General features: G+C 45.1%; 35 protein-coding genes. 19 read left to right on the forward strand and 16 right to left on the reverse strand.

Annotated elements, in window-relative coordinates; all coding sequences use genetic code 11:
* The first annotated feature begins 302 nt into the window (after positions 1-302).
* A complete protein-coding gene (locus QUB04_RS15775) occupies positions 303-3,821 on the forward strand; it encodes an Eco57I restriction-modification methylase domain-containing protein (protein ID WP_333285661.1) in 3,519 nt (1,172 codons plus the stop codon).
* Between the two features lie 123 nt (positions 3,822-3,944).
* On the opposite strand, the gene QUB04_RS15780 is transcribed toward QUB04_RS15775, so the two are convergent.
* Entirely contained in the window at positions 3,945-4,583 is a 639-nt protein-coding gene (locus tag QUB04_RS15780; RefSeq protein WP_333138323.1) for a restriction endonuclease subunit R, read from the reverse strand.
* A 359-nt stretch (positions 4,584-4,942) separates the two neighbouring features.
* On the opposite strand from QUB04_RS15780, the gene pds reads away from it, so the two are divergent.
* A complete protein-coding gene (gene pds / locus QUB04_RS15785) occupies positions 4,943-6,316 on the forward strand; it encodes a 15-cis-phytoene desaturase (protein ID WP_333241906.1) in 1,374 nt (457 codons plus the stop codon).
* A 92-nt stretch (positions 6,317-6,408) separates the two neighbouring features.
* The gene (crtB, locus tag QUB04_RS15790) at positions 6,409-7,338 is read left to right on the forward strand and encodes a 15-cis-phytoene synthase CrtB (RefSeq protein WP_333285664.1); all 930 of its coding nucleotides are present in this window, start codon (positions 6,409-6,411) and stop codon (positions 7,336-7,338) included.
* A gap of 154 nt (positions 7,339-7,492) precedes the next feature.
* On the opposite strand, the gene QUB04_RS15795 is transcribed toward crtB, so the two are convergent.
* Together QUB04_RS15795 and QUB04_RS15800 are read right to left on the reverse strand one after the other, a co-directional pair.
* On the reverse strand, positions 7,493-7,990 hold the full coding sequence (locus QUB04_RS15795) for a hypothetical protein (protein WP_333285666.1): 498 nt from the start codon (positions 7,988-7,990) through the stop codon (positions 7,493-7,495).
* A gap of 365 nt (positions 7,991-8,355) precedes the next feature.
* The gene (locus QUB04_RS15800; protein ID WP_333285668.1) at positions 8,356-11,079 is read right to left on the reverse strand and encodes a valine--tRNA ligase; all 2,724 of its coding nucleotides are present in this window, start codon (positions 11,077-11,079) and stop codon (positions 8,356-8,358) included.
* A gap of 156 nt (positions 11,080-11,235) precedes the next feature.
* On the opposite strand from QUB04_RS15800, the gene QUB04_RS15805 reads away from it, so the two are divergent.
* Positions 11,236-11,598 carry a hypothetical protein gene (locus QUB04_RS15805; RefSeq protein ID WP_333285670.1) on the forward strand — a complete coding sequence of 121 codons (363 nt, stop codon included), beginning with the start codon at positions 11,236-11,238 and terminating at the stop codon, positions 11,596-11,598.
* Between the two features lie 252 nt (positions 11,599-11,850).
* Here QUB04_RS15805 and QUB04_RS15810 read toward each other — a convergent pair whose 3' ends face one another.
* Positions 11,851-13,503, reverse strand: coding sequence for an FAD-dependent oxidoreductase (locus QUB04_RS15810; protein WP_333285672.1), 1,653 nt, complete (start codon positions 13,501-13,503; stop codon positions 11,851-11,853).
* Between the two features lie 208 nt (positions 13,504-13,711).
* Here QUB04_RS15810 and QUB04_RS15815 point away from each other — a divergent pair, with 208 nt between their 5' ends.
* The 4 genes from QUB04_RS15815 to QUB04_RS15830 all read left to right on the forward strand — a co-directional run bounded on the left by QUB04_RS15815 (position 13,712) and on the right by QUB04_RS15830 (position 17,429).
* On the forward strand, positions 13,712-13,939 hold the full coding sequence (locus QUB04_RS15815) for a hypothetical protein (RefSeq protein ID WP_333285674.1): 228 nt from the start codon (positions 13,712-13,714) through the stop codon (positions 13,937-13,939).
* Complete coding sequence (locus QUB04_RS15820) at positions 13,939-14,340, forward strand: type II toxin-antitoxin system VapC family toxin (RefSeq protein ID WP_333285676.1); 402 nt, start codon at positions 13,939-13,941, stop codon at positions 14,338-14,340. The genes QUB04_RS15815 and QUB04_RS15820 overlap by 1 nt, the downstream gene beginning before the upstream one ends.
* Positions 14,341-14,538: 198 nt before the next feature.
* Positions 14,539-16,236, forward strand: a complete 1,698-nt coding sequence (locus QUB04_RS15825; protein ID WP_333285678.1) for an AAA family ATPase — start codon at positions 14,539-14,541, stop codon at positions 16,234-16,236.
* The gene (locus tag QUB04_RS15830; RefSeq protein WP_333285680.1) at positions 16,233-17,429 is read left to right on the forward strand and encodes a 5-methylcytosine restriction system specificity protein McrC; all 1,197 of its coding nucleotides are present in this window, start codon (positions 16,233-16,235) and stop codon (positions 17,427-17,429) included. The genes QUB04_RS15825 and QUB04_RS15830 overlap by 4 nt, the downstream gene beginning before the upstream one ends.
* Positions 17,430-17,667: 238 nt before the next feature.
* Here the strand turns inward: QUB04_RS15830 and QUB04_RS15835 are convergent, their stop codons facing one another.
* A complete protein-coding gene (locus QUB04_RS15835; protein WP_333241886.1) occupies positions 17,668-18,672 on the reverse strand; it encodes a phosphoribulokinase in 1,005 nt (334 codons plus the stop codon).
* An 864-nt stretch (positions 18,673-19,536) separates the two neighbouring features.
* Here QUB04_RS15835 and petH point away from each other — a divergent pair.
* From petH to QUB04_RS15850, 3 genes are all read left to right on the forward strand, one after another.
* On the forward strand, positions 19,537-20,742 hold the full coding sequence (petH, locus tag QUB04_RS15840) for a ferredoxin--NADP reductase (protein ID WP_333285682.1): 1,206 nt from the start codon (positions 19,537-19,539) through the stop codon (positions 20,740-20,742).
* 182 nt (positions 20,743-20,924) lie between these two features.
* On the forward strand, positions 20,925-22,241 hold the full coding sequence (locus tag QUB04_RS15845; RefSeq protein ID WP_333285725.1) for a homoserine dehydrogenase: 1,317 nt from the start codon (positions 20,925-20,927) through the stop codon (positions 22,239-22,241).
* Positions 22,242-22,709: 468 nt separating this feature from the next.
* On the forward strand, positions 22,710-23,561 hold the full coding sequence (locus QUB04_RS15850; protein WP_333285684.1) for a hypothetical protein: 852 nt from the start codon (positions 22,710-22,712) through the stop codon (positions 23,559-23,561).
* Between the two features lie 17 nt (positions 23,562-23,578).
* Here QUB04_RS15850 and QUB04_RS15855 read toward each other — a convergent pair whose 3' ends face one another.
* From QUB04_RS15855 to QUB04_RS15895, 9 genes are all read right to left on the reverse strand, one after another.
* A complete protein-coding gene (locus tag QUB04_RS15855) occupies positions 23,579-23,704 on the reverse strand; it encodes a hypothetical protein (protein ID WP_333285686.1) in 126 nt (41 codons plus the stop codon).
* Between the two features lie 28 nt (positions 23,705-23,732).
* Entirely contained in the window at positions 23,733-24,617 is an 885-nt protein-coding gene (locus tag QUB04_RS15860) for a PhzF family phenazine biosynthesis protein (RefSeq protein WP_333285689.1), read from the reverse strand.
* Positions 24,618-24,696: 79 nt separating this feature from the next.
* Complete coding sequence (gene trpE, locus QUB04_RS15865) at positions 24,697-26,244, reverse strand: anthranilate synthase component I (protein WP_333285691.1); 1,548 nt, start codon at positions 26,242-26,244, stop codon at positions 24,697-24,699.
* Positions 26,245-26,384: 140 nt separating this feature from the next.
* The gene (locus QUB04_RS15870; protein ID WP_333285693.1) at positions 26,385-27,245 is read right to left on the reverse strand and encodes a GNAT family N-acetyltransferase; all 861 of its coding nucleotides are present in this window, start codon (positions 27,243-27,245) and stop codon (positions 26,385-26,387) included.
* Positions 27,246-27,409: 164 nt separating this feature from the next.
* The gene (locus tag QUB04_RS15875) at positions 27,410-27,835 is read right to left on the reverse strand and encodes a photosystem I reaction center subunit II PsaD (RefSeq protein WP_333160170.1); all 426 of its coding nucleotides are present in this window, start codon (positions 27,833-27,835) and stop codon (positions 27,410-27,412) included.
* 297 nt (positions 27,836-28,132) lie between these two features.
* Positions 28,133-28,633, reverse strand: a complete 501-nt coding sequence (locus QUB04_RS15880) for a peptidoglycan-binding protein (RefSeq protein ID WP_333285695.1) — start codon at positions 28,631-28,633, stop codon at positions 28,133-28,135.
* Between the two features lie 423 nt (positions 28,634-29,056).
* The gene (locus QUB04_RS15885) at positions 29,057-31,048 is read right to left on the reverse strand and encodes a DICT sensory domain-containing protein (RefSeq protein WP_333285697.1); all 1,992 of its coding nucleotides are present in this window, start codon (positions 31,046-31,048) and stop codon (positions 29,057-29,059) included.
* 473 nt (positions 31,049-31,521) lie between these two features.
* Positions 31,522-31,833: a DUF2973 domain-containing protein gene (locus tag QUB04_RS15890; RefSeq protein ID WP_333106625.1), complete on the reverse strand. Its 312-nt coding sequence runs from the start codon at positions 31,831-31,833 to the stop codon at positions 31,522-31,524.
* A gap of 607 nt (positions 31,834-32,440) precedes the next feature.
* Positions 32,441-32,770, reverse strand: a complete 330-nt coding sequence (locus tag QUB04_RS15895; RefSeq protein ID WP_333285700.1) for a DUF2605 domain-containing protein — start codon at positions 32,768-32,770, stop codon at positions 32,441-32,443.
* A 383-nt stretch (positions 32,771-33,153) separates the two neighbouring features.
* On the opposite strand from QUB04_RS15895, the gene QUB04_RS15900 reads away from it, so the two are divergent.
* The 4 genes from QUB04_RS15900 to QUB04_RS15915 all read left to right on the forward strand — a co-directional run bounded on the left by QUB04_RS15900 (position 33,154) and on the right by QUB04_RS15915 (position 36,898).
* Positions 33,154-33,330 carry a hypothetical protein gene (locus QUB04_RS15900; protein WP_333285702.1) on the forward strand — a complete coding sequence of 59 codons (177 nt, stop codon included), beginning with the start codon at positions 33,154-33,156 and terminating at the stop codon, positions 33,328-33,330.
* Positions 33,323-35,152, forward strand: coding sequence for a threonine--tRNA ligase (gene thrS, locus QUB04_RS15905; protein WP_333285704.1), 1,830 nt, complete (start codon positions 33,323-33,325; stop codon positions 35,150-35,152). The genes QUB04_RS15900 and thrS overlap by 8 nt, the downstream gene beginning before the upstream one ends.
* Before the next feature lie 109 nt (positions 35,153-35,261).
* Positions 35,262-36,053: a DUF4058 family protein gene (locus QUB04_RS15910; RefSeq protein WP_333285706.1), complete on the forward strand. Its 792-nt coding sequence runs from the start codon at positions 35,262-35,264 to the stop codon at positions 36,051-36,053.
* 32 nt (positions 36,054-36,085) lie between these two features.
* Entirely contained in the window at positions 36,086-36,898 is an 813-nt protein-coding gene (locus QUB04_RS15915) for a DUF4058 family protein (RefSeq protein ID WP_333285708.1), read from the forward strand.
* On the opposite strand, the gene QUB04_RS15920 is transcribed toward QUB04_RS15915, so the two are convergent.
* Together QUB04_RS15920 and QUB04_RS15925 are read right to left on the reverse strand one after the other, a co-directional pair.
* Entirely contained in the window at positions 36,895-37,830 is a 936-nt protein-coding gene (locus QUB04_RS15920; RefSeq protein WP_333285711.1) for a DUF1350 family protein, read from the reverse strand. The genes QUB04_RS15915 and QUB04_RS15920 overlap by 4 nt on opposite strands.
* Positions 37,831-38,021: 191 nt before the next feature.
* Entirely contained in the window at positions 38,022-38,840 is an 819-nt protein-coding gene (locus QUB04_RS15925) for a hypothetical protein (protein ID WP_333138388.1), read from the reverse strand.
* Positions 38,841-39,274: 434 nt separating this feature from the next.
* Here QUB04_RS15925 and QUB04_RS15930 point away from each other — a divergent pair, with 434 nt between their 5' ends.
* The 4 genes from QUB04_RS15930 to QUB04_RS15945 all read left to right on the forward strand — a co-directional run bounded on the left by QUB04_RS15930 (position 39,275) and on the right by QUB04_RS15945 (position 41,675).
* Positions 39,275-39,493 carry a DUF3285 domain-containing protein gene (locus QUB04_RS15930; protein WP_333106650.1) on the forward strand — a complete coding sequence of 73 codons (219 nt, stop codon included), beginning with the start codon at positions 39,275-39,277 and terminating at the stop codon, positions 39,491-39,493.
* 206 nt (positions 39,494-39,699) lie between these two features.
* Positions 39,700-40,236: an rRNA maturation RNase YbeY gene (gene ybeY, locus QUB04_RS15935; RefSeq protein WP_333285713.1), complete on the forward strand. Its 537-nt coding sequence runs from the start codon at positions 39,700-39,702 to the stop codon at positions 40,234-40,236.
* Between the two features lie 212 nt (positions 40,237-40,448).
* The gene (locus QUB04_RS15940; RefSeq protein WP_333285715.1) at positions 40,449-40,910 is read left to right on the forward strand and encodes a diacylglycerol kinase family protein; all 462 of its coding nucleotides are present in this window, start codon (positions 40,449-40,451) and stop codon (positions 40,908-40,910) included.
* A gap of 177 nt (positions 40,911-41,087) precedes the next feature.
* Complete coding sequence (locus tag QUB04_RS15945; protein ID WP_333285717.1) at positions 41,088-41,675, forward strand: aminodeoxychorismate/anthranilate synthase component II; 588 nt, start codon at positions 41,088-41,090, stop codon at positions 41,673-41,675.
* The last annotated feature ends 489 nt before the right edge of the window (positions 41,676-42,164 follow it).

Genomic DNA, 42,164 nt, shown 5'->3' on the forward strand with positions numbered 1-42,164 from the left:
TTTTCTTCTCAGTCCTCTTAAGAGGACTTTCGCTTTGAGACAGGGGTTTCAACCCCTGTCGGACTGTCGGACTGTCGAACTGTTTGTCTAATAGCGAAAGTCGTCTAAAGACGACTCATGAATTGAAAATTTTTCTTCTCAGTCCTCTTAAGAGGACTTTCGCTTTGAGACAGGGGTTTCAACCCCTGTCGGACTGTCGGACTGTCGGACTATCTGACTCTCGGTTTAACGTTAATTTGACACGCCTTGGACACGGTGCCGTGTCCCTACTACAGTTCTCCCTTATTCCTTCATATATAACCATGCCACAAACACTTAAAGAATCCCGCGAACTTCTCCAAGACTTTGAATTCAACAAATTGTTCGTCCAAAAACTCGGTTGGGATAATCCATCATCCCACAAAACCGTATCTTTAGAAATAGAAGGCGAGACTTATTCCCGAAAAGCCATCGCCCAACTTAACGGAGTAGTTGTATATGAAATTATCGCCGATAGCGGAAACATCCCCAACAGCGCCGAAAGACTGACAATTTATCGCGAAATCGTCCAAATTTCCGCCGAAAATTTGTTGATTTTTATTGACAAAAATCGCACCAAATGTCTCTGGTATTGGGTAAAGCGCGAAGGTACAAAGCTTTATCCCCGCGATCATGTATACGTGAAACGGGAACCTTGCGATTTGCTGCTGAGTAAAGTGACAGCTTTAAAGGTTGATTTAGAAGAATTAGAAACGCTTTCGGTGATTGATGTCGCCCAAAGATTGCAGGCTGGCTTGGATGTCGAACGAGTAACTAAAAAGTTTTTTGAAGAGTTTAAACAGCAACACGTTGAATTTTTAAGTGTGATTCGCGGCATTGACAAGGAAACAGATAGGCGCTGGTATACTTCGGTTTTACTCAACCGCTTGATGTTTGTTTATTTTTTGCAGCGCAAAGGATTTATCGACAGCGGCAAAATGCTGTATTTGCAGGAAAAGTTAGCCGAAAGCAAACAGCGGGGAACGGATTTATTTTACTCGCAATTCTTGAAAACACTGTTTTTTGATGGATTTGCTAAACCTCTGGATTTGCGGGAGGAAGGGGTTAAAGAATTAATCGGCGATGTTAAATATTTGAATGGCGGACTGTTTCTCGAACATCCCATCGAACAAAATTATCCGAATATTGCCATACCCGATGCTGCTTTTGAGAAAATATTTAAGTTATTTGCCGCCTATTCTTGGAATCTTGACGATACAGTGGGCGGGAAGGAAAACGAAATTAATCCGGCGGTTTTGGGATACATTTTTGAGAAATACATTAACCAAAAAGCCTTTGGTGCTTATTATACCAGGCCGGAGATTACTGAATATTTGTGCGATCGCACAATCAACAAACTAATCCTCGATAGAGTTAATGAGGGCGGGCACGGGGGCACCGCCCCTACCACCAATGAGGCAAACCAGGGTTTTGTAGGGGTAGTGCCCCCGTGCCTACCCCAAGTGCCCCCGTGCCTACCCCATGCCCAATTCCCCATGCCCGATGCCCAATGCCCGATTCCCCATCACTTTGAAACCATCACCGAACTCCTCACCAATCTCGACGCCAATCTCTGCCGCAGCCTGCTAACAGAAATCCTCCCAAACCTAACATTATTAGACCCAGCCTGCGGTTCCGGCGCGTTTTTAGTCGCAGCCATGAAAACGCTGATTTACATCTATTCAACAGTCATCGGTACAAGCAAGTTTTTAAAGGATCGTTACCTCAATGACTACCTAAAAGACATCGAAAAAGAGCATAGTTCACTTAACTACTATATCAAAAAACGGATTATTAGCGATAACCTCTACGGCGTGGATATCATGCCGGAAGCCGTGGAAATTGCTAAATTGCGACTGTTTTTAGCCTTAGTTTCGGCCGCGCAGAATGTCAACGACTTGGAACCGTTGCCGAATATTGATTTTAACATCATGGCGGGCAATTCTTTAATAGGATTACTGCGGGTGGATGACGCAGAATATGAAGGAAGTGGAACTCAGTTAAATTTGTTTCACAAGACATATAGACAAGTATTAGAGGAGAAAAACCGTCTGATTTCTATTTACCGTCATGCGACTACCTATAGCCAAAACTTGCAGAGTTTACGAGATGAAATTGCGGAAAAGAAAGCGCCGGCTATCGAAAATATTAATAAGATTTTGTTGGAAGATTTCAAGCAGTTAAAAATTAAGTTTGAACAAGCACAGATTAGCGGTAAGCCGATTAAGCGTACCCTGACTCTCGCTGATATAGAAGCTTTGAAGCCTTTTCACTGGGGCTATGAGTTTGATGAGATTTTGCATCAACGGGGCGGTTTTGATGCGATTATTACTAATCCACCTTGGGAAACTTTTAAGCCAATTGCTAAAGAATTTTGCTATCAATTTGCTCCTGATATTGAAAGACGCAACACTAATATTAAAGATTTTGAATCAAGATTTGCTGAGCTTATCAAAAATCCTAAAATTCAGCAGCAATACTTAGAGTATCAGAGTCAGTTTCCCTACGTTAGTGCTTACTATCGTTCAGCAGAACAGTATAAAAATCAAATTTCGATTGTTAATGGGAAGAAAGCGGGAACAGATATTAACTTGTACAAGCTGTTTGTAGAACTATGCTTTAATTTACTCCGTGATGGTGGGGAGTGTGGAATTGTTATCCCCAGCGGTATCTACACCGATTTGGGGACTAAACAACTGCGAGAAATGTTGTTCGAGCAAACTAAAGTCACGGGTTTATTTTGTTTTGAGAATCTTCGCACAATCTTTGAGGGCGTTCATCGCAGTTTTAAATTTGTTGTCCTCACTTTTTCAAAAGGGAGCAAGACAACTGATTTTCCGTCGGCTTTTATGCGGCTAGACGTGCAGGAACTGCAAGGTTTTCCCAATAACGATAGTTTAAAGATTAGCGTTGAATTGGTGCGGAAGTTATCTCCTGACTCTCTTTCGGTGATGGAGTTTAAAAATCTGGGAGACATTCGGATTGCTGAGAAAATGCTGCAATTCCCTTTGCTGGGCGAACAGATAGAGGGTAAATGGAATCTGCGGTTAACTGCGGAATTTCACATGACTAATGACAGTCATTTATTCCAGCAAGAACCAGGGAAAGGGAGACTGCCACTTTATGAAGGTAAGATGATTGAGCAGTTTACTCATACTCTTTGCGAGCCGCGTTATTGGATAGAGGAATCAGAAGGAAGATCCGCGGTACTTGGCAAAGAAAAGGATAGAGGGCAAACTTTAGATTATCAAACTTATAGGGCTGGGTTCCGTAAGATTACAGGCAGTACAAACACAAGAACAATGATAGCAACAGTTATCCCACCTAACTTTCAAGCAGAAAGCTTTCAGTCAGTGTTACGTTGCTCACAAGGTAGTGAAACTCCACCTAATAATCATCAGTGTTTATATTTAGTCTCTGTTTGGAATAGTTTTCTTCTGGATTATGCACTTCGATTCCGAGTTTCAACTAACATAAATTTCTTTTATGTCTACCAGTTACCTGTCCCGCGATTAGCATCAGGTGACAAATACTTCACCGACATCGTACAGCGCGCCGCCAAACTCATCTGCACCGCCCCAGAATTTGACGAATTAGCCCAAGAAGTCGGCTTAAACTCCCACCGAGAAGGCGTTACCGATGAAACTGAACGCGCTCAATTGCGAGCCGAATTAGACGGCATCATCGCCCACCTTTACGGCTTAACCGAAGCCGAATTTGCCTATATTTTGACTACTTTTCCGATCGTGCCAGAAACAGTGAAACAAGCAGCCTTGGAAGCATATCGCACCTTTGCGGCATAACCGGGGGAACCTGAAATCATCCATTTCAGGACTTATGCACTCCAACCAAAGAAACCGGGTTTTTTACCGAATCTGCGGGTGAAACCAAAGATTTTCGCAAAAACCCGGTTTCTGATTCCCCCACTAAACCAGATTACTAATATTCAACTCGCCGAGGCGCTTCAAAATACTCAGCACACTGTACAAATCATTCCCCGGATTGAACATAGAAAACCAGCGCGAAAAAGCGTACTGCGGTGTTTCCCCTTTAACTAATTTGACAAACAAAAAACTAGAGCCATTCATTAACAATCCGTAAGTAGGTCGATCGCCCTTAAGATTAGCTAACATATAAGCTAGTAATTGCGGAATCCCTACCTCCAAAGAAAACGCAGCCTTCTTGGACTCGATCACCACTACCCAAAACTCCTGAAACAAAGCCAAAACATCCAACTGTCCTCTCACAATCACTCCCTCGTCTTCGTCAAGGATTTCTAGAGACTTTTCGGAAGTAACGTGAAAAGGAGCAAGATAAAAGTCAGCTAAATCCCACAGCGGAGACAGCACTACCATTTTGACTGTATTTTCTAGCATTGGTGGACGAGCAAGCAAATTCCTGTAACTTGCTTTCACTCTGTCTAATCGCTGTTTTTCAGGATCGCTGATTTCTGGTAAATCATCTTGCCACTCGCGAAAGAATTGGTCATCCTCAATCAACTCTATTTTGAATTGGGTTTCCAAGTCGTTCAGCGCGACATTTCTAGATTGAATTGTTTGTACCATAAATTTAACTAATTTATTGAAATTTGCCTCATAATTGATGATAGCAATAATTGCTAAATTTCTGTTAATTGCGTTTACTAGGGCATAGGGCACTAGGGCACTTAAGGTCACACCCGCAGTCCGGCAGGGGTTGAAACCCCTGCCTCAAAGCTAAAGTCCTCTCAAAGAGGACTGAAGAACTCATTAGTCCTCTTTGAGAGGACTTGCGCTATGAGACAGGGAATTCATTCCCTGTCGGACTTTCGGGCTAAGCCGACACCTCCAAGCCCCGCCACATTCCTACAGATTGTTCCCAAAAAATGTAACGAGTTGTAAAGTATAATGAAAACGAAGCGAACACAGAGGCCAAGTAGTATCAAATGCGAGTTGCGATCGCCGGAGCAGGCTTAGCAGGACTTTCCTGCGCTAAATATCTTACCGACGCGGGCCACACCCCCATCCTCCTAGAAAGTCGGGACGTACTCGGCGGCAAAGTAGCCGCCTGGAAAGATGCAGACGGCGACTGGTACGAAACCGGCCTCCACATCTTCTTCGGTGCATACCCGAATATGCTCCAACTATTCAAAGAACTTGACATCGAAGACCGGCTGCAATGGAAAGAGCACTCGATGATTTTCAATCAGCCGGAAACCCCCGGAACCTATTCCCGCTTTGACTTTCCCGACCTTCCGGCTCCCTTCAACGGCGTCGCAGCCATCCTGAGCAACAACGATATGCTCACTTGGCCCGAAAAAATCCGCTTCGGTATAGGTTTGATTCCGGCGATGCTTCAGGGTCAAAACTATGTCGAAGCAATGGACAAATACTCGTTTTCCGACTGGCTGAAAAAGCAAAACGTCCCCCCCAGAGTCGAAAAAGAAGTATTCATCGCCATGTCCAAGGCGCTCAACTTCATCGACCCCCACGAAATATCCGCAACCATACTGCTGACAGCCCTCAACCGCTTCCTGCAAGAGAAAAACGGCTCGAAAATGGCTTTTTTAGACGGTTCCCCCACAGAAAGGTTGTGTCAGCCGATGGTAGACTACATAACTGAGCGCGGTGGTGAAGTCCGGCTGAATGCACCCATCGGGGAGTTTTTGCTCAACGATGACAACACGGTGCGGGGCTTCCACATTCGGGGAGTAAAAGGGGCAGAGTCAGAAATTCTGACCGCCGATATTTACGTTTCCGCGATGCCGGTTGACCCGCTCAAGTTGATGATGCCGAAACCTTGGGGCGAAATGGATTATTTCAAACAGCTCGAAGGCTTGGAGGGAGTACCCGTCATTAATGTACACTTGTGGTTCGATCGCAAATTAACTGATATCGACCATTTGCTGTTCTCGCGATCGCCCCTGCTAAGCGTCTACGCCGACATGAGCAACACCTGCCGCGAATATGCCAACCCAGACAAATCCATGCTGGAACTGGTTTTAGCACCGGCCAAAGACTGGATCGGCAAATCTGACGAAGATATCGTCGCAGCCACAATGGTCGAGTTAGAAAAACTCTTTCCCGATCAAATCCCAGAACCAGCCAAACTGCTCAAATATCACGTAGTCAAAACCCCTCGTTCCGTCTACAAAGCCACTCCCGGACGCCAGCAGTGCCGTCCCACACAAACAACTCCCATTAGCAATTTCTATCTAACGGGGGATTATACAATGCAGCGTTATCTTGCGAGTATGGAAGGTGCCGTGCTTTCTGGTAAGCTGACAGCGCAGGCTATTTCGACGGCCAATAACAAATGAAAAATTAAGAATTTTTCATAAAGAGGTAAAAAAATCTCCCGTTTTCTAAACGGGGGAAAATCAGTTCTAATCTTTAAATTTCTTATTCTCGGATGCTGCAACTGTCAAAACTCCAGTGCATGAGAACTCTGGCCTCTGTAGATGACTCCTACGAACTCTGTCGCCAAGTCACGGCGAGTTATGCCAAAAATTTTTATTTAGGCACTCAACTCATGCCCGAAGCCAAGCGTCGGGCGATTTGGGCGATTTACGTCTGGTGCCGCCGCACCGACGAACTCGTAGACGGGCCGGGTTCTGATGCAACGACCCCTGAAACCCTGGATTTGTGGGAAAAACGGCTAGAATCTGTGTTTGCCGGCCATCCTCACGACGACTACGACGTAGCTTTGGTGGATACGCTGTCTCGTTTCCCGATCGACATTGGGCCGTTTCGAGAGATGATTGCGGGCCAGCAAATGGACTTGTACCGTAGCCGCTACGAAACTTTTGAAGAGCTCAATCTTTACTGTTATCGAGTAGCGGGTACTGTAGGGCTGATGTCGATGTCTGTCATGGGTGTAGGCGAATCGAGCTCCGCTGCTAACTGGAATTGGCACTGGGGGAATAGAATTCCCAAAGAAGAAGCCATCTCCCTCGGTATTGCCAAGCAGTTGACTAATATTCTGCGCGATGTCGGAGAAGACGCCCGCCGCGGCCGCATTTACCTTCCCTTAGAAGACTTAGCCTTGTTTAACTACACCGAAGAAGATTTATTCAACGGTGTAATTGACAACCGCTGGCGGGAATTGATGCGGTTTCAAATTCAGCGAGCTCGCAAATTATACGCCAGCGCCGAGCCCGGAATTAAAGTGCTCAGTCCCGATATCCGGTGGACAGTTTGGGCTGCTACAATGCTCTACAGCAGAATCTTAAATGCGATCGAACGCAATCAATATGATGTGTTTCAGAAGCGGGCTTATGTTAGCAATTCTCAGAAACTGCGGTGTCTCCCCGCTGCTTGGATGAAGTCAAAAGTGCTTTAGCCGCAGGCAATTTTGCTGGCGATTCAGCAACTGGTAAGGGGTATTTGTCAAGTTACAAATTATATGATGTCCAGCAAATTGCATATTAGGTTAGTGGGGACGCGGTAGTGCCGTGTCCCTACGTTTGGTGTGTTAATTTAAGTCAAACTATAAGTCAAATTAGTGGAGTAGCGGGCGGAATTTTCAATTGGGCGATCGAACTTTCCAATAATTGCTTTTCCTGCTGGAGTTTTGCCTCTAAATTTTGAATTTGTTCTCGGCGGGCTTCAACTTCAATCAAGCGGCGAGACAATTCTTGACTCTGCAAAGTGAGAGATTGCCTCCAATCTTCTGCTTTCTGGGCTTCTTGCTGCAAAAAATCGGGAGTAAAACCTGTTGTTAAATATTTATCTACTAATTGTAGTACCCAGTTTGTAGCTGCTTGAATATGCAAAACCTGGCTATTTTCGTCAACATTTGCTAATACTAAAATCCCTTCATTTAAAACATTCGTTGCAGAGTTAATTGGATTTTGATGAAAATCTTTCGGTAAGGTCAAGAAACTTTCTTCACTAAGAATAGCCCAAGTATCATCAGAATTTTGGCAAGCCAGCAATTGCAAACTTATCTCGCCTAAAATTTCCTGATTTTGTACTTGGGCTAAATATAGCATAAGGGTAATTAGTAATTAGTTATTAGTTATTCCTAACTGGTAACTGGTAATGGGTAAAAACAGCTATCCGTGTATCCGTGCATTCCGTGTCGTGCTGTTGGTTATTTGTTGTAGGATTTGCGATCTTGTAGGGGCGGGTTTTACCAACAATAATTGCCTGAAACTAACTATCTCGTAAACCCGCCCCGGCCACAGTCAACTGTCAACTATTAAAACAACTTTAGCCGATCGCGCCTGCGGTGCGTGAGAATCAATATTTTCCTTGGGATTCCCAAATTATTCGCCCTCACGCACCCTACCATTAAACTAAAAACCGTCAACTGTCAACTGTCAACTGTCAACTGTCAACTGTCACCACTCAACTATTAAAACAACTTTAGCCGATCGCGCAAAATTTCCGCTTGTTTTTCGGCTTCCGCCAAAGCATCCCTCGCGCCCTGAACCACATCAGGAGTAGCCTTATCCACAAACTTCTGATTAGTCAAGCGCGCCGCAGTATGCTTAATTTCAGCTTCCACCTTGCTCAACTTCTTCTCTAACTTAGCACGCAAAGCCGCCAAATCCACCACCCCAGCCAGAGGAATCAATACTTGCACAGTACCGACCACCCCAGCAATTGTCTGTCCCAAATCTGCATCCAAACTAGCAGTAACTGTCAGATTCTCGACTTTTGCCAAATCCTGAATGTAAACACCTCCATCTGAGATGATTTGGCGTTCTTTCTCACTTTCGCTTTGCAAAATCGCCGTCACCTTCACACTGGGTTTGATATCCGAATCTGCCCGCAAATTGCGAATAGTGCGAATTGTATCGAACAACAACTCAAACTGCTGTTCTAATTCAGCATCAATTAGCGAGGAATCCGCTTCAGGATAAGCTTGCAAAGCCAAACATTCACCATCACCTGTTTGAGTCAGAGTGTGCCAAATCTCCTCAGTAATGTGTGGCATAAAAGGATGCAGCAGTTTCAGAATCCCTTCCAACACAAAAGCAAAAGTTTGCTGTGCCACTTTCTTAGAATTTGGTTCAGCATCCTGCTGCAAGCGAGACTTGACTAACTCAATATACCAGTCACAGAAATCGCCCCAAATAAACTCATAAAGTCCCTTCGCCGCTTCCCCCAAACCGTAAGTTTCCAAACAATTGCGGCTTTGCTGTACAACTTGATTGTAGCGAGAAAGAATCCAGCGATCGCACAATTCCAAACCACCTCCCACAGAAGGACTTCCCAACTGCTGCGGAGTCTGTCCCTCCAAATTCATCATCACAAACCTAGCCGCATTCCACAATTTATTCGTGAAGTTCCGGGAAGCTTCCACTGATTTCGATTCATCAGTTTTGCGATCGTACTCCATGCGAATATTTTGACCGGCCCCAACCACTTCCTTAACCAAAGTGTAGCGCAAAGCATCAGTACCGTACTTGCCAATCAACAGCAGCGGGTCGATACCGTTATTTTTACTCTTAGACATTTTTTGACCGTTTTCATCCAACACCAAACCGTGAATGTAAACAGTATCAAAAGGCATCTTTCCAGTAAAATGTCCTGCCATCATCGTCATTCTAGCAACCCAGAAAAAGATGATATCAAAACCAGTCACCAAAGTAGTAGTCGGATAGTAAAACTCCAAATCTTTAGTTTCGTCCGGCCATCCCAAAGTTGAGAAAGGCCACAACCCGGACGAAAACCAAGTATCCAATACGTCTGGATCTCTTGCTAACTGCACGTCATTACCAAATTTAGCCGTAGCTTTTTCCTTAGCTTCAGCTTCAGTTTTTGCAACTATAAAAGGTGTCGTATCAGTAATTTCTCCGTGAGTTTCGCTAACCGCATACCAAGCCGGGATTTGGTGTCCCCACCACAATTGCCTGGAGATACACCAATCCTTCAGCTTCACCAACCAATCGCGATAAACCTTTGTCCATCTGTCAGGAACAAAGACTGGTGAGTTACTTTGATCTAATGCTTCTAAAGCGCGTTGAGAAAGAGGATCGATCTTCACAAACCATTGCGTAGATATCAAAGGTTCGACCGGAACCTTGCCGCGTTCGCTGTATGGAACAGTATGCTTATAATCTTCTATTTTAACCAAAACCCCGTCAAGTTCTAAGCGCTGCACCACATTTTTACGGGCAACAAATCGGTCTTGTCCTTGGAACTCTCCGGCATTTTCATTTAAAGTGCCGTCCTTATTCATAATGTTAATAAACGGCAAATTGTGACGCTTACCCATCTCGAAGTCATTCGGGTCGTGGGCGGGAGTCACCTTGACACAACCAGTTCCGAAAGTCGGATCGACAAACTCATCAGCAATGATTGGAATTTCGCGATTGACGATCGGCAAAGTGACAGTTTTACCGATAAGATGTTTGTAGCGATCGTCCTGTGGATTCACCGCCACCCCAGTATCGCCCAACATCGTTTCCGGCCGAGTCGTCGCCACCTCCAAATAACCAGAACCGTCCGTCAAAGGATAGCGGAAATGCCACAAATGCCCGTCAACTTCCTGCTGATCAACCTCCAAATCCGACACAGCAGACTGACTCGCCGGACACCAATTCACCAGGTAATTGCCGCGATAAATCAGCCCCTCATCGTACAGGCGGACAAACGCTTCTAAAACCGCAGCCGATAAGCCTTCATCCATCGTAAAGCGTTCGCGCGACCAATCGACAGACACGCCCAAACTGCGTAATTGATTAGTAATAGTATTGCCCGATTCAGCTTTCCACTCCCAGGCCCGTTCCAAGAATTTTTCTCGGCCTAAATCGTGGCGAGTTTTGCCTTCTGCTTTGAGTTGCTTTTCGAGAATAGTTTGAACTGCGATGCTAGCATGATCCGTTCCCGGCAACCACAGGGTATTGCGTCCAGTCATGCGGTGATAGCGGACGAGGACATCAATCAGCGTCTCTTCAAAAGCGTGTCCCATGTGGAGGCTGCCGGTGACGTTGGGCGGCGGGATAACTACGCAGTAAGGTTCGCCGCCTTTTTCGGGGTCAGCTTTGAAGGTTTGGTTGTCTTCCCAGTATTTTTGCCATTTGGCTTCGGTGGCTTGGGGGTCGTATTGCGGGGGTAGGTTTGCGGTCATGGTGGCTTCGGAGTTTGATCTTATTTATGATTGTGCCATAGAAGGGAGGAGAAGAGTTTTGAACCGCATCCGTGTCAGAGGCAGAGGGAAGAGCGATATTCAAGGCGGGGAGTGTCAAGTTAAAATGAAGGTAAAATTAAAAGGTTTGATGGCATTATGAATGTAGCAGCACTTCGACATCAAATCGATCGATGGCTCGATCGACTCTCTCCAGAACATCTGGCATTAGTTGCGAGTTTTATAGAGTTTCTAAGCCAAAAGCAACGTCAGGGGGTAATCATTTCGCAAAATAATCTGCCAGAGGTTTTCTCAGCAGAAATCCAAGAGATGCCTCCTGCTAATTCTTTGAGTATTCCAGAACCCTCAGAAATTGACGGAGAGGGCCAATCTAAAGCAGCGCTTCTACAAGATTTTCGGCAAGCTTGGCACGAAGCCATGACTGGGCAAACCATTTCGGTTGCTCAAATGTGGGAAGGAATTGAAGAGGTTTCGACATCTTCAGTGGTAAAATCCTTTTAATATCTTATTTGACAGAAATCCCTAATCCAAAACCCGCATTCTCTCGGAGAAAGCCACGATTTTGCAGAGAAACCGGTTTTCTTTTGGCCTTAGTCTTACTGGTAAAACAACTTGCAATAATTAAGGATTGCAATGAATAACAGTTATCAAACTCCAGGAATTGCGTTTTTTGTTCTCAAACTCAAACAAAAGTTTATAGTTTGTAGGCGGGTTTAACATCGTATAGCAACACGGGTGACAGCTATATCTCGATTATTTCACCTCCTTATAATCCACCCCATAACTCGTATCTCTCCCCGACAAATACGTCGTTTTCCCCGTTAAAGTCTCCAGAGTTTTTTTCGTTTCAGCCGAAGTAATCGAATTCAGCGGCACGCCGAACTTGCTAGCCAAACCAGCGGCGACGCCCACACCTTGTCCTTGATAAATATTCACCGTCGCAATTCGCCCGACGGATACAGCCATACCGACATAACCCGACGATCGCCCGACAATGGCTAAATTCTTGACTTTGCTAGCCAAAGCGCTTTCTATCCCGAAATTATACACTGGCAGCGGCGGAATTCTCGCAGATAAATTCTTGACTCCGCCCCGCATATCGAAATCGTAGGAAAAACTGCCGATCGACTTGGAAGCTGCTGTTCCCCCTTTGATAATCTCCTTCCCCGTCAGCGGATCTACCACATCGCGAACGTTCAAAGTTTGTCTGATATAAATCTCGTCTGGAATAAATACTCTCACATCTTTACCAGACTTCTTTTGTAGCCAGTGTTGGAGATGTGACATTTCTTTAATCATTTCAGGAGTCGGTTTTCTGCCGTTAGCTTCCATCTTCATGATTTGGTCAACTTGGTATTTAAACAGAAACCCGTTCCAGGACAGCACATTTTTGTTATAAACGCACACATTGCCTTTATCAAAAAAGAATCCTTTATTTTGACTAAAGGGCAGATTTCTGTCTATGTGATACGCTGCTCCTATAGCTACGCTTCTGATGTCGTAGCCGTCTGTATATGGCTGATAAATTGTACTCCAGAAGTTCCTCAGCCAGAATTTTGTACTGGCCGGATCTTTAGATTTTGTAATGCTTTCTTTAATCTTTTTTACCAAAGGCCTATTGTAGAGAATTTCATCTTCTATTCTGCGGAATTCGGACATTGTTATACCCGTAATTCTCGGAACAATAGAGACTGCTAAAGTTTCATTTTTGGATTTTATATTTTGAGATTCATATCCTGTATAATAAGATAATCCTGCTTTTCTTGCCAATTCTGCGTCTTGAGTTACGTCAATAAAAGAGTTGGCTTTAATTTTTAAACTGCTGCCTTTTACTTCGGCATATTCGATTTTTTTATCTACGACGTGGGGAGTAAGAGTTGAGTTGGAAATTACTCTGACTTTTGCTGCTGAAAGCATTTGCCGGAGAGCTTGATCGGCCCTTTTTGGGTCTAAGCAAGATTCGCGCGCATTCGCTTTATCTAAGAATTCCTTAAAACATTGGGCGTAGGGTTGGCGGTACCAATCGGGGATTTTATCTAAATCGATGTAAGCTAAACCGCCGCGGGTGAGTAAGCCGCCCAAAGGTGCTCTTCCGTAGTTCGATCGCACGATCGCAACTTTGCCCTTTGCGCCTAAAGTCTTCTTAGCCCATATCGCCGCACATATCCCCGGTACTTCATCACCATATACTACTACATCAAACTTTTGCTCCGGTGATTTTTTGGGAGTTACCGGAGGCGGGCTGCTGGATTTTTGCTGCTGAGTTCCAGCGTCTAAGGTAGCACTTGCTGGGTCTCTATTTGCGATATAATTTTCTATTTCTCTGAACGGCGGGTAATTAAGTAAAAGTTTGAGGGCTGCAAAGATGATTGCAATTGAAGCTAATTTCTTAAAAGTAGAGAGCATTCAGTTGACTCGTGGATAAATTTGCATTACCTGAAAGGGCAGTTCAGGGTTTACGGAGTTGAATATAGCACGTTTAGATAATTTCGACACAAGTTTAAATTTTCCGGGAACCGTGGTAAACGAATCTTCTCAACCCAAACCGGGTGATGCTGTCCTTGGCAGCCAAAATGCTACAATTACACCAATCACAAATTGAAACATAAAAAACATGACTTTTGAGGCGGTTTTAAATCTTGTTAAGCACTTGTCTCTAGCCGAAAAGTTACGATTGATTAAGTGGATTGTTCCTGAAATAGAACGAGAATTAGTGGTTCGGCCCACTCCCCGCAAATCATTGTGGGGTTTATGTGCTGACTTGGGAATTGCACCTTCTGCCGCTGATATAGATGAAGTTCGCAGCGAAGAATGGGCGAATTTCCCAAGGGAGGATTTCTAATGCTGCGTGCTGTAGCTGATACTCATGCTGTGATCTGGTATATCTTTGCCGATGCGCGACTTTCGGTGGCTGCTAGAACGACAATAGAACAGATAGCTGCCGAGGGAAATCAGGTGGCTTTTTCATCAATTACATTAGCAGAAATTCTCTATCTGAGCGAGAGAGGGCGGATTAATTCAACTACTCTCGATCTATTATTGAGAGAAGTTGAGAGCGATGAGGCTTTATTGGTTGAAATTCCTTTCGATCGTAATATAGCTTTGACTTTAAGGCAAGTTGACCGATCGCAAATTCCCGATTTGCCCGATCGCATTATTGCTGCTACTGCTTTGTATCTTAATGTACCTGTTATTAGTCGCGATCGCCGGATTCAATTATCTAGTATAGACACAATTTGGTAAATCTGAGTCACTCGGCGCAAGTTTAAATTTTCCGGGAACTGTTGTTAGCGGTTTTGCCAGTGTTACTGGTTTGGGAGGGCTATTGATGAGGGTAAGGATGGGGGGTGCGATCGCATCTCAGATATCTGGTGTCGGGAAGGGCGATCGGCTACAATAATTTAAGAACAACAATTAAGTCATCTTAAAGATACAGAAAAAATGGAACAAGTTTTTGTACATCCTGAAAGTCCTTTTTCAGTAAACACATTTAACCTATTAGCACAATTTAATGAAACTCCCACTTCCGATTTTTACCGGGAACACAAAAAAGATTTTTTACAATATGTAGAAGTGCCGCTCAAGTATATTTTAAGCCAGGTAGAAGAGCAGTTGCCGGATTTTATTAAAAAATATATAGATATCAAGCAGGAGAGCTTTGGCAGCATTCAAACACAATCTTTGAAATCCACAGTAGTCTACAGTGTAGACTACTGTTTTAACGGTAGGGCTAATAGTAGGCAATCTGATAAGTTAATGTTAACAGTTGAAAACCAGACATTAACTTTTGGTTTTTCTGGAAACAACCATTTTTTCCCGCCAATGGTAAATTGCTACAAAGATTATGCAAATAACGTTAATTTAATCGAAATTCTCAAACGTTATCACCTTCCTCACAGACATTCTTTTTCTTATAGCTGTCTAACAACCAATGATTTTGGGGAAAGATTAAAGCGCATAATGAAGCCGGAAAAATCTATTCATAAACTATTAGAAAGTATGTTATCCGAAATAAATAGCTATCCAAACAGCGAATTGGAACGGCTTAGAGGTTTTGATGTTCAAGTCGCGATCTCACTTGAGTCAGAGGAAATACTAAGATATTCTGCCAAACACTTAATTCAAAAAATAGCACAAACCTTTAAAAAACTATTTCCCTTATTATTAATTTTTAACTTGACCGGAGCAAATAATAACCCAGAGCTTCTTCTCAGTCAATATTTTTCAGTGTATGAAAAGGAATTTAATCCAGAGTATCAAATAGAAAAAATTTCAGAAATTACTGGTTTTCAAACAACCCAACTAACCCAATGGATACACGCCATTAACCGCAAAGGCCAAACCATCATCCAAGGCCCACCCGGAACCGGAAAAACGTTCATAGCAGAAAAACTTGCCAAACACTTAATCGGCGGCGGTGACGGTTTCTCAGACATTATCCAATTTCACCCCGCCTACACCTACGAAGACTTTCTCGAAGGCCTCCGCCCCATAACTCAAAACGGACAATTAACCTACTCAATAGTTCCCGGTAGATTCCTAGAATTCTGCAAACAAGCCGAAGCCTGTGAAGACACTTGTGTTCTCATTATTGATGAAATTAATCGCGCAAATCTCTCTCAAGTATTTGGCGAGTTAATGTATCTCCTAGATGACCGACAAGACACAGGACGCTCTATTATACTAGCCAGCGGTAAACAATTTAGAATCCCTACAAATGTCCGCATTATTGGCACAATGAACACCGCAGACCGTTCTATTGCCTTAGTTGATAATGCACTCCGCCGCCGTTTCGCATTCATTCCCGTCTATCCAAACTATGAAGTGCTGCGACAGTATCACCACAGAGAGGAAACCGGTTTTCCAGTTGATAAATTAACTAGCATTCTAGAAGATGTCAATCGCGCAATTAACAACAAACACTATGAATTAGGCATATCCTTCTTTTTGACAAAGACCTTAGCTGAAGATATCCAAGATATTTGGCAAATGGAAATCGAGCCATACCTTGAAGAATACTTCTTTGATAACCAGGCCAAAATGGATGAATTTCTCTGGGATAAAATCAAATATCAATTCAGCAATTTATCGTCTAACGCTACCATTATTACTACCAACACGGCGTTACAGCATCTATGAAACGAGAATCACCCCAAATCATCGAACTCACCGAATATAAATCCGCAAGCTTTGAACAATACTCAATCCCCGAATCAGTCGGACAAAAAATACACCAGAATTATGACAAGGAAATCGATATAGAATTTCCCACATTTAAAACAAAATATCAATGGCACTTAAAATCTAAAGGCAGAGTTGGCAACATTCCCATCACTCCCGAATTTCACATCGCCATCCGCCCACAGGTGCCCATAAACAACCTCTTCGGAATGATTGACTATGCCTACAACCTTAAGATCAAATTTCCCCAAGGCTCTATTCAGTGCGACTCTTTAGAACAAAGTTACGAGAAATTAGCTAACATTCTTGCCCAAAAAATTCTAGAACGCTGTCGCAAAGGATTATATCGCGATTACTTATCCAAAACAGAAAGACTCGCCTACATTCGCGGCCGCGTCGATTTGCGGTCAGCCCTGCAAAAACCTTGGGAGGTTAAACTAAAATGCCACTATAGCGAACAAACAGGCGATATTGAAGATAATCAAATACTCGCTTGGACACTTTTCATCATTGGCCGCAGCGGTTTGTGTCGTGAATCTGTTTCATCCACTGTGCGAAAAGCGTTTCACGCACTCCAAGGATTTGTTACATTAAAACCTTTTAAATCCGAAGCTTGTATTGATAGAAATTATCACCGTTTGAATCAAGATTATCAACTTTTACACGCCTTATGTCGATTCTTTTTAGATAACACAGTGCCTAGTCACGAAACAGGCGATCGCCAAATGCTCCCTTTTCTCATAGACATGGCTAATTTATATGAACAATTTGTCGCTGAATGGCTCAAAGCAAATACACCAAAAGGCTTTTTTGTCAAACAACAACACCGAGTCACACATGACAAAAACTATTTCGATCGGATTGACTTACTGCTGTGCGATATTGCAACAAGTAAAGTTCAATACGTCCTCGATACAAAATACAAAGCTCCAGATAAAGTAGCCAATAATGACATTCATCAAATAGTTGCTTACGCCAATGCCTTAAAGTGCCAAAATGCAATTCTCGTCTACCCGCAAAACCTCACACAGCCACTAGATATAAAAAATGACGATATTCGAGTTCGCAGTCTAACTTTTTCCCTAGATAGCGACCTGAATGAAGCCGGAAAAACCTTCTTAACCTCTCTACTTTCAAACACCCTGCCCTAACTCCAATACGGTTCAGTTAAAAGTGTTTATTCCTCGGAGATCCCCCTAAATCCCCCTTAAGAAGGGGGACTTTGAGTAAGTTCTTGTCCCCCCCTTCTTAAGGGGGGCTAGGGGGGATCGGGCTTAACTGAACTGTATTGCCCCTAACTCTACTCTGCGCCCTCTGCGCCCTCTGCGGTTCATTTCTCCACAAAAAAAGAGGCGCAATTGCGCCTCCCAAATCTTTCATGTCTGCGTTCTAAACACTCATAGCCACTTTCGCTTCTTTTGCGGTCAACTTCTCGTAAGTCGCCCGCATCTTCAATCCGACTAACACTTGGAACAAACCAGTTCCATTGTTGGAACCAGGATACTCGCGGTGCTGGAGCAACAGGTGAGTTAACTCGCCTTCATACTTCGCAGAAGTCTTGCTCAAATGGCTTTCGATGTAAATAACTTCTTCGAGATTCTCGAACTGACCATCTACTTCCAAAATCGAGACTTCGTGACCGTAGAAAGCATCAGGCCCGTAGTACATTTTAATTCCGGGATAGGAACAAGTCAGCTTGCGGCCGCAAGGAACCCAGTTAATTGTTGAACCTTCGTCAAACAAATACGCAGGCTCAAAATTGGCGATGCCTTCGCGCTGGATCATTTGCACGCGCAGAACTTTCCGCTCTTTGTCATCTTTGATCAAGTTGGTCGGCAACACTTGAATTACCACATCAGCATATTGCTTTTGCGGGTCGATGTAGGCTGTAAAATCCGGTTTGCGAGCATTGATGGCAAACAGCACGTCTTCGTAACGGTGGCCCCGTTCCGCCATGTCGCGCTGGATTTTCCAAGCAATTTTTACCTCGTCGCTGATGTCGAGGTAGACGCTGAAGTCGAGGAGCGATCGAACTCGCTCGTCGTAAAGGGGATGCAGCCCTTCAATCACAATCACGTGATTCGGCTCTACCCGCTCAGGAGGATCGAGCAGACCGGTTTCGTGGTTGTAAATCGGCTTGTCGATCGCCCGACCTTCTTTGAGAGCCTTCATTTGCTCTGCCATCAGGTCAAAATTGTTCGCTCTGGGGTCAAGGGCTGTAATCCCTGTTTCCTTGCGCTGCTTGCGATCGAGACAATGATAGTCGTCGAGGCAGATTACAGTAACGAAATCTTCCCCGAACAAATCTGTCAATCGGCGTAAAAAAGTAGATTTTCCGCATCCGGAATCTCCGGCAACGCCAATTAAAACCACGCGATCCGGCTTACTTGTCATAGTTTCCCTCTAACAAAATCACTGTTTACTAACTAACTCAAGTCTAGATTCCACAAAATTTCAGCCCGCAGGTAGCGGCAAGCAGGCTTTGTGCTGCTGTGCTACCGCGATAGCATCGAGTTCTCACCAGCATACAGCAGTGAGTTGATTGCCTGCCCGGGAAGACCCAAGCAATCTTCAAGGCAAGTAATTAATAGCTTGTAAAAGTATAGTCATTTATGTATGACATGGGAGGCGTGAATCCCTCCCCTTTCTTTTTTACTTCGAGCGGATTGACCCGCCTGGGCTGAACTACGCAGCTCCCTATCCCATCGCACAAGGCATTTGGGATTGCTTGGGGCATAAGATCCTAATATCTATTAACACTAACTTTAGTAGTTGATCTTACCAGAATGCGATCGCCCACTACAAGCTCAACGTCGATAGATTTTAGATTTTAGATTTTAGATTTTAGATTGTAGAATTGACCCGTCAGTCAGCCTGGGAGTCATAAATCCAGGATCTTGTACCTGGCTGCTTTCGGTCAATAGGAGCTATTTGTTGCCCGATGCCACACTCCATCACCGATCGGCAATCAAAACGACTTATCGGGGCAGATCCCCCGATCGGGTAAAATATTGGCAGTACGCAGACAACAATAGCTATAGGTCAACAGCCGAACGCAAAGCGGGCTCGGTGAGCGCGGCGTTCGGCTAGTAGGGATTTGATACGCGAGCGATCGCAACTTCAACCTTCCCGCCGGCGTGGCGGGGCCCAAAAATTGGCGAGGCCAATTAGTCCCGATGGCCTTAAGAAAAAAGTAAATTGAGTCTAACGTCACATTCTCTTTCTTTATAACTCTGTATCGTGAAGGAAAATCAACCAATGTACAGCCCAAGCATATCTGGTGTGGCGGCCAACTCAGAATCAGGCAGCCGCATCTTTGTTTACGAAGTGGAGGGTATGCGTCAGAGCCAAGCAACTGACCAAATAAGTAACCCGATTCGCCGTAGTGGTAGCGTATTTATCTCCGTGCCCTACGATCGCATGAATCAGGAAATGCGCCGGATTGCTCGGATGGGTGGAAGAATTGTCAGCATCCGCCCCTCAAACAGCGCTCCCGAAACAAATGGCAAAGTCGCACCAGAAGCAGGGCTACAGAGTCAGAAATCTGGAGAAGAAACTAAGCCCATGACTCAAGCCAAGGAAAAAGTTCAGGTTCCTGTTAACCTCTACAAACCTGCCAATCCCTATATTGGTAAGTGCATTTCTACAGAAGAATTAGTCAGAGAAGGCGGCGACGGCACAGTCCGCCACGTCACCTTCGACATTTCTGGAGGCAATTTGCACTATCTCGAAGGTCAAAGTATCGGGATTATTCCCGATGGCACGGATAAAAACGGCAAACCTCACAAAATTCGGCTGTATTCGATCGCCTCCACCCGTCACGGCGACCACCTCGACGACAAAACAGTCTCGCTGTGCGTGCGCCGCCTAGAGTACAAAAGCCCAGAGACCGGTGAACAAGTCTTTGGTGTTTGTTCGACTTTTCTCACCGGTTTGCAACCTGGGGATGATGTCAAAATCACCGGCCCCGTAGGCAAGGAAATGCTGTTGCCCGATGACGAGGAAGCCACCGTGATTATGATGGGTACCGGTACGGGTATTGCTCCTTTCCGGGCTTATTTGTGGCGGATGTTTAAAGAAAACAATCCCGATTACAAATTCAAAGGTTTAGCTTGGTTGTTCTTTGGAGTTGCTTACACTCCCAACATTCTTTATAAAGAAGAGTTGGAGCAATTGCAGCGCGAGTTCCCCGATAATTTCCGCTTGACTTATGCCATCAGCCGCGAGCAAAAGAATGCTGACGGCGGCAAGATGTACATTCAAAACCGGATTCAAGAGAACGCAGACCAATTGTGGGAATTGGTTCAAAAGCCGAATACTCACACTTATATCTGCGGTTTGAAGGGTATGGAAGGCGGAATTGATGAGGGAATGTCGGCCGCGGCTGGCAAGTACGGCGTTGACTGGGCTGCCTATCAGAAACAGTTGAAGAAAGAGCACCGTTGGCACGTTGAAACTTATTAGTGTGTTACCTGATTTAATCTGATTTGTAGGGTGGGCTTGGCTCGCCCTACAATTGTTTTTAGGGCAATTACATCCGACTTGTAAGGTACTGAATGCGTACCCTACAATACTATTTTGATTGCTCCGGTACGGGAATAGCCTACAATGGTTGTGGCTTAATTGAGTTTCTACGGGTCAAAGTCGTGGCTTTCAAAATTGGTTTGTTAGGTTTGGGTACAGTTGGCGCGGGAACAGCAGAGATTTTGCTCTCCCCAGACGGCCGCCATCCGCTGTTGCAGGAATTGGAAATCTATCGGGTGGGAGTGCGCGATATTTCTCGAACTCGGTCTTTACAATTGCCAGAAAATGTGCTGACAACTGACCTAGAAGCGATCGCAACTGACCCTGAAATTGATATTGTAGTAGAATTGATTGGCGGATTGGAACCGGCGCGATCGCTCATTCTGCAAGCTATTGCCAGCGGCAAGCACGTCGTCACTGCCAACAAAGCAGTTATCGCCCGCTACGGTAATGAAATCTTCGAGGCCGCCAACAAAAAAGGCGTTTACGTAATGCTAGAAGCTGCTGTCGGCGGCGGCATTCCAGTCATTCAAAGCCTCAAACAATCTTTAGGTGCAAACCGCATTCAAACTGTCACCGGCATCGTCAACGGCACAACTAATTACATCCTGACGCGGATGCAAACAGAAGGCGCAGACTTTGCCGAAGTGCTCGCCGACGCTCAGCAATTAGGTTATGCTGAAGCTGACCCCACAGCAGATGTAGATGGATTAGATGCTGCCGATAAAATTGCTATTTTAGCCTCGCTAGCTTTTGGCGGACGCATCAAATTAGCAGATGTTCACTGCGAAGGTATCAGAAAAGTTAGTGCGGCTGATATTGACTACGCCGACAAGCTGGGATTTGTGATTAAATTGTTGGCTATTGCTCAAGAAACCTCCCGCTACAATGGCAAGCAAGCGGAGGGAGAAAGCGAACTGCTGTCAATTCGAGTGCATCCTACTTTTGTGCCGAAAACTCATCCGCTGGCGAGTGTCAACGGGGTTTACAATGCAATTTTAGTCGAAGGAGAGCCGATCGGGCAATTGATGCTGTACGGGCGCGGCGCCGGTGCGGGCCCCACAGCTAGCGCCGTAGTATCCGACATCATGAATGTCGCGGCCATCCTGAAAACCGAAACAGTTCCGATTCCCCATCCTTTGCTGAGTTGCAGTCACCAACACTACTGCAAAATTGCTCCGATGCAGGAACTTGTTACTCGCTTTTACGCTCGTTTTCTGACGGGCGATACTCCGGGGGTAATTGGCCAACTCGGCACTTGTTTCGGCAACCACAAAGTTAGTTTGGAATCAGTTGTGCAGACGGGAATTCACGGCGATTTAGCAGAAATTGTCGTCGTGACTCACGATGTTAGGGAAGGGAATTTTCAACAAGCACTCGATGAAATTCGCGCGCTGGAAGCAGTCGATAGTGTTGCTAGCACGTTGCGAGTTTTGTAAAAGTGATTTGCTAGGAGCGGGTTTTACCTACACTATTTGCCAATAATTGACAATCTATAAAACCCGCCCTCGCCCAACGATAAATCCGATGTACATTTGGCGGATTTGGTAGGGGCGGGTTTCACCGACAATATTTGCCAATAATTGACAATCCATAAAACCCGCCCGAACCGAACCATAAATCATCATGTACCGGGTGCTTGTAGGGGCGGGTGTTACAAACAATAATTGCCTGAAACAAACAATCTCGAAAACCCGCCCGAACCGAACCATAAATCATCATGTACATTTTCCGATGCGATGCAAATTTCGGGTTGACGTAGGTTATCGGTGGTGGGGGGCGGGTTTATCTAGATTGTCGGTAATCGTTAGATATGGTTGGTGAACCCGCCCCTACCAAATCTGGGTAAAGGTATTTTGCAAAAATACCGCGTTTCCCCCCACAAGCAGTTAAAAATGAGATTTGGGATGAAAATAACAAAATCAGATTTTGTCGATCGCCAAACGGGAAGGCACTTGCTAGATTCCCTGTATGAAAAGTTTGCCAAACCCCAACTGCACGATACTTTTAAACCCAATAATCCTTCAATTTACATTCGGCACGAAGAAGGGCAAGTTATTGATGGAAATTATATCATAAAAAAAGTGTTTGAAGACTCTCGCACTGGTTTTTATGCTGAAAGTCGCCTCCCCATTTCTGGCAATAATCCCCCTGTTTTCGTGATTCGTGGCTACGGTTCTTGGTATCCTTTCGAGCGCGTTTTGGAAGATACGCCCGATGTATTTATGGCAAAACTAGAACGCCAGTTAAAATCGGCACAAACTGTAGGTGCTATTGATTGGATAAAGCAGCAATTTCACAGCGGGAATCCGCCGGATGTTATCGGAGAAAGTTTGGGCGGCAAAGTTGCTCAGCAAATAGCCGCAAAGTACCCAGATTATATTCGATCAACTGTAATTTTTAATTCTTTGGGCGTTTCGGAAAAGTTAGCTAAAACTTCCACCGCTAAGAATGTTTTTCATTACTTTACTTTAGGCGAAAGGTATGCTTTCTGGGCAAATGAAGGCGATTACATACCGGGAACGATTTTTGTGATTTCCCAGAAGGGTAACAACTGTTGTTATAAAATCGAGGAGGCGATCGTCCGAATGGCGCGTTTTGAAGGCAAGTTTCTCAAAAGGCGCGCGATTGTGGCAATATTGGCTCAGTGGCTTTTGCTAAACAGACACAATGCGATCGTCCTCAACAAGCGACGGCCAGTAGTCGTTCAGATCGATCGCACTCAATTGCAAATTTTCCGAAAAAAGCGCTTTGTTTAAACTCAGGCAAAATTGCTTCACGCCGCAGATGGCTGATTTTCCCGCGCTGCGACGGCGAGAAGCAGACAAAGTGCTGCGATCGCTATTAGCAAAATTGTAACATCTCGATCGCCAAAGCAGCATCTAAATCTAGCTGCGTGCATCTGCGGTTAATAATTTCCCATTAAATATTTACACAAATTCTCCCTTAGCAACCATCACCACCTTACCACCCACCAAAACTGCTATTTCCCCTTCATTTTTTGCGGCTTGTAACAACAGCAAAGAAGGTCGATCGATTTCATAACCCTGCTCAACTCTGACATCAATCTTTGCTGACCCATAATAATCATGTTCTACCAAATATCCAGCCAAACAGCCGTTAGCACTGCCAGTCGCCGGATCTTCGGGAATTCCTAATGAATGGGCAAAAACTCGCACGCTTAAATCATTAAGGTCGCTGTAAGTTTCTGGGCAAAATATCAAAATTTCTTTTGCTTCCATTGTATCAACTAGCTCAAAATATTTATCTAAGTTGACTTGAGCTTTTTTGAGCGATGCGAGAGTTTTTAATGGTACAATTATAAACGGCACTCCGGTCGAAACTTCTTGAATTGGGAATCTCGAATCAATTTCATCGGGTTCTAAATTCAGAACATTTGCCAGACTTGCGGCTGATAAAAGTTGACCAAAACTAGGCGGGTTTTGTCGCATCCACAAAATATCTGCCGCTTCATTGTGATAATTAAAAGTAACGGGAATTTGACCGACGGCTAGATTGAGAATTACTCGATCGACCTTTTCGCGAATAATCTCTTGCTGCAACACAAACGCAGTGCCCAAAGTCGGATGACCCGCAAAGGGCAATTCCTTCTTGGGCGTGAATATCCGCACGTCATAGCCGCCATCTCGCGGATCGGGCGATCGAATAAACGTAGTTTCTGAATAATTGATTTCCCTCGCTATCAGCAGCATTTGGGCCTCAGATAGTTCGGCAACTTCAGCACCGCAAAATACAGCTAGCTGATTGCCAGCATATTTTGACTCCGCAAACACGTCAACTATATAAAAATTCACATTTCCCTCGTTCAACAGTAGTTTGTGTTTCTTGTTACCAGGCTCTGCCTGGTAACAGAGATCCAGAGGCTCCGCCTCGCTACTTCAAACAGCGAATTGCCTCCAACATTCCCCTGGCTTTATTGAGCGTTTCTTCGTACTCCATATCCGGGTTAGAATCAGCCACCAAACCAGCACCTGCTTGCACAGAAACCGAATGTTTATCGCCTCCTTGAGAACGAACAACCATAGTCCGAATTGCGATCGCACTATTCAACTGTCCCTCAAAATCATAATACCCGTAAACCCCAGAATACGGCCCCCGGCGACAACCTTCCAACTCGTGCACAATCTCCATCGCCCGAATCTTCGGAGCACCGCTAACCGTACCCGCAGGAAAACCAGCTTTCAACAAATCCCAAGCTGTCTTATCCTGGGCCAATTCTCCCACCACATTGCTCACAATGTGCATGACGTGAGAATAACGCTCAATTTCCATTAATTCGTCAACTTTTACAGTACCGTTTCGGCAAACTCTGCCTAAATCGTTCCTGCCCAAATCAACTAACATGACGTGTTCCGCAATTTCCTTCGGATCTTGCAGCAATTCAGCAGCCAAAGCATCATCTTCTTGAGGAGTTTTACCCCGGCGGCGAGTGCCGGCGATTGGCCGCAAAGTTGCTATCTTTTTGCCATCAGCAGTGTTTTCCGCCTTCACCATAATTTCCGGACTCGAACCGATAATCTGCCAATCTCCGAAATGAAAATAAGCCATGTACGGAGAAGGATTTATCAGACGCAAAGAGCGGTAAAGTGCAAAAGAATCGCCACTGTATTCAGCCTCTAGTCGCTGCGAAATAACTACTTGAAAAATATCTCCCGCTTTGATATAATCCTTCGCTTTTAAGACATTGGCACAATACTTTTCACGGGTAATATTGCTCGTGTAAGCCAATTCTGTATTTCCGGTTGTGGAACGGGCATCTTGCCCGTTATTGGGAGGTGTCCATTCTATGAGAGTAGATTGCCGGGAAAGCGGCGATTGCAGCTTCTGAACTAACTTGCCAACGCGATCGCACGCTTGCTGATAAGCATCGGCCAAATCAACGCCAACCTCCCGCAAATCCGCATAGGCGACGACCCAAATTTTCCGCTTCACCTGGTCGAAAATCAGCAAATTATCAACCTGCATCCACAACCCATCCGGCAAATCATTCTCGCTTGCTGGATGGACGGGAACTCGCGGTTCTATCCACTTAATTAACTCGTAACCCCAAAAACCAAATAACCCGCCAATTCCCGGCGGTAACTGCGGCAATTTCACCGGTTGATAAGACTCCAAACATTCAGTTAAAGCTACAAACGGATCGCCCGTAAATACTTTTTCGGAACCGTCACGGTAAACTTGAGTTGTGCGATCGCCCTTAGCCTCCAAAATCCACAACGGATCGCACCCTAAGAAACTATAACGCCCAAGTTTTTCCCCACCTTCGACAGACTCCAGCAGAAAACTGTAAGGTTGACCCGCACAAACCCGATACCACGCAGACACCGGCGTATCCAAATCAGCAACCCATTCTTGATACACGGGTACAAAATTGCCTTGTTTCGCCAGTTCCGAAAATTGTGAGAAATCGGGGAATATCATATATATCAGAAGGAATAAGGAAGTTCGGCAACGGATTCTGTAACGGATGTAACGGATGTAACGGATGTAACGGATGTCAGGAAGAAGGAAAATGCAATCCTAGGATTTCAGCGATTAAAAGCGTCCTAACCGTCTTGGGCTCAATAGACAAAAGACGGAAAGCAACAGCCATGAGGCTGCTGGTACTCGCCAACTGCCATCACCGCCATCGGTTTGAGCGCGCGCAGCCCCTCTTGCAAACACCAGCGAAACAAACTTGCGTAACGCACCGGCAAGTGGAAAGAAACCTGTGCTTCGGAGTTCGACGCGGCTGCCCCCAACAGTAAAGCCTGCATATCCGCCTCAGTTTCCGCGACGCTGTGGCTCAAAGCCGACACCGCACAAGTATAAGCCAGAATCCGACCTTGTTTGCAAGCAACCCAAGGAGAAAAGAAATTCATGGCGTACTCAATATCGCTAGTTCGATCGCACCTGTATAATTTCTTGCACAAAGCCGTACATTCACCAACATCCTCACTAGCCATCTGTCGCACCTCAAACCCATGCTGCGGCTGGCTGCGAAACTTTCCTTCCATTAACACGAAAGGTTCCTTCACCTCAAAACCCAAAGAAGCGTACAGCGACAGCGACGCCATATTAAAAGATTCCTGAACCAAACGGATGCCCACAGCGTCCTGTCCCCGTTCCAGCAAAGCTTTCATGATTTCCCGTCCCGCGCCGCGGCCTTGAAAAGTTCGATCGACACTGACGGGCCCGATACCGCGAATCGGGTTGTGTTCGTCCATAAACCCGCAGCCGACAACCGCACCGGAGCTCTCGGCTACTATGCCAAAAAACAACGGACTTTCGATCCGAAGACCAATAATTTCAGTTGAAAACTCCAGCGTCGGAAAATCTGTAGGGAATTGATGGCGATCGGAAATATCTTTAAAAGCTTCATAATTAATGCGAGCGCAAACATCGATATCAGAAGGCTGCGCTCGCCTGATTGCGACATTCATTATTTAATTTAACGATTAACTTTTAATTATATTTGAAGTTTGCAGTAGTATTTTGGCGCTGCGGGCTTAGCCTCCCGCGCCAGAATACTACTGCAAAAACAAGTTTACAAGCTGAGCCTTACAGGAAATATTACCTATGTTTTGCTCAGCCATGAACTCATCGTCTAAGGGTCGAAAGTCTTCTTACCGCTGAACTTCAGCTTAGCCGGATTTGGATTGCTGCCAATATTGCGGTCAATCTTACCGTTGTAGGGACGACCTTCGTTCACCTTCTCAGGGAACACGCCATCTTTGGGATGCAGGTACTCAGTAGTACCGTCTGGAAACACGCGGTAAATTTTGTAGTTGGTGATTTTGAATTTAGCCCGCAGTTGCTGGCCACCCAAAGCGATGCACTGCTCCTTGCGGGGCAGATGCAGCAAGTTGTCGCCTTGACGCATAATCGCAGCGCCACCCGTAGGCATTTCAAACACCTGCTCCTTGGGGCTAGTCCAAGTGATAGCGTACTTCTCTTCAACTAGCGCCTTGGTCAGCAAGCCGCCTGTGCTGCCGCCGAAAAGAGGGGGTTGTCCAGTGAGTTCTTCTGCCATAAACATATCCAAAGGATTTTTACGGCATCGTATCATCATGAGGCGACACGGCTGTAGAAATTGTAAGGAAAGTTAACAGTTTTTTGGCGATCGATCTTTTCTGATAATTGATAATTAGTAATTAATAATTGATAATTGGTAATTTTCACCAAAGTTAGAAAACAAAATTAGGCTGCACGAATTCCAATAAAATAATCAAAAAAAAACAGCAATTATTCGGGTGCTTGTGGGCACCCGAATAATCGCACATTCCCCCAATTTCCCCCACACACGATCGAAGAATTTACCGCGTCAACCCTAAGTCAAGAACGAATTAGGGTCATAGCCGCGCGGAATTTGGCTCAAAGCAGTCCAAGTTTCTTGATTGACAATCCCGTCAGCCTCAATCCCAAAGCTTTTTTGAAATGCGCGAACAGCTTTGTCCGTCAAAGTAGAAAAGTCGCCGTCAATTTTACCGCCATAATGCTGGGAAATTTTGAGAACTTCCTGAACAGTAGCGACTGCTTTTCCAGAACTGCCCAATCTGAGTATCGGCATATTAACTGGAGCTGCAGTATAAAGCGCCTGCCAAGTGAGCGGCCCGACAATGCCATCCGGCGACAAGAAAACCCGAAACTGAAACAGCTTCACAGAAAATTCAACGGCTTTGTTAAAAATTCCTTTAGCAGGCTGCCTATAAAGTTGCAACTTGGTTAGCAGTTGTTCGAGTTCCAATACCGCTTTACCTTGGGAACCTAATTGTAGTTGTGGCTTTTTGGCCATAGGTTGAGTAGATTTCATCTGGGTTGTAGGTGACATAATCGATTTTGCTAACCTCTAGGTTTGAGTATTCTTCTGGAAAAAAACTTTTTCCGGGCCAAACATTTGCATTTTCAACTTTCCACGAATCAACACTGGCCTCGGCAGTGCCTCAACAGATTCGATCGACTTTTACCATGTCACGGCTTGTGCAGGGCAGACTTATACCAATTTAGATTTTAGATTTTAGATTTTAGATTCGGCATGACTGATTACTATCGGGGTTTGCAGCTTACCTACAGTTGGATTCTTTTTTTAAACTGATATTAATTTTCGGCAGCCTCCCTAGGTATTCTGTCGCCAAACCGGGTTTAAGACGGCAAGCGCATCCTGAATCGGCTTTGATACTTTCTATTTTAAAGCTGAACACCGCTCCCGCCACATCACCTTTAAGAGTGATTAGTTAACTATTATCCATTGAGTCTAAACAGTGGGAATAGTAAAGTGAAATTCACTTCCTCGGTCTTTTCCTGCGGAATCTACCCAAATTTTACCGCCCCAGCCGGCAACAATCTGTTTGCAAATTGCCAATCCCAAACCGGTACCGCCGGCGCTGCGGCGCAAAGCTCCTTCTTCTTGATAAAATCGATCGAACACTACTTTTAAACTGTTCGCCTCGATTCCCCTCCCCGTATCGGCTACGAGCACTTCCACCATCCGAGAACCGTTGCTTTTGGCTCTTATGGTCACGCTTCCTTGAGGTGTGGTGAATTTGCAAGCGTTGTCTAGCAGTTTGGAGAGCACCTCCACCAACCACTCTCCGTCAGCTTGCACTAAAGGCAATTCTGCGGACACTTCGGCGATAATTTCCGGTAACTGTCGATCGACTCCGTGGCGCGATCGCACACTGCTGAGGGCTAAATCAACGCATTCTTGCAGCGTCAGCGATTCTACATTCCATTGGACTCGCCCGCTTTCTAAGTGAGAAAGAGTTAAGAAATCCTGCACGAGTTTCCGCATTCTATCGGCATCGCCGAGGGCAGTTTCTAACATGATTTGCCGCAATTCTGCAGGCATATCTGGTTCGGAATTCAAACTTTCCAAACACACTTGAATCGTAGAAAGCGGAGTCCTGAGTTCGTGTCCCGTGATGGCAATTAGATTGCTGCGAGTGCGGTCTAATGCTTCTAATTGTTGGTTGAGTTCTTCTAAATGAGCGTAGGTTTCTGCTTGAATTAAGGCTGCTCCGAGTTGGGTGGCGATCGCCTCTACTAAAGCAATTTCGTCTTCTTCCCAAGGCAAAGTCGATCGGCACTGGTGCATTTCCACCATTCCCAAAACCCGCCCCTGATAAAGCACTGGCACCATTAACCAAGAGACAATTTGCCAATTTTTTACAATTTTTTCCAGGAATTTTGTATTGACAATCAGCGGGTGTTGTGATGTGTCTTGGATGTAAACTCGCTCTTGCCGCGCCACCGCCTCAATCCATATTTGATTTTCCTGCAACAGCCAAGTCTGATCCAGCATGGAACTAGCGCCCGGAGCCAAAAACTCGCGATCTATTTTGACCGCAATATCTGCTGTCTTGCACCGATAAATCAAACATCGGCTTGCTGACAGGGCAGTGCCGAGTTCTTGAACTGCAACTTCGACGATTTCTTGTGGGTTGAGAGACTGCCGCATTGCCGTTGTAATTAAGTTTACCAGGCGTTCTTTGCGTTCCTGGGCGGCGATGGCGGCGTATGCTTTGAGCAGTTTGTGCTGGCCTGCTTGCAAGTAGGTGACTAAGCGTTCGGTAAAAGCATCGCTCAATTTTGGATTGGGAATTTTTGAGCTTTTTGCCGTACTTTTGTCGGGTTTGGCGGCTTTGGAAGTGGCGGATTTCCTCGTTTTTTTCGGTGTTTTGAGCTTGTAAGTAGTTCGGGCTCGATCGATCTTTTCGGCCAATTCCGGGCGATAATTGACAATTCTATCGAGCAACAATGCGGCCGCTTTGGAGCTGACCTCGCGATCGAACGTCCAAATTCCTTCAAATCTGCGAGCTTGATCCATCACCAGCGGCCCGCGCTCGTCCTGATTTTCGATCGGCACAATTTTTTCTTGACAAATCAGGCAAGTTGAGTAGTGTTCCCCCAGTACCACTAAGTGCCACTCTTTACTTAATCCGTCCTCCGGTGCAAACGCCACAGTTTCGTGACACTCCGAAGAATTTTTAAACTCAGTTTCCGGTGCTGCCAGCACATATACCTGAGAGGATCGTGAGGCAATTCGCCGGTAGCGGTGAGCTTCCTGGCGGTAGAAGCGCTCTCGCTGAAAGCTTGCAATCACTAGCGGTTCGTCGTCGGAACCCGCCAAAACTAAGTCTTCCATAGCGTGAGACAGGGCTGTCATGGAAGATTTGAAATAAATTTGTGCCCGCAGTTGGGGCAAAGCTTGCAGAAGTTCTGCCAGTAGCGAAATAGGGACGATCATCTAGCCTTAAACGTGCATTTTTGCCGATGACAAAACAGGATCGATAGGAGGTTTAGAGCGATCCTTCTTCAGTATCTGATAGATTTACAGCACTTGGTAAGTAAAGTACAAAGAAATCGGTTTCGCTCTCCTGGGGTACCCCCGTGTTCGCCCAAATTCGCTCGGCCGTGCCCGCCAAGATTCCTAGTTTCCCTGTACTTGAGTGTCAAACTATCCTCGGTCTCTTGGATATCAGTGCCATAATTATCGCTTTTTGGCGATCGATCTGGTTAATCGGTAATTAAACTTTAAAAAAGCGCAAATAATTAGCCATTAGTTAAAAACTAACGACCAATTATTTTGACGACTGATCCCAAGAAACCCGGTTTTTACCCACCATCTATGAATAAACCGGGCTTCGGACACCTAGCGTGTAAGTCCTATATTTTTTTGAGGCATCGCGCCTGAGTATAAATGCTGCGGCTGTGGTTGTATCAGGCTAGTTCGCCCCCTTCGTCGCTGCCGCCCGGAGATGATTTGTAGAGAGCATCTAATTGTTCGCGGGCGTCTTGGACAGTCAGCGAACGCATCACTAACAGCGGCTCATTGACAACATTTCCGTGTTCGTCTAAAAGTTCTGGATGCGGTACAGATTGAGAGCGAGGATAGGATGCGTAGGGATTATTTGCCCTGAACTGTTGAGGGCGCTGGGATTCCATACCAACGGTGACTAGACTGCGGATTAAGTTACCGACCGCCAGAAAGGCAAGAACGGTAAAAGCTAAAATATAAAGCAGGTGCAACATTATCTTCTCCTCCGGGCTAAACAGCCACACAGCAATTTACAAAAGTGTTTCAGCAAGTATTGACACTCCCGGCCGTAAACGCGGGGATTCTTGGTTCACTGACATACCTTTAAACTATTCATCCCTTCGGCAATATTTAAACCAAAAACCCGTCCAATTGAACGAAGCTTCGAGCCTAATTTGAATAGTCCCAGAGGGCTTGTCTCCCCAAGCGTTAAGGGCTCATTCCCTTTGTTCCCGTATGCCCTACGGTACATCTAACTACTAAGATTTTGAGTTTTCTGGTATGGGTGCGCGATGGCTACCCTAGCTATGTTTTTGTGGTTTTCGCCACCCACGAGACATTATTGTTTCTCAAGCGGGTCATTTTGGGGTTGGTTATCCATTCGATGCTCGCGGTTATTCTACCTGTATCTCTTTGTAGTATAGGGTACTATTTGGGAAACTTTTAGAACTTTTTGGAAATAAAGCCTTCCTAAAAGGACGGGGTTTTAAACCCAATTTTCTGATAACTTATTAACTGGAAATCTGTTTGAGGTTGTCAAGTCAGCCGCCACATTTCCCAAGATTGGGGATTTGACTGCAAGTTGAACTTGAACTCGCTTCCTTATTTTCCAGGGGGAGCTGACTGCAATGAGCGAAAGCGCGCCGATACTTGCCAGCATTCGGCGAGCAGTCTGTGCCACGGCATCAGTGCTGCTGTTTCAATCCCAACTTGACCTCCGGTTGCTTGAAATAGAGCTTTAGCCGCGCCTACTTCTTGCTGAGCCTGTTGGACTCGCGCCAGCAAGTCAGATTGATCTTCGTCGCTGAGAAAGGGAATTTCCTCAGTTTCTAAGAGTTTTGCCGATCGGTCGAACCAGTAAGTGAAATCCTCTAAGAGCGGTTCCAGTAACGCTTTGAGCAATTCTGGTTCGGGCAAGTTGGAATTAAGCATGGATCAAAATTGGGTTATTTATCTATTATAGTCTTAGACTGTCTTTACAAATTGTAACATAATTTTAACAAAAATTCAAGGGTTTCACAACAATTAGTAGGTGGGTGTGAATAAATTTAATGGTGTCAGCAGCGATTTTTGAGTCGAAATCCCCAAATTGTGCAATATCGGCTCAGACTCGCTAGCAATAGCTCATAGCAGAAGGAAGTTCGGCAAGGGATTCGCTTTCTTCGGATGTAACGGATGTAACTGAGATGTTGCACCATTCTCAATAAGCTTTTTAGGAACAGGCTTTTCGGCCTGTTCCACAAGAAAATTCACTCTTTGTGGAACAGGCCGAAAAGCCTGTTCTTGACAATGGTGCAAGATGTGAGATGTAACGGATGAAAGGAAGAAGAAAGAAAAAAACTATGCCCAATGCCCAATGCCCAATGCCCCATGCCCAGAATGACCTAATTTCCCAGGGTGTCCCCCAACCGGAAGTCGGCGCTTGCTGTCCCAATCTGAGTAATATAGAAGCAACTGCCACTAAATTAATTGCTAATTCAGCCGATGTCTAGCTCAGAATCCATGTCCGCTCCAGAAGAGTCCGTTAAGATTGAGTTGCCCCGCACGAGTGAGTCGGAGTCACTAAAAAAAATTCGCCACACCACCTCCCACGTTATGGCGATGGCGGTGCAGAAGTTATTTCCCAAGGCGCAAGTAACGATCGGCCCTTGGATTGAAAACGGTTTCTATTATGACTTTGACACTCCCGAACCTTTTACGGAACAGGATTTAAAAGCCATTAAAAAAGAGATGATCAAAATCATCAACCGTAAATTGCCTGTAATTCGGGAAGAAGTCAGCCGCGAGGAAGCGGAACGCAGAATTAAGGAGATTAACGAACCTTACAAATTAGAAATTTTAGAAGGTTTGATCGAACCAATTACTCTTTACCATGTGGGCGAGGAATGGTGGGATTTGTGCGCGGGGCCTCACTTAGAAAATACCCGTGAGTTGAATCCAAAGGCGATCGAGCTAGAAAGCCTAGCAGGCGCATACTGGCGCGGCGATGAAACCAAAGCTCAGTTACAGCGCATTTACGGCACTGCTTGGGAAACTCCCGAACAATTAGCAGCATACAAACACCGCAAAGAAGAAGCATTAAGGCGCGATCACCGCAAATTAGGCAAAGAATTAGGCTTGTTTATCTTTGCCGATCCTGTGGGGCCTGGTTTGCCTTTGTGGACGCCGAAAGGCACTGTTTTGAGAAGTATTTTAGAAGATTACTTGAAACAAGAACAAATCAAGCGCGGTTATTTGCAAGTTGTGACTCCGCACATTGCCAGAGTCGATTTGTTCAAAATTTCTGGACATTGGCAGAAATACAAAGAAGATATGTTTCCGCTGATGGCGGAGGATGAGGAAGCGGCAGCAAACGAACAGGGTTTTGTGATGAAACCCATGAATTGCCCTTTTCACATTCAAATTTACAAAAGCGAATTGCGTTCCTATCGCGAATTGCCGATGCGGTTGGCGGAATTCGGCACAGTTTACCGCTACGAACAATCGGGAGAATTGGGCGGTTTAACGCGGGTGCGCGGCTTTACGGTGGATGATTCCCACTTATTTGTCACGCCGGAACAATTGGATGCAGAATTCTTGAATGTGGTGGATTTGATTCTGTCAGTATTCAAGAGTCTGCAACTGAAAAACTTTAAGGCGCGTTTGAGTTTCCGCGATCCGAACAATTTAGAGAAATACATCGGTTCCGATGAAGCTTGGGAAAAGGCTCAAGGTGCAATCCGCCGCGCGGTGGAAACTTTGGGAATGAATTATTTTGAGGGAATTGGGGAGGCGGCTTTTTACGGGCCGAAACTCGATTTCATTTTCCAAGATGTTTTGGATAGAGAATGGCAATTAGGAACTGTTCAGGTAGATTACAATTTGCCAGAACGTTTTGATTTGGAATACGTTGCTGAAGACGGCACTCGCAAGCGCCCGGTGATGATTCACCGCGCTCCTTTCGGTTCTTTGGAACGTTTAATCGGGATTTTGATCGAGCAGTATGCAGGCGATTTTCCGCTGTGGTTAGCGCCGATTCAGGTGCGGTTGTTGCCTGTCAGCGCGGAGTTTTTGCCGTTTGCGAAGGAAGTGGCGGCGAAGATGAAGGCGCTAAATATTCGCGCTGAAGCTGATGAGGATAGCGAGCGTTTGGGCAAGTTAATTCGCAATGCTGAGAAGGATAAAATTCCGGTGATGGGTGTTGTGGGTGCGAAGGAGGTTGAGGCGAATAGTTTGAATATTCGGACTCGTGCTTCTGGGGAGTTGGGGGCGATTTCGGTTGATGAAGTGATTGGGAGGTTGCAGGCGGCTATTAGTAGTTATGGCAATTTTTAGGTCATTTTAATCGCAGATGCACGCGGATTAACGCAGATGATATGTTGATATTGTCTGCGTTTTTTTAATTGAGCTGCTAAAATAGTAGTGGTAAACGGGAAGTACGCTCATGCCTAATCCATTTCCGGGGATGAATCCTTATTTAGAACATCCTGATTTTTGGCCAGAAGTCCATCATTTACTGATTAGTGTGATTAAGGAGTCGTTAACTCCGCAATTGCGCCCGAAATACCGCGTCGCTATTGAAAAGCGAATTTACGAAATCAAAGGTGAAAATTCTCTATTAGTAGCGATTCCTGATGTCTCTATCCAACAGAAACGCCTTCCCGCAAGTGCGATCGCATCTAATGCTGTCGCCGTCGCTTCCCGAACTGTGCAGCCTTTAAAAGTGAGAATCCCAGTGTCGGAAGAATTTAGGGAAGGATATTTAGAAGTAATCGATATGGCAACCAAGGAAGTTGTCACGGTTCTTGAAGTGCTTTCGCCTGCAAATAAACGCCGGGGGGAAGGTCGAGAAAAGTATGACAATAAGCGAAATAAAATATTTGATAGCAGTACCCATTTAGTCGAAATAGACTTGTTGCGAGGTGGGGAACCTTTGCCAGTTTTCGGACATTCCCATAAAAGCGACTGCCGCGTTTTAGTCAGTCGCAGCAATCAACGCCCGATCGCAGATTTATACTTATTTAACCTTCCCGATACAATTCCTGCATTTCCCTTGCCTTTGCGTCCCGAAGATGTAGAGCCGGTTCTGGATTTACAGGCGCTGATTAATCAAGTATACGATCGCGCAGGTTATGATTTTGAAATTGATTACACAGCCGATGCAGTGCCCCCGCTGTCAGAAACGGATGCTGTTTGGGCCGATTCTCTGTTGCGGGACAGAGGGTTAAGGGGATAATACAAGTAGGTAAATTAACCGGAGCTAGATTAATGCCTAATCCGTTTCCAGGGATGAATCCTTATTTAGAAAGTCCTGAATTGTGGCCTCAAGTACATCACTTGCTAATTAGTAGCATTTTTGAATCATTAGTGCCGCAGTTGCTGCCAAAATATATCGTCGATATTGAAAAAAGAGTTTATGAGCTTAGCGGGGACAATTCCCTATTAGTGGGGATTCCTGATGTCACTGTGCAGCGTTCTCCTAGTCCAACCAACCCTACTTCTTCTAATGTTGCAGTTGCCGCACCGCCTGTGAAAGCTTTGAAAGTAAGACTGCCAGTACCTGTGGAATTTAGGGAAGCATATTTAGAGGTACGAGATACAGCAACTAGGGAAGTTGTGACAGTGATTGAAGTGCTGTCACCAGCCAATAAGCGCCCTGGAAAAGGGCGAGAAATGTATGAAGCAAAGCGAGAAAAGGTGTTTGGTAGTCGCACTCATATGGTTGAAATTGACTTGTGGCGAAGTTACCAACCCATGTTAGTTTTTGATAACGATATTGAGGCAAGTTATCGAATTTTAGTGAGTCGCGGAAATCAAAGGCCTTTGGCGGATTTGTACCTTTTCAATTTACCCGATATGATTCCTCCGTTTCCCCTGCCTTTGCGCGCGGGTGATGCGGAACCAATTGTAGATTTACAAGCGTTATTAAATGGGGTTTACGATCGCGCCGCCTATGACTTTAGAATAGATTACACCGCCACACCAGTTCCCCCACTGTCCGAAACTGATGCTGTTTGGGCCGATTCTCTGTTGGAGGAGAGAGGATTGAGAGGGCGATCGCAAATAACAACCGATAGTTAAGGGCCTAACCGCTTTTTCAAAGCATCCAAAAAATGAACAGACCAATATTCAAGAAAGCGCCTTTTCAGGGGTTTGATGAATTTATCCCAAGGATTGAGGTCAACAATATAGTAACCGATTTGGACGCCAATCGGCTCTAAATGTTTGCCTTCTATTTCCTCGCTCAATAAAGGCAACTTTCTATTACTTAGCTGTTCTACGAGCCAAAGTACATCGCTGTTTTTTTGTTCTTCGGGACTTTTGTTGATATCATTGATAGAACCAGCAATTTTATCTCGCTCGAAAGAAATTATTGCTGTTAAATTAAACAGAGAACTATTAGCAATAAAGCATTGAGTTTGTTCTCTGGTTGGTAGCACTCCTAAGCGGAATTTGTCTAATAATTGTGCTAGCGATCGCACTGGAATAGCGCTCTCTGTATTGCTGATATCAGGAGCAATTAATAAGGACGGCTGGCCTTTAATTGAAGGTCGGTCGATGCCCAGATTTTCGATTAACCTTTGAATCCGTTCGTAGTCAGGGCGAGCGCAGAATTTCTCCACAATATTTGGATACCGATCGTCGCTTAAAAATTCTAAAAGAGCAATATACTTGCATCCCAGACTGTGACCAACCCAAAAATAACTCGATGGTTCTTGATAAATTTCGCTTTCATAGCCTAATCTTTGAGCAATTTTGGTCAGTTCGGTTCTCAGTATCTCCTGCTCTTTTAATAACCCAATAGCGATCGGCCAGTGGCGAAAAGTAAATCTAAATGGCAAAGCAACTACGGTATAACCTTCTTCAAACAACTGCTGTAAAAAATATCGATAAAACAGAGTTGGCAAACTACCAAAAAAAGTTCCCCCAATAAATTGAACAATACCTTTTGGCTGCGGATGAACAGCCACCCAACTAAAAGAAACAGGCTGAAATTTAAATGAGTTCGACATTTGAATAAAGCTCACTGAGTGTATAAGTGGGGGTAATTAAACGTATAGCCTTTCTCAGAAAGATGAGGTACTCATGGGCATAGGGCATAGGGCATAGGCCTCCGTGGGCATACATCACTTTTTTGAGAACCGCTATAATCAAACGTAAGGTGGGCATTGCCCACCCTACAGTTACTTACCATTTAACAGTTCTAGCCGCGAGACATTCTGACAGGAATATCGAATTTATCCATCACTGTATTTAGCTCTTTCAAATTGACATCATTGGCATCGAGTTGGGCCAGGAGTTGCACGAGCATTTGAGCTTTTTCTGAATTGTCTGCTTCCAAAGTAGCCAAGTCCAAATTACCGTTGCGTAACTCTTCCAAAATTGGGCCAACAATTGGTAAATCGATGATAATTGGTTTACCTGGTTCAGGCGTAATCTCGTTCAAGCCTTTTCCACTGGCGATCGCTAATGTGTAATTAATTTGATCGAAGTCGGGTAAAGTGGGATTTTCGGATGGGAAATCGTTTGGCAAGAAAGTACCGCGAATTTCGGGATTCAATAACACCTTGACTGGTTTCTTGCTTTGGGGTTGAGGCTTTGGAAAGATGGAGCGCGCTGGCACAAATAGCGAGACATAGCCGCGCACTTCCAACAAACCGGGAGTCAGAGTTTTTGGCAGAATGGGCAACAATTGAACAGATGCAGTTTTGTGAGCGGGTATTGTGAAAAATGCGCGATATACCTTCGGTTTTCCTGGCTGCTGAGTCAGAGGTACCTCGATGTTAGTGCCTTCAACGTCAACAACTAAGAAAGCGTTGTTGAGCAAGATTTTATTAGGATTTGCCGGCACGGGTAAGCTGATGGTAAACTCAATCCGATATCGCAAGTCGATCGCTTCGAGATTGGAGATGGTGAGAAAGTATCCCTGAACGATTCGACGAGCCACTGGGATGAGTTGTGGAGGGATGCCCATCACAGGTGCGATCGGTGCGGCGAGGATTTCAAAGGTGGAAACTTCCATGTTTTTGTTTGAGTAATTTAACTTTTAGCTTGGGTTATTTAGCCGGAAAACTTTGTTTCTGTTTTTCCGTGGCTATATCTATGAATAACTGCCCGTCGCGGTTGGTTAACAGTCGCTTTTTCTGGTGACACTCATTTGAGTTAACTCAAATGAGTGTCGCTTGATTGTGCGACTTGACAATTTAAAAATTTTTGTTAAAGCGCACAGGAAGACGGATCGGGAATTTAATTTATCCTTGTGTCTCTGAAGATGAAAAGAAAATCTCGAATTGATTATCAGGGCGATCGCACATTAATCTGTTGGTATAATCCCCCTTTAATGGGCCCGGGGCGATCGAAAAGCTAAAAAATCCTACACAAAACGTTACATATTTGTTACCATCGGGACGAGGCTATCCTCAGCAGCCCCTCTATTAACCTTCTAAACTAACCACTATGAGTCAACCTCCCTCAGCAATTCCCGCCTCAGAAGAGTCCGCCGAAACCCCGACAGCACCGACAAACACTGCACCTCCACCGAGTTATGTCAAGCTGGCGATGCGGAACATGGTTCGCAAGCGGGCGACTTCTCTGTTTCATTTTGCCTTGACAGCGATCGGACTTTTAGGCGTACTCGTCGGTTTGGCTTTTCTCGATCGATATTTCAATTCTTAATCGGGGATTCTAACAATCAGCCTCTAATTTCTGCTGATGTTTTTGATATTTCTTAATCGGGAGTTAAGCTGATTGTTCTGCCTGCCTGTTGCAATCTCTAACAGATTACTGTATCTTGCCAGCAACAGCAAAATCCCCTGCCGTTCGATCGCGCAATTGGAATTTGTAAAAAAATTGAATATATCCCTTGACAGGAGAGCAAAAAAATGTTAATCGAGGTGAACGTCGAAGACTGTTACGGGCTCGCCCAGGAGTCAGCCGACGCTTCCAACCTCGCTGAGAGTGCAGCCAGCGGGGAGATTTGGGCCGAAACCTGGGAAAATTGGTTTAGCGTTTGGCTGGAAAACCAGGAAGAGTATGTGCCAGTCGCTCCGGGCTACGAAGTCAGTCTGCGTTTAACCGCCGATACGGAGATGCAAGCCCTCAACCTCCAGTACCGCCAGCTCGATCGACCAACCGATGTACTAGCTTTCGCAGCTTTAGAGGTAGACTGTCCTCAGCTAGAAGAAATGCAGTCATCTGAACCCTTATACTTGGGTGATATCGTCATCTCGATCGATACAGCTAACCGACAAGCCCAGCAGCAAGGACATCCCCTGAAAACCGAACTAGCTTGGCTGGCAGCCCACGGTTTTCTGCATCTTTTGGGCTGGGATCACCCGGATGAAGAAAGTCTGACTCAAATGCTCGATCGACAGGAAACATTGCTGCGGGCGATCGGTCTTACGATCCAAACAGCATAACTGAAGTTGATGGTGATTTAACAAATCATGTCAAGCCCAACATAACTTTCTGAAATTAAACCAAAACTTTAGTAAAAACTTAGAAAAGTTACCTAGACTTGATGTAGTTAATTTGAAAAGTTTAGCTTTCATTCATCTCTGTAAATTAAAGTTGGTTCTTTATGACACTAGATAGACCCTCAATTTCATCACAAATCGCACAGTTTCTGCCCATGCCTCAAGACTCTACTAGCCAGACAGTCCACGAGTCTAAAAAAGCCTTGAAATACAACCGAGAGCTGTCCTGGAAAATCGCATCTAGCTTAGCTACGAGTTTTAGATACGCTTGGGGTGGTCTGAGTTATGCTTTTGAAACTCAGCGCAATTTTCGGATTCACACTGTTATTGGCACTTTGGCGATCGGACTCGGCCTATTTTTGCAACTGAAACCTGTAGAAATATCTGTGATCGGCGTCACCATTGGCATAGTTTTAGCAATGGAACTGTTGAATACGGCGATCGAATCGGTGGTAGACTTGACAGTCGGGCAATCTTACCACGAACTAGCCAAAATTGCCAAAGACTGCGGTGCGGGAGCGGTTCTGGTATCGGCAATGGCTGCTACGATCGTCGGTAGTGCACTTCTGCTTCCTCCCTTGTGGGCAGTCGTTCAAATTGCGATCGCCCGTCAGTAAATTATTGGCCTCAGCAAATTTTAGGTTTTAGATGACCAATGGGAGGTTTTTAGTTTTATTCGTCTATATTGCAACTATTTTTATCTTGGGCATCTATCTAAAATCTTAAAACCCTTGCTTTCAGGCAGCGAGTCAATCTAAAATCTAAAATCTAAAACCTAAAATCCAACTTAAGCCGTGATTATAGTAATCGATAACTACGACAGTTTTACATACAATTTGGTACAGTATCTAGGAGAACTCGGTGCTGAGTTGCCCGTAGCCCGCGAAGTGCAAGTCTACCGCAACGACCAAATTTCCTTAGCAGAAATTAGCCAATTGCAGCCTGCCGCAGTGGTGATTTCTCCAGGGCCGGGGCGGCCGGAAGATGCGGGAATTTCTCTGGAATTAATCAAAGAATTGGGGCCGACTCTACCAATTTTAGGCGTGTGCCTCGGACATCAAAGTATTGGTCAAGTATTCGGCGGCAAAATTGTTTCTGCACCCGTGTTGATGCACGGCAAAACTTCTCAGGTAGAACACGCAGGAGTCGGAGTTTTTCAGGGCGTTGAATCGCCGATGATTGCAACTCGCTATCACAGTTTGGTAATTGAAAAGCAGAGTTGTCCAGAAGTTTTGGAAATTACGGCTTGGGTTGAAGACGGAACTATTATGGGGGTGCGGCACCGGGAATATCCGCATATTGAAGGTGTGCAGTTTCACCCGGAAAGTATTTTGACGACTTCGGGAAAGCAATTATTGCGAAATTTCTTAGAAAGACTTTAGTTGAATTTCTCTGAATTTGTAGGGTTCGGTCTTATAGCACCTTACGGTGAGAGTAGGGTACACATTTTCGCACCTGAACCGCCCCAAAAAGGATACAAGCCCCCCACTCCTGTCGTGGTGAACCCCAAATTTTAGACTCCTGTTCGAGATTCCAGATTCAATGCTGCAAGTAAATCTAAAATCTAAAATCTAAAATCTAAAATCTAAAATCGACTGACGGTGTTTTGTGGTATAACAACAAACGACCAACACCCGACAACCCCAACCACAAGGTCAGGAACCTCAGCCTAAAGGCATGAGGCTTGAAGGAGAAATCTAACAAGCCGTTCTGACCAGCCTCAGTCTTAATTGACTACGTTTTTTGAGTCACGACACCCTGGGATGCGTAGCTAGTCCCTCGCTCTGTCGCTAGCGGTTAGCGCGACTTGAAAAGGTTGTTTAGTTTGAGGAGCCTACTCCTCTAGGGGATTCACACCCTCTACCCTCACG

It is taken from the genome of Microcoleus sp. D2_18a_B4 (assembly GCF_036702475.1).
In the GTDB taxonomy this organism is placed as follows: Bacteria; Cyanobacteriota; Cyanobacteriia; order Cyanobacteriales; family Microcoleaceae; genus Microcoleus.

Coding starts and splice junctions, on each gene's coding strand:
- QUB04_RS15775 (WP_333285661.1), top strand. CDS start 303: ATGCCACAAACACTTAAAGAATCCCGCGAACTTCTCCAAGACTTTGAA.
- QUB04_RS15780 (WP_333138323.1), bottom strand. CDS start 4,583: ATGGTACAAACAATTCAATCTAGAAATGTCGCGCTGAACGACTTGGAA.
- pds (WP_333241906.1), top strand. CDS start 4,943: ATGCGAGTTGCGATCGCCGGAGCAGGCTTAGCAGGACTTTCCTGCGCT.
- crtB (WP_333285664.1), top strand. CDS start 6,409: ATGCTGCAACTGTCAAAACTCCAGTGCATGAGAACTCTGGCCTCTGTA.
- QUB04_RS15795 (WP_333285666.1), bottom strand. CDS start 7,990: ATGCTATATTTAGCCCAAGTACAAAATCAGGAAATTTTAGGCGAGATA.
- QUB04_RS15800 (WP_333285668.1), bottom strand. CDS start 11,079: ATGACCGCAAACCTACCCCCGCAATACGACCCCCAAGCCACCGAAGCC.
- QUB04_RS15805 (WP_333285670.1), top strand. CDS start 11,236: ATGAATGTAGCAGCACTTCGACATCAAATCGATCGATGGCTCGATCGA.
- QUB04_RS15810 (WP_333285672.1), bottom strand. CDS start 13,503: ATGCTCTCTACTTTTAAGAAATTAGCTTCAATTGCAATCATCTTTGCA.
- QUB04_RS15815 (WP_333285674.1), top strand. CDS start 13,712: ATGACTTTTGAGGCGGTTTTAAATCTTGTTAAGCACTTGTCTCTAGCC.
- QUB04_RS15820 (WP_333285676.1), top strand. CDS start 13,939: ATGCTGCGTGCTGTAGCTGATACTCATGCTGTGATCTGGTATATCTTT.
- QUB04_RS15825 (WP_333285678.1), top strand. CDS start 14,539: ATGGAACAAGTTTTTGTACATCCTGAAAGTCCTTTTTCAGTAAACACA.
- QUB04_RS15830 (WP_333285680.1), top strand. CDS start 16,233: ATGAAACGAGAATCACCCCAAATCATCGAACTCACCGAATATAAATCC.
- QUB04_RS15835 (WP_333241886.1), bottom strand. CDS start 18,672: ATGACAAGTAAGCCGGATCGCGTGGTTTTAATTGGCGTTGCCGGAGAT.
- petH (WP_333285682.1), top strand. CDS start 19,537: ATGTACAGCCCAAGCATATCTGGTGTGGCGGCCAACTCAGAATCAGGC.
- QUB04_RS15850 (WP_333285684.1), top strand. CDS start 22,710: ATGAAAATAACAAAATCAGATTTTGTCGATCGCCAAACGGGAAGGCAC.
- QUB04_RS15855 (WP_333285686.1), bottom strand. CDS start 23,704: ATGCACGCAGCTAGATTTAGATGCTGCTTTGGCGATCGAGATGTTACA.
- trpE (WP_333285691.1), bottom strand. CDS start 26,244: ATGATATTCCCCGATTTCTCACAATTTTCGGAACTGGCGAAACAAGGC.
- QUB04_RS15870 (WP_333285693.1), bottom strand. CDS start 27,245: ATGAATGTCGCAATCAGGCGAGCGCAGCCTTCTGATATCGATGTTTGC.
- QUB04_RS15875 (WP_333160170.1), bottom strand. CDS start 27,835: ATGGCAGAAGAACTCACTGGACAACCCCCTCTTTTCGGCGGCAGCACA.
- QUB04_RS15880 (WP_333285695.1), bottom strand. CDS start 28,633: ATGTCACCTACAACCCAGATGAAATCTACTCAACCTATGGCCAAAAAG.
- QUB04_RS15885 (WP_333285697.1), bottom strand. CDS start 31,048: ATGATCGTCCCTATTTCGCTACTGGCAGAACTTCTGCAAGCTTTGCCC.
- QUB04_RS15890 (WP_333106625.1), bottom strand. CDS start 31,833: ATGTTGCACCTGCTTTATATTTTAGCTTTTACCGTTCTTGCCTTTCTG.
- QUB04_RS15895 (WP_333285700.1), bottom strand. CDS start 32,770: ATGCTTAATTCCAACTTGCCCGAACCAGAATTGCTCAAAGCGTTACTG.
- QUB04_RS15900 (WP_333285702.1), top strand. CDS start 33,154: ATGAAAGGAAGAAGAAAGAAAAAAACTATGCCCAATGCCCAATGCCCA.
- thrS (WP_333285704.1), top strand. CDS start 33,323: ATGTCTAGCTCAGAATCCATGTCCGCTCCAGAAGAGTCCGTTAAGATT.
- QUB04_RS15910 (WP_333285706.1), top strand. CDS start 35,262: ATGCCTAATCCATTTCCGGGGATGAATCCTTATTTAGAACATCCTGAT.
- QUB04_RS15915 (WP_333285708.1), top strand. CDS start 36,086: ATGCCTAATCCGTTTCCAGGGATGAATCCTTATTTAGAAAGTCCTGAA.
- QUB04_RS15920 (WP_333285711.1), bottom strand. CDS start 37,830: ATGTCGAACTCATTTAAATTTCAGCCTGTTTCTTTTAGTTGGGTGGCT.
- QUB04_RS15925 (WP_333138388.1), bottom strand. CDS start 38,840: ATGGAAGTTTCCACCTTTGAAATCCTCGCCGCACCGATCGCACCTGTG.
- QUB04_RS15930 (WP_333106650.1), top strand. CDS start 39,275: ATGAGTCAACCTCCCTCAGCAATTCCCGCCTCAGAAGAGTCCGCCGAA.
- ybeY (WP_333285713.1), top strand. CDS start 39,700: ATGTTAATCGAGGTGAACGTCGAAGACTGTTACGGGCTCGCCCAGGAG.
- QUB04_RS15940 (WP_333285715.1), top strand. CDS start 40,449: ATGCCTCAAGACTCTACTAGCCAGACAGTCCACGAGTCTAAAAAAGCC.